41 protein-coding genes and 2 tRNA genes (2 of these 43 running past the window's edge) are annotated in these 57,671 nt (G+C 36.9%); 21 read left to right on the top strand and 22 right to left on the bottom strand.

Annotation, left to right across the window (positions count from 1 at the left end):
- A protein-coding gene (locus WH188_RS07920; protein ID WP_339423712.1) for a GH92 family glycosyl hydrolase crosses the window boundary here: on the bottom strand, positions 1-1,693 show its 5' portion. Its footprint begins 551 nt before the window's first position; only the first 1,693 of its 2,244 coding nucleotides appear in the window; its start codon is at positions 1,691-1,693; the stop codon falls past the left edge of the window.
- Between the two features lie 429 nt (positions 1,694-2,122).
- Here WH188_RS07920 and WH188_RS07915 point away from each other — a divergent pair, with 429 nt between their 5' ends.
- The gene (locus WH188_RS07915; protein ID WP_339423711.1) at positions 2,123-2,317 is read left to right on the top strand and encodes a hypothetical protein; all 195 of its coding nucleotides are present in this window, start codon (positions 2,123-2,125) and stop codon (positions 2,315-2,317) included.
- Positions 2,318-2,443: 126 nt separating this feature from the next.
- Here WH188_RS07915 and WH188_RS07910 read toward each other — a convergent pair whose 3' ends face one another.
- From WH188_RS07910 to WH188_RS07870, 9 genes are all read right to left on the bottom strand, one after another.
- Positions 2,444-3,184, bottom strand: coding sequence for an SDR family NAD(P)-dependent oxidoreductase (locus WH188_RS07910; RefSeq protein ID WP_339423710.1), 741 nt, complete (start codon positions 3,182-3,184; stop codon positions 2,444-2,446).
- 116 nt (positions 3,185-3,300) lie between these two features.
- A complete protein-coding gene (locus WH188_RS07905; RefSeq protein WP_339423709.1) occupies positions 3,301-4,743 on the bottom strand; it encodes a TolC family protein in 1,443 nt (480 codons plus the stop codon).
- On the bottom strand, positions 4,706-6,022 hold the full coding sequence (locus WH188_RS07900) for an HlyD family secretion protein (protein ID WP_339423708.1): 1,317 nt from the start codon (positions 6,020-6,022) through the stop codon (positions 4,706-4,708). The genes WH188_RS07905 and WH188_RS07900 overlap by 38 nt, the downstream gene beginning before the upstream one ends.
- Before the next feature lie 15 nt (positions 6,023-6,037).
- Positions 6,038-7,705 carry a peptidase domain-containing ABC transporter gene (locus tag WH188_RS07895; protein ID WP_206368440.1) on the bottom strand — a complete coding sequence of 556 codons (1,668 nt, stop codon included), beginning with the start codon at positions 7,703-7,705 and terminating at the stop codon, positions 6,038-6,040.
- 610 nt (positions 7,706-8,315) lie between these two features.
- Positions 8,316-9,155, bottom strand: a complete 840-nt coding sequence (locus tag WH188_RS07890) for a metallophosphoesterase family protein (protein WP_168127220.1) — start codon at positions 9,153-9,155, stop codon at positions 8,316-8,318.
- Entirely contained in the window at positions 9,149-10,948 is a 1,800-nt protein-coding gene (locus WH188_RS07885; RefSeq protein ID WP_168127219.1) for a RagB/SusD family nutrient uptake outer membrane protein, read from the bottom strand. The genes WH188_RS07890 and WH188_RS07885 overlap by 7 nt, the downstream gene beginning before the upstream one ends.
- A gap of 9 nt (positions 10,949-10,957) precedes the next feature.
- Positions 10,958-14,233 (bottom strand): SusC/RagA family TonB-linked outer membrane protein, encoded by a 3,276-nt coding sequence (locus WH188_RS07880; protein WP_339423707.1) that lies wholly within the window; start codon positions 14,231-14,233, stop codon positions 10,958-10,960.
- A 96-nt stretch (positions 14,234-14,329) separates the two neighbouring features.
- Positions 14,330-15,355 carry a FecR family protein gene (locus WH188_RS07875; RefSeq protein WP_168127218.1) on the bottom strand — a complete coding sequence of 342 codons (1,026 nt, stop codon included), beginning with the start codon at positions 15,353-15,355 and terminating at the stop codon, positions 14,330-14,332.
- Between the two features lie 111 nt (positions 15,356-15,466).
- Positions 15,467-16,066 carry an RNA polymerase sigma factor gene (locus WH188_RS07870; protein ID WP_168127217.1) on the bottom strand — a complete coding sequence of 200 codons (600 nt, stop codon included), beginning with the start codon at positions 16,064-16,066 and terminating at the stop codon, positions 15,467-15,469.
- A 271-nt stretch (positions 16,067-16,337) separates the two neighbouring features.
- On the opposite strand from WH188_RS07870, the gene WH188_RS07865 reads away from it, so the two are divergent.
- The 7 genes from WH188_RS07865 (at position 16,338) to WH188_RS07835 (ending at position 23,610) form a co-directional block, all read left to right on the top strand.
- A complete protein-coding gene (locus WH188_RS07865) occupies positions 16,338-16,904 on the top strand; it encodes a hypothetical protein (RefSeq protein ID WP_168127216.1) in 567 nt (188 codons plus the stop codon).
- A gap of 772 nt (positions 16,905-17,676) precedes the next feature.
- A tRNA-Leu gene (locus WH188_RS07860) sits at positions 17,677-17,758 on the top strand.
- 315 nt (positions 17,759-18,073) lie between these two features.
- Positions 18,074-19,000 (top strand): AraC family transcriptional regulator, encoded by a 927-nt coding sequence (locus tag WH188_RS07855; protein ID WP_339423706.1) that lies wholly within the window; start codon positions 18,074-18,076, stop codon positions 18,998-19,000.
- Positions 19,001-19,019: 19 nt separating this feature from the next.
- On the top strand, positions 19,020-20,066 hold the full coding sequence (locus tag WH188_RS07850) for an NAD(P)-dependent alcohol dehydrogenase (RefSeq protein ID WP_339423705.1): 1,047 nt from the start codon (positions 19,020-19,022) through the stop codon (positions 20,064-20,066).
- Positions 20,067-20,297: 231 nt separating this feature from the next.
- A complete protein-coding gene (locus WH188_RS07845) occupies positions 20,298-20,876 on the top strand; it encodes a YdeI/OmpD-associated family protein (RefSeq protein WP_132770715.1) in 579 nt (192 codons plus the stop codon).
- Positions 20,877-21,740: 864 nt separating this feature from the next.
- Complete coding sequence (locus WH188_RS07840) at positions 21,741-23,240, top strand: PAS domain-containing sensor histidine kinase (protein WP_339423704.1); 1,500 nt, start codon at positions 21,741-21,743, stop codon at positions 23,238-23,240.
- Positions 23,241-23,244: 4 nt separating this feature from the next.
- Positions 23,245-23,610: a response regulator gene (locus tag WH188_RS07835; RefSeq protein WP_021188607.1), complete on the top strand. Its 366-nt coding sequence runs from the start codon at positions 23,245-23,247 to the stop codon at positions 23,608-23,610.
- A gap of 154 nt (positions 23,611-23,764) precedes the next feature.
- Here the strand turns inward: WH188_RS07835 and WH188_RS07830 are convergent, their stop codons facing one another.
- Both WH188_RS07830 and WH188_RS07825 read right to left on the bottom strand, forming a co-directional pair.
- Positions 23,765-24,526 (bottom strand): metallophosphoesterase family protein, encoded by a 762-nt coding sequence (locus WH188_RS07830; protein WP_339423703.1) that lies wholly within the window; start codon positions 24,524-24,526, stop codon positions 23,765-23,767.
- Positions 24,527-24,587: 61 nt separating this feature from the next.
- Positions 24,588-25,733, bottom strand: a complete 1,146-nt coding sequence (locus WH188_RS07825; protein WP_339423702.1) for a multidrug effflux MFS transporter — start codon at positions 25,731-25,733, stop codon at positions 24,588-24,590.
- A gap of 87 nt (positions 25,734-25,820) precedes the next feature.
- On the opposite strand from WH188_RS07825, the gene WH188_RS07820 reads away from it, so the two are divergent.
- Both WH188_RS07820 and WH188_RS07815 read left to right on the top strand, forming a co-directional pair.
- Positions 25,821-26,582 (top strand): AraC family transcriptional regulator, encoded by a 762-nt coding sequence (locus tag WH188_RS07820; RefSeq protein ID WP_339423701.1) that lies wholly within the window; start codon positions 25,821-25,823, stop codon positions 26,580-26,582.
- 317 nt (positions 26,583-26,899) lie between these two features.
- Entirely contained in the window at positions 26,900-27,730 is an 831-nt protein-coding gene (locus tag WH188_RS07815) for a hypothetical protein (protein WP_339423700.1), read from the top strand.
- Positions 27,731-27,856: 126 nt separating this feature from the next.
- On the opposite strand, the gene WH188_RS07810 is transcribed toward WH188_RS07815, so the two are convergent.
- Positions 27,857-29,341 carry a RagB/SusD family nutrient uptake outer membrane protein gene (locus WH188_RS07810; RefSeq protein ID WP_339423699.1) on the bottom strand — a complete coding sequence of 495 codons (1,485 nt, stop codon included), beginning with the start codon at positions 29,339-29,341 and terminating at the stop codon, positions 27,857-27,859.
- 37 nt (positions 29,342-29,378) lie between these two features.
- On the bottom strand, positions 29,379-32,489 hold the full coding sequence (locus WH188_RS07805) for a SusC/RagA family TonB-linked outer membrane protein (RefSeq protein ID WP_206368437.1): 3,111 nt from the start codon (positions 32,487-32,489) through the stop codon (positions 29,379-29,381).
- Positions 32,490-32,976: 487 nt separating this feature from the next.
- On the opposite strand from WH188_RS07805, the gene WH188_RS07800 reads away from it, so the two are divergent.
- A tRNA-Ala gene (locus WH188_RS07800) sits at positions 32,977-33,049 on the top strand.
- 506 nt (positions 33,050-33,555) lie between these two features.
- Positions 33,556-34,737 (top strand): glycosyltransferase, encoded by a 1,182-nt coding sequence (locus WH188_RS07795; protein WP_168127207.1) that lies wholly within the window; start codon positions 33,556-33,558, stop codon positions 34,735-34,737.
- Between the two features lie 74 nt (positions 34,738-34,811).
- Here WH188_RS07795 and WH188_RS07790 read toward each other — a convergent pair whose 3' ends face one another.
- Positions 34,812-35,606 carry an HAEPLYID family protein gene (locus WH188_RS07790; RefSeq protein ID WP_021190410.1) on the bottom strand — a complete coding sequence of 265 codons (795 nt, stop codon included), beginning with the start codon at positions 35,604-35,606 and terminating at the stop codon, positions 34,812-34,814.
- 269 nt (positions 35,607-35,875) lie between these two features.
- On the opposite strand from WH188_RS07790, the gene WH188_RS07785 reads away from it, so the two are divergent.
- Positions 35,876-38,356 carry a phosphocholine-specific phospholipase C gene (locus tag WH188_RS07785; RefSeq protein ID WP_339423698.1) on the top strand — a complete coding sequence of 827 codons (2,481 nt, stop codon included), beginning with the start codon at positions 35,876-35,878 and terminating at the stop codon, positions 38,354-38,356.
- 118 nt (positions 38,357-38,474) lie between these two features.
- On the opposite strand, the gene WH188_RS07780 is transcribed toward WH188_RS07785, so the two are convergent.
- From WH188_RS07780 to WH188_RS07770, 3 genes are all read right to left on the bottom strand, one after another.
- On the bottom strand, positions 38,475-38,840 hold the full coding sequence (locus tag WH188_RS07780) for a response regulator (RefSeq protein WP_168127205.1): 366 nt from the start codon (positions 38,838-38,840) through the stop codon (positions 38,475-38,477).
- A gap of 101 nt (positions 38,841-38,941) precedes the next feature.
- A complete protein-coding gene (locus WH188_RS07775; RefSeq protein WP_168127204.1) occupies positions 38,942-40,420 on the bottom strand; it encodes an ATP-binding response regulator in 1,479 nt (492 codons plus the stop codon).
- A gap of 157 nt (positions 40,421-40,577) precedes the next feature.
- Positions 40,578-41,693 carry an acyltransferase family protein gene (locus tag WH188_RS07770; RefSeq protein ID WP_168127203.1) on the bottom strand — a complete coding sequence of 372 codons (1,116 nt, stop codon included), beginning with the start codon at positions 41,691-41,693 and terminating at the stop codon, positions 40,578-40,580.
- 163 nt (positions 41,694-41,856) lie between these two features.
- Between WH188_RS07770 and WH188_RS07765 the strand changes: the two genes are divergently transcribed.
- From WH188_RS07765 to WH188_RS07750, 4 genes are all read left to right on the top strand, one after another.
- Positions 41,857-43,071, top strand: a complete 1,215-nt coding sequence (locus tag WH188_RS07765) for a DUF763 domain-containing protein (protein WP_168127202.1) — start codon at positions 41,857-41,859, stop codon at positions 43,069-43,071.
- A 480-nt stretch (positions 43,072-43,551) separates the two neighbouring features.
- Positions 43,552-43,920, top strand: coding sequence for a DUF488 domain-containing protein (locus WH188_RS07760; RefSeq protein WP_168127201.1), 369 nt, complete (start codon positions 43,552-43,554; stop codon positions 43,918-43,920).
- Positions 43,921-43,961: 41 nt separating this feature from the next.
- Positions 43,962-45,176, top strand: a complete 1,215-nt coding sequence (locus tag WH188_RS07755; RefSeq protein WP_168127200.1) for a trans-sulfuration enzyme family protein — start codon at positions 43,962-43,964, stop codon at positions 45,174-45,176.
- Positions 45,177-45,233: 57 nt separating this feature from the next.
- Positions 45,234-46,316 carry a WG repeat-containing protein gene (locus tag WH188_RS07750; RefSeq protein WP_168127199.1) on the top strand — a complete coding sequence of 361 codons (1,083 nt, stop codon included), beginning with the start codon at positions 45,234-45,236 and terminating at the stop codon, positions 46,314-46,316.
- Positions 46,317-46,336: 20 nt separating this feature from the next.
- Here the strand turns inward: WH188_RS07750 and WH188_RS07745 are convergent, their stop codons facing one another.
- On the bottom strand, positions 46,337-48,358 hold the full coding sequence (locus WH188_RS07745) for a site-specific recombinase (RefSeq protein WP_168127198.1): 2,022 nt from the start codon (positions 48,356-48,358) through the stop codon (positions 46,337-46,339).
- A 648-nt stretch (positions 48,359-49,006) separates the two neighbouring features.
- On the opposite strand from WH188_RS07745, the gene WH188_RS07740 reads away from it, so the two are divergent.
- Complete coding sequence (locus tag WH188_RS07740; RefSeq protein ID WP_207902442.1) at positions 49,007-50,407, top strand: family 10 glycosylhydrolase; 1,401 nt, start codon at positions 49,007-49,009, stop codon at positions 50,405-50,407.
- A gap of 78 nt (positions 50,408-50,485) precedes the next feature.
- Here WH188_RS07740 and WH188_RS07735 read toward each other — a convergent pair whose 3' ends face one another.
- Entirely contained in the window at positions 50,486-51,610 is a 1,125-nt protein-coding gene (locus WH188_RS07735) for a lipid II:glycine glycyltransferase FemX (RefSeq protein ID WP_132770748.1), read from the bottom strand.
- Between the two features lie 278 nt (positions 51,611-51,888).
- Positions 51,889-52,872, bottom strand: coding sequence for a lipoate--protein ligase (locus WH188_RS07730; RefSeq protein ID WP_339423697.1), 984 nt, complete (start codon positions 52,870-52,872; stop codon positions 51,889-51,891).
- Positions 52,873-53,228: 356 nt separating this feature from the next.
- On the opposite strand from WH188_RS07730, the gene WH188_RS07725 reads away from it, so the two are divergent.
- The 3 genes from WH188_RS07725 to WH188_RS07715 all read left to right on the top strand — a co-directional run bounded on the left by WH188_RS07725 (position 53,229) and on the right by WH188_RS07715 (position 56,659).
- Positions 53,229-54,755 carry an NYN domain-containing protein gene (locus WH188_RS07725; protein ID WP_339423696.1) on the top strand — a complete coding sequence of 509 codons (1,527 nt, stop codon included), beginning with the start codon at positions 53,229-53,231 and terminating at the stop codon, positions 54,753-54,755.
- Between the two features lie 709 nt (positions 54,756-55,464).
- On the top strand, positions 55,465-55,992 hold the full coding sequence (locus WH188_RS07720; protein WP_231576874.1) for an RNA polymerase sigma factor: 528 nt from the start codon (positions 55,465-55,467) through the stop codon (positions 55,990-55,992).
- Positions 55,982-56,659: a hypothetical protein gene (locus WH188_RS07715; RefSeq protein ID WP_132770753.1), complete on the top strand. Its 678-nt coding sequence runs from the start codon at positions 55,982-55,984 to the stop codon at positions 56,657-56,659. Before WH188_RS07720 ends, WH188_RS07715 begins: the two co-directional genes overlap by 11 nt.
- A gap of 78 nt (positions 56,660-56,737) precedes the next feature.
- Here the strand turns inward: WH188_RS07715 and WH188_RS07710 are convergent, their stop codons facing one another.
- On the bottom strand, positions 56,738-57,671 hold the 3' portion of the coding sequence (locus WH188_RS07710) for a Glu/Leu/Phe/Val dehydrogenase dimerization domain-containing protein (RefSeq protein ID WP_260292304.1). 302 nt of this gene lie beyond the right edge of the window; only the last 934 of its 1,236 coding nucleotides appear in the window; its start codon lies off the right edge, out of view — the gene reads right to left on this strand; its stop codon occupies positions 56,738-56,740.

The following is a 57,671-nucleotide window of genomic DNA, read 5'->3' as shown; positions in this document are numbered from 1 at the left end:
CCAAATTGATCAACCCAGGAATATCATGCTGTACCGACCAAAAATATTGCCATGCATTACTTTCACAGATATGTTCACTATAATCTTCGGGATCAAATGGGCTTATAAATTGACCATTACTATGACGTGGCTGCATAAACGACGTTGCTGGATTATAGACATTCTTATAGTTTTTTGATCTCGCCAAAAATGTAGCAGCAATATCCTCTTTCCCCATCTTGCTTGCCATTACGGCTATACAATGATCATCGAAAGCATACTCCAATGTGCGCGATAAGGACCAGTTCTCTGCATTGTATTTATCAGCAACGTCATAAGGAACATAGCCAAGTTTTTTATACAGCCCAACTCCTCTGTATGCATCGGTGTTTGCTGAAGCGACACAAGCTTCAAGCGCTTTATTGACGTCAAAGTCACCGATCCCTTTTAAGTATGCATCGGCGATAACAGGTATAGCATGGTGCCCGATCATCATATCGGTTTCGCTTCCATATATATTCCATACCGGTAAACGACCATGTTGCTCGTAAAAGGCAATAAAGGACTTAATCATATCATTTACACGATCTGGATCAGTTATGGTAAATAATGGATGTGATGCTCTATAGGTATCCCACAATGAAAAAGTACTATAATTGGTCCAATTCTCAGCTTTATGTATTTTCCGATCAGCACCAAAGTAAGATCCGTCTACATCTCCAAATATCGTAGGGGCTAACATACTATGGTATAATGCGGTATAGAATTTCACCTTGGTATCTTTATCTGCTGTCTGGATAGCGATCTTGCCAAGTTCATCATTCCATTTTTTTTCAGCCTGCGCGAGATAATAGTCAAAATCATCTTTTGGCGCTTCTGCTTTTAAATTGTTTGATGCTCCTTCCATACTCACTCCGGAAAGTGCTGTACTCAATGTGACTTGATCTCCTTTAGCTGTTTTAAAATCAAAGCGGGCTTTAAAAGCTGTTCCAGTTCGTTTAGTAGCTTTTGTTAGGGTATCTGTAACGGATAAGATGGCAGTACTATCCAGGTGTACAGCAGTAAAGGGTTTTGAAAAACGTGTTTCAAAATAGACACGTTGCCCTCTCGCCCAGCCTTCAGAAAATCGATAACCGCGAATCGTAACCGAATCGACGACTTCAATATGGGAATCCACTGTCGCATCCCAGTTCATTGCTTTCTTCAGGTCTAAAAATACAGCAGCATCTGCTTCTGGGAAAGTATAGCGCTGAATACCGCAACGAGGGGTTGCTGTCAATTCGACATTGATATCATAATCAGTTAATTTTACTTGGTAGTAACCTGCATGTGCCTGTTCGTCCTGGTGCGTAAACTTGGAGTGAATGCCCAATGGGGCTTCAGCTTCTTTATACGGAAGGGTAACCGGCATGAAGGAGATATCATACAGATCTCCGGCTCCTGTTCCACTTAGGTGTGTATGACTAAAACCTGCGATGGTGCTATCCGGATAGAAATATCCCGATATGCGGTCCCAGCCCGGCAAACCATTGTCAGGACTCAACTGGATCATACCAAATGGAGCCTGCGCTCCAGGATAGGTATTTCCCGTAAAATCTGTCCCTATAAAAGGATTAACAGATTTTGCATAAGAATCATGCTGGGTATCTTTTTTGGAAGCACAGCCTAAAGTAACCAATAGACTCGCACAAACCATATAATTCACATATTTCATTGTATATATCGCTTTTTTTAAATTTTATTTACAACTATTTATCACCCCTAAAAGGAGATCATCATGGCTATTTTACGGGAGTTTGATCACCTAGTTTAAACTTCCTCGACTTCCTCTTTTGTTATCTTTTCTACACTAATTTCTAACAACCGATCGCTACATTCAATGATCTAACTACTGTTTAATTAACCAGACAACTGTTTTGATCAAGAAAAACAAGAGCCCAATATAAGATAAATGGAGCGATCAATAAAATTAAATTTAATTTCTTGCTATATATTTAAAACGTTTTAGCAAAATCACATAGTGCTCGTTTGATCTTGGAACAAGTTCTTACGAATATTAATCCAAAATCCCCGAATATACATTTATAGCGATTACAGCAGTAAATTGTCTTTATCTTAATTTCGTAAATAAAACTTTATCAGTATGAAAAATTTAGAATTGTTAAAAGAAAAATCAACCATGATTTCCAAAGAACAGATGAAGGGTGTGCAAGGGGGAATGAAATGGACAAAGGACAGAAGTAACAATGTCCATGATGCGAGATACCTAGATGGTTGGCTCAAACACCAAGCATCATTATCAGCAGAAACTATTTTATTCGGCCACGATCGATATTAGTAGCTGTAATACTTCATTAACGAAATAAATCCGATCAATTCACTGCAAGCTATACGGATATTCAGTTGTAAAAAATATCCGTATAGCTTGCGCTTACATTAAAATAGGATTTGATAAAAGATAAATTTATTTCGCATTCTCCGCATAATAAAGGTCGGCAAATAGCTTCGACAGTTTAGCAGGATCTTCTCTCCAGGCATTATACATGCCCCGCCCCATTTCGTCAGGTATACTATCGAGTTTACCGTCAGATACACCTTCCAGTATTTGGATCGAAGTACTGTCTGCATCGGGCATATCCCAATCACTACCTTTGTTCATATCCGTATCAATAGCTCCAGGATTGACAGCATAAACAATAACGCCTTTTTTAGCCAATTCAATTCGTACAGATTGTGTAGCAGAAAAAAGAGCTGCTTTTGAAGCCGCATATCCTGCAATAGATGGCAAAGGGGAGTAAGCGGCAATAGAAACAATATTGATCATAATGGAGGGTTTATTTAGGATCAGAATTGGTGCAAATGTCCGCATCATCTTTATTGTTCCAAAATAATTAACCTGTAAATCATTATCCATTCCCAGGAGATCTCCTTCTAAGATATTTCCAGAGTTTACTGTTCCGGCATTGTTGATAAGAATTTCAGTATCCTGAGCTACGGTTGCTACCCATGCAACTTGTTGGTCATCTGTAATGTCTAGTTCTAACGGTACTATCCGATCGTCATTAAATGATGGCATTTTCTTTAAATCCCTGCAGGTTGTATATATTTTCCCTACCCCATTATTAAGTAGCGCCTTTACAAGTGATTGGCCTATTCCCCTATTGGCTCCTGTAATTAGGATCACCTTATCTTTAAAAATTTGCATTGTGTTTTATTTTTTGGTTAACACAAAGCTAATGCGAAGAAAGGGAGGATAAAATCCAAAACGTGCGGTATTAAAGAATGGTCTCCATTCATTTCACAAAACACCTATGGTGTTGACTAGCGCAGTGCTACCGACAAATCAAAATTAGCATTTGTCCATTTCAGTTTATTATAACTTTTGAGAAATTTGAATCTTAATTCTAAGATCTTTTCTTGGGCATCAATAAGCTTATTTTCGCGGCTGTTGATCAGAAATAGTGAACTTTCGCCATTAGCATATTTGGACTGCTCGGCCATCAGTAATCGTTTATAATTATCCATGTTTTTGGTTGCGATGCTAATCTGACTCCAATAGTTGTAGATCTCGTTTTTGTAGTCGGTTATCTTGGTTGCCAATTCCTGACTTTTATAAGCCAGATCCAAACTGTTCTGATCGATCTTAAATTTCGCCATTTTATAATCAGCTCTTGCCTGTCTTAAAAAAATAGGTATTTCAAGTTTTAAACCATATTGGAAATTATTATCAAAAAGTGGAAAAAAGTTGTGTGCATACCCTTCTTTATTATAAAAATTATAGCTAAAATCAATCTTAGGCAATAGGCTCTGCAATTTAAGCCGGCGTTCGCTTTCTAATATTTTGCCCTTTTCATCATAATAACGTACAGAAGCATGGTTATTCAGTGTATGTGCATCGACCTGCGCCAACAAATCTGTGTAGTCTGTATCATCAGCATTGCGCTGCAGTCTTTCTGAAGGAACAAGACCTTCTGTTACGGGATAGGGCTTAAGATCTTCCTCCCATAAATAGATCGAAAGCTTTTGTGTTGCACTGACAAATTGAAGATAAGCATCTTGTTGCTCCAGCTCATAATTCTGCAGCTGGGAAAGTGCTTCGGTCGTATCAATTGCGGCTTGTTCACCATATTGAAATGTTTTGATCACAAATGCCAACCGCTCTTTATTGATGTTAACTGTTTCCCGTTGCAGCCGATAGAGCTCATATTGTTTTACCCATTCCCAATAGCTGTTTTCCGCTTCCAGCATCAGCTCGTTGGTCAACACGGTTTGTTCTGCTTCCGTCATACGTTGCGCAATCTGTGCCTGCTCCAATAAAGCACGTCTTTTATCATACAGCAGATTTTTAGCTAGAGGGACTGTTACGCCAACTTGATATAAACCTCCCTTTGTATCGCTATTGTTGAGTTTTTCTCCATCTAAATAGCTGTAACTACCATTTAATTCAATACCATACCAAGTTGGGATACCGAGACCGATATTACGTTGCTGATAATACTGTGTGCCATCAATGGTTTTTTCTCCCGTTTTAGCATCAAGAACAGGGTCAAAATTACCTTTAGCCTGCTGTATACCGGCAGAGGCAATGCGGTTTTCTAGGCGGTATTTAAAAGCCATCGGATGATAATTTTTGACGATTGCCAAGAACTCGTTACGTGATAACCTTAATGTATCCTGTCCAAAAGAAGATTGGCAGAAGCAACAGATCAGAATAAGGATGATATAACTATTTTGCCGCTGCATCGTTCGTTGCTTTATTTTCATTTTTGACTATATAATAATCTGGAGGGAAGCCATTTATATTACGCCACAGCTCATACCAGATCGGCACATCGTTCAAAATCGCAATACCTTGTACGCCAGCCCCAACTTTAATCTGTGGAGGCCACGGTTTTTGTCCTTTATCTTCAATGACCAAAGCCCTAAAAAGTCCGCTGGTATTGATGTTATTTTCTACCGCGATTACTTTACCGGCAAAGGTTCCGTAGCTCGTGGTTGGCCAGCCTGAAAATACAATGGCAGGAAAACCATCAAACACACACATCACCCGCTGTCCAACTTTGAGTAAGGGTAAATCTACAGGTCTCACAAAAATTTCGACAGCGTAATCAACCTTGCTGGGCACGATCGTACCGATGCTTTCTGTTTCTTTCAGGATTTCTCCGATCCCCCCCTTATTAAGATGTACAATCTGCCCGTCCTGAGAAGCCTGAACAAAGTATAATCCCCGTCTCGCTCTATAATTGGCAACCTGATTTTCAAGTTTTGCTATTTCGCCGGTACTTCCCTCAATCTGCCCCAAACTCGAGAATCTGTCACCTTCTGTCTTGCTTAGCTTTTCAGTATAATCCTGGATCGTTGCGCGCTCTTCGATCTGTACCGTTAAAATCTCCTGATTCGTCTGTGCCAACTTATTGTCTATAGCTGTTTTTTTCGCCAAGACATTTTGGAAGGAAACATTTCTTTGCTGCAATTGGGTAAGCGATACCAGTCCGTCATCGTACATTTTTTTCTGTCGGTTAAATTGATCTTCGCTCAACTTTAACTCGTTGGTAATAGCCAAAAGTTCTGCCTGCTCCGCCTGTAACTTATTATTTAACTGACTGATTTTCACTTTCAATTGTGCCAGCTTGAGTTCTCGCCCAGCACCAAGAGCTTTGATTTGATCTGCAGTGGTCCCCACTTTGGCTTCGTAATAATCACGTACCCCTTTCTTGGCGCTGACCTGCTGCTCGGTACGCTCCAGTAGCTGCGGATCCATATAATCATCTTTCACTTCAGCCAGCTGCAGTATGGTATCGCCCTTTTTTACAAAATCGCCGTTCTTGACATACCATTTCAAGATTTTACCTGGGATAGGCGAATTGAGCTGCTGCGGGCGCTGATCCTGATACAACGTGGTCACAGTACCTTTCACCTTGATATTCTGCGTCCACGGTAAAAAAAGTGTCACAAAGCACAGGATCCCAATGAAGATGAACCAGTTTTTAACTGTAGACTGCTTATGGATATGGTATATTTTATCGAATGATTTGAGTTTCATCTGTTCGGGGTATCTTTACTTAATTTCAATAGTACGGTTTTGCAGGTAGAGATGCTGATCTGCAATCTCCATTACTTCTTTTTCTTTAGACACTAAGATCACAGTTGTATGTTGCTTGATTTCATCCAGATATTGTGTCAGTTTTTTACGAAATACCTCATCCATCCCGTCAAGAGGATCCTCCAATAGTAGTAGACGATTATTTCCAAGAAGTGCTCTCAGAATTAAGATCATCTTTCTTGAACTAAAAGAAATCTCGGTATCTGTCTCACTCAACAAGGTATAAAACCCGTTGCTAAATTGATCGGAAAGCTGTTCAATACCAATGGATTCAGCAAGTCGGAGTATATCTTCTGTACTGATGTTTTCACGGCCAAGCACGAGGTTTTCGTGCAGTGTGCCTTTGATAATCGTCATATCTTCCATGTACAGGCCGATGCGATTGCGTAAGGCAATTTTATCAATATTTTTGATCGGTATTTTATCAAAAAGGACTGTTCCTCCAGAGGGTTCATAAAAACCGGCTATCATATTTAAGAGCATGGATTTCCCGGCACCGACCTGTCCCGAAATCATGGTAAGGCTATTGGCCGGAATAGTAAAATTCAAATGGATAAAAACCGGACGGCTGTCGGCAAAATTTAAGCTGACATCTTTAAAAACAACTTCCATTCCTCTTGCTGTACTCTCCAATACAATCTCGCCATTGGATTCTTCACGAAGACCCGTCACCTTATGGAGTTTAAGTACTGAAGCAATCATATCGTAATAACTTTCGAGACTTTTAATCAGCTTTTCAACCGCCGACATAATCATGATAACCACAATTTCTGTTGCAACAAATGCACCGATATTGAGTTTTTGATTGATCAGCAAATAAGTTCCAATTCCCAGCATAACCAGCGTAATGGTCACATTAAAACCAATAATGGATTTGTACTGAAACAACAAAACCTTGAAATGCGAAGTGCGGTGATCAAGGTATTGAACGACCCGTTCATCTGTACCCGTTAAATGCATATCTGATTTTGAATTAATCTTGAATGTTTTTATAGCGCTGGCAATGTCTTCGAGCCATGAAGCCACCTCATATTTTTTATTACTTTCTTCAACACTGGACTGGATACCCGAATCCATTGTAAAATAAAAAATACATCCCACAATAATGATCACAACTGCTCCGAATACTAAAAACCAGACATGATAAAAAGACAGCAGGATGATACCAAAAAATATCTGAATCAAGGCGGTTGGAATTTCGAGCAGAATTTTAGAAATACTTTTCTGTAAGTTTAGAATATCAAAAAAACGGTTAACAAGTTCGGGAAGATAATATTTTTTAGTGGCGGCGAGGTCTATTTTTGGAAGTTTCTTGGCAAAAGCGATGGAATATTCGACGAAAATCTTTTGCTGAATCTTCTCAATAATCTGCATGACCTTAACTCGGAAAACCCCGTATAAGAATGTACCCAGCACCACAAAACCGATGAGCAGATAGAGCGATGTCACCATAGTGGCACCCAAAACAAAACTAACGATTGCCTGAATACCCAGTGGAATACTCAATTGCACAAGACCACTTAGAATGGCATATATATAAATGGACGCAACATCTTTCTTTTCCTTGGTTATCTGCTTAAACCACATTCTAGTACTTGCAGTATAATCTTCTTGATTTGCCATTATAATTTATTTTTGGACAGTATATTTAATATATTTAGAGGGCCGATATTTTGCTTATTCTCCAATAAAATGTGGTATAAATAATCCTGTAATCAACAGTTTCCTTATCTCAAACTTAGTAAAAAATACAAATAAAATGCACAGGCATACTGCATTTTTATACAAGGCAATACCTTTTAGATATACGATCTACCATTTTGTGCAAAATCTACCCAAAAGCCACTACAACACCTTAACAAACTGAATACCTAAGCCTTTAACAGAGAGCTAACATACACTTTTAAGGTTCATATCTTTACTTTTTAAGTTTCAAATGCAATCAGCATAAAGGAAAAAAATGTTTCTGATAAAAGAACCATTAAAAGATGAATATAGCTGATACTTCAAAAATAAAATCAAATCATACAAATTGGATTTGATGTATTAAAAACAGTGATCGACATCTGAAAAGACTATTTTTCTGTTAAAAAAAATAGAAATTATGGATAGAAATCACGCATAAAAAGCAACGTACCTAGTCCACCCTTGCGAGAAGTAAAATAAAAATCCCCCAGAAAATTTAATATTTCCCGGGGGATAGTTACGACAGTACTTTACTGAAATATTTGGTCTATTTGATGTATTTCCAACTAAAATTTTGTCCCTTTACGTCAACTTCAAGATGACCTGGGAATGTACCTTCAAAACTACCTTGCCACCAATTACCAGAAACTGCACCTGCTGTTATAAATTGTACACCTTTCACTTTAATCTCTTCATATAAATGCATATGCCCTTGAAGTACTAATTTCAGATTATGCTCTTTGAAAAGATCAAATACCTGCTTTTGATTTGTAAACGTATCGGCAGCGGTATAACGTCCTTCCAGGACAGGATAATAAACGGATAAAAAAGGAACATGGGACACAATAACTATGGGCTGTTCTTTCGCTGTACTGTTAATAATACCCTGTAACCAAGCAAACTGTTGCTCTCCAATGATGTATTGATTATCCTGTACTTCTACACTATTGAGCACAATGAACTTCCATCCTTTATGATCAAAGGTGTAATACGTCTGACCAAAAGTTCTTTCGAAAAGTTCAAAATCATTTTTACCGTTTCTTAGATCACGCGGTAATCTATCGTGGTTTCCGATAGCCATATGATAAGGCTTTTTTGTATGTTCAAACACATCTTTAAGCAACTTGAATCGTTTTTCTCCCAGCGGTAGATCAGTGTTTTTTAAATTGTCGATATCGACATTATCTCCACCACTCATAATAAATTCCACCTGTGGCGACAATAATTTAAGCCGTTGTGCTACCTGTCCCAATGTAGAGTCACTATGCGTGTGCATATCGGTCAGAAATGCAAATTTAAAATCTTGTGCCTGTACGGTCTTTATGCCAAAGAGCATCAAGAATAGACAACTTACTGTTAATCGTATTATTGGATTATGCTTTACCATCCGAATATTTGTTTAAGGTTATCATTTAAAAGTATCTCTCCCTGTGGTATAGGACGATAATAAAATTTTGGGGTTTCAAAAGTTCCTGTATTTTCAACCGTCTCTACAGTACCACTATTGCCATCGGATAAAAACACCCCCACATCCTGACCAAAACGTCCAACACGGTAGTATTGTAATTCTCGTCCCAGGCTATTTTTTTCTTTGACTTCGGGAATTGAAGATGAAGATGCAAGCAGTACGACATCGGGAATACCATCACCGGTCATATCATGCTTTCCTAATCCAGAGAAATAGACACCTTCACGCTTATTTTTTAATAATTCACCCACATTCCAACGCATGAGATCTGTAAATCGGAATCCTTCAAATGCAAGTTCGACACGGCGCTCTCTTCTGATCTCCAATACAAGATTCCGTTGATTACTTTCAACATTGGCATAGCGTGATGCCAAGACTGGATCTATACGTTCGCCAAGTGTCATAGCGGGCATACCCGCTCTTGTACGCAATAGATTGACACTTCGATCTAAATCGGCTTGTGTCAGCAAACCCAGTTCAGCCTTTGCTTCGGCAAAATTCAAGAGAACCTCCGCATATCGGTACAAGGGAATATCTAAGTTATTACGAGCCTCTAGACTCAGCGTATTTTGAAAACCTTTAATTTGATGATAGCCAGAAAAGTTTTTCGCCAGTTGTTGGACATACAATCCCGCTCCCTGTGCGTAGGTGTGGGAATAGATCAACTCCCATCCCGGATAGGCATAGGTTTGTGACAAACGGGGATCTCTGTTTTCAAACTCCTTCACAAATGAATTCTTATCATATCCTACTTGAGCCGAATAGAAGGAACCATCTTTCATCAGATAGGACTGTACCAGATCCCGCAAGGGATAATATTCATAATTACCGAACATACCCGGCCATGAATCGGCGTTGAGCACATTGTTGGCATAAAAACGACCAAATACAACCTCTTTATTGTTTTCTAGATTTTCACTAAAAAATAAGGATCCATAATCCTGATTGGGTTTGCCTGTTTGATGAATACTAAAACCTCCTTCCCGCATAATTTGCTCACTTAATTGCTGTGCTTTGGTCAAAAAATCATTTGCAGAAACTTTTAAATCCAACTCCTGGTGATACTTACGGTAAGTGCCTTCATAGAGCGCAAAACGACTATACTCCTGCAGTACAACCCACTTATTGACTGTCCCCAATTTAATTCTGGGTTCAACATTTTTTGCGGCAAACTCAAAGTCTTCCATAATTTTTTCGACAACAGTAGCGCGAGGATCGCGTTTAGCAAACAGATACTCTGTATCGCCCACTTCCAATGCTTTATCCACCCAAGGTACATCAGAAAACCGTTGTACTTTTTCGACATAAAATCTGGCACGGAAATATCTGCCCAGACCTTCATAATGTGCCTTCTCACTCGCACTGATCTGCGCTTTCTGCATATGCTGCAGAAAGAAGTTCACCTTACGAAGTTGGTCCCAGTTCCAGCCTCCTGAAATAGTTGCTGCAGATGCATTTCCAGCCATAAGGGTTTTAATTTCCACGTTCCCGGTCGTACTTGCATTGTCACTGGTAGCGTCTGCCTGATAAATGCCTAATCCAGAAAAATTATACAAGCCTGTAATGTACAGTTCCAGATCGGTGGCGGTATTAAAAAAGTTTTCATTATTGATTGCCGTTTCTGGAACACGATCCAGATATTGATCATTACAGCCTCCTAAAAGTGAAAGCCCCGAAAACACAAAAGCTAATTTTATATATTTATTTATCATGATATTCGATTAAAAAGTTAATTGGACACCTGCAGAAAAACTGCGTTGAAAAGGATAAGTAAGTCCATTGCCGACACGATCTGAACCCGCAGTAGGATTGGTATAGGTATTTTCATTAAGGGTTTCAGGATCAAAATAGCGTTTTACAGCAGACCATTCGATGATGTTTTCACCACTCACATATACCCGAAGCTGACGGATCTTGGCTCTTGAAGTAAGCGATTTAGGTAAAGTATAACCGATCGTTAAATTCTTGAGTCGCAAATAAGCGGCATTCAGTAAATAATTTGTTTGTGGAATCGCTAGTCCCTGTGCCTGATCGATACGTGTCCCTAAATTACGGTCGGCCAGCCATGACTGCAATATCGGATAAGCGGCATCGAGGTTTTGATCTGCAAGCCCCAAATTTAGGTATGCTTGAGAATGTTTTGCGCGATCGATCTCCGAATCACTTTCAGGGCGGTAAAAATCAAGCAAGTGTCCATAAAAATTTCCGTAAGGCTGCTGATAAGTACCCCAATACAGATAATCCAATGGATAATAATCGCGTTTGCCAATTCCTTGGAAAAATGCGCGTAGGTCAAGACCTTTCCAATCTGCTGATAGGTCTACCCCAAATTGATAACGGGGCGTGGAGTTTCCGATGATTTTAAGATCTTTTGTGTCGCCAAGTGTATATCCCTTCTCAATCTTACCATTATTATCCTGATCAACATAGGTCGGCCAGCCCGGTACGATGGATAATGCACCCCAAGGAATAATGGAGGTTTGATCCAATTTAGCGATCTCTGCCTGATCTTTGAAAAGACCGTTATTTTCCAATCCCCAGATTTCACCTAACTGCATCCCATCATAATATTGCAAAATACTTTTATTGGGATTGTCAAAGCGGGTGATCTTGGACTGTGAATCTGACAACAATAATTTGGCGTTAAAGTGCAATGGAGCATTAGCCACTTCGAAACGTTCCTGAAAATTAAGCGTCAACTCCCATCCATTAGTCCTGAGATCGGCGGCATTTTCACGCGGCTCGGCAGCACCCAATATATTGGGAAAATCCTTACCTAAGGTCAACATACCTAGCGTACTTCTTGAATAATAATCAAAACTGGCAGAAAATTTATTTTTAAGAACAGCAACATCTACACCGACATTGACCGTATTGACTTTCTCCCAGGTATAATTGGGCGAAACCAAAGATGGAACTTGAATATAGATACCTCGCTCGCTGCCAAGTAAGTAATCTGAATCCTTTTTCTCCATCGAAGGAAGATAACCATAGTTGGATACAGACTGATTACCAAGTTGTCCGTATGACGCTCTCACCTTTAATAAATCAATACCTGATAGTGATGACATGAAATTTTCACGGTCTAATCGCCAGGCAACAGAACCGGAAGGGAAGAAACCAAAACGCTTACTTTTTGGAAAACGAGAAGATCCATCATATCGGCCGTTGAATTCTACGATGTACTTATCGTCGTAGGTGTAGTTTAACCGATAGAATGCACCGCGCAATGCATAGGTATCAATAGCCTCCCCCATTCTCATGGTTCCTGTAGCAAATTGGATCGTAGGGAATGATTCTGAAATCAATCCCGAACGTTCGGCATTAATAAGCTCATAACGATAGTCTTCCTGATTAAATCCGACCACAGCATTTACCTGATGCTTATTAAATGACTGCATATAGGTACCATATATATTATAGACGTTATAGTAGGAGAATCCAGCTTCGCGGAAAGCACCAGTAGTTCCTTCTTTGCGGACATCGTCAGGTCCATATCCGATCTGATATTGTGTCGTATACCAATTTCTATTCAGTGAATTGCGCTGAAAAGTGTAATCTGCATTCAGTTTAAACTTGTTGCCAAAAAAACGAAGTTCTGTATTAAAAGTAGACTGAACATCCAAACGTTTTTGATCACTTTTACCGCCATCGACCATCCGTGCGGCGATATTTCCGGCTGCAGCATTAGCCCATGTGCCATCAGGGTTCTTATCGTAGCTTGTTGGAAAAATATTATAGATATCGGCCAAATTCATTTGTGAAGGTTCAAGTCGTCGCGTACTACCAATCACGGTATTATTGCCGAATGATATAAAATCTGAAAGTCGATAGTTTACTTTTGATCGCAGATTGTACCGGTCAAAATAATCTTCTGTAAGTTTAACGGGTGAATTTTGGCGATTGTAACTTCCGCTGATGTAATACTGTACTTTTTCATTGGATCCTGAGATGGACAGGTCGTGTGAATGGGTTGAATTCCAATCTGAAAGGAAGTAACGTGTCCAGTCCCGATTGCCCATATATTCCCAAGCTTTGGCATCTGATGGATTGATCCGCACTCCGGGAATAGAAGGATTGTCAGAGCGCTCTCTTGCATATTGGTAAAATTGATCGGAGTAATTCACATTATCCCAAGGGGTATTATCAGTAGAGGTTTCCAATAATCTGGAAAATACATATGGATCCGTTATTTTATCAGGCATAACAGTTGGCGTATTCCAAGTAAAATTATTTGAATAACTTACTTTAACATCACCCTTACCCGTTTTAGTGGTGATGATTAGAACACCAAAAGATGCCCGCGCGCCATATATTGCCGCAGCAGAAGCATCCTTAATCACGGTAAATGATTCGATGTCCTGTGGGGCAATACGAATCAGTTCAGCCGCCGAAACAGGTACGTTGTCTACTAAAATAAGTGGATCTCCACCATTGATGGACGTGATACCGCGAATGTTAATATTGGGCACAGCACCAGGTGCTCCTGAATTAAACTGTATGTTTAAATTTGGTGCTATACCCTGAAGTCCCTGTGCGGCATTTGAAATCGGACGGCTTTCCAGTACTTCTCCACTGATATGATCTACAGCACCGGAAAGATTGGTTTTTTTCTGGGTACCATAACCGATGACGACAACTTCATCCATGTTATTTGAAGCAGTATCTGTCAATTGAAAAACAACACTTGAGCGCTTGCCCGAAGTGACGATGTATTGGCAATCTTCTTTCGGTTGTAATCCGGTATAAGTTACTAAAATACAATAATTGCTGTCTACGGGCAGATTATTGAACACCGCTTTTCCTTGCTGATCAGCTTGGCCGGATCGCTTCAAATTATTCACTTTATTCTTTACAGTTACGGTAGCATTGGCCAGACCTTTTGCCTTCGCGTCCTGCACGATAACAACAAGTTCTCCACGCTCCTGGGCAAAGCCCCTTTCGCCAAAAGCAATCGCTAATAGCAGTAATAAAGCCCTGCTGGAAGGCATTTTCATAGTTAAAGATATTCGCATATTTTTCATTAATAATTGTGCATAATATGTCCAGGCTCCCTCTTTTTCGTAGGGTGCTGCTGGTTATTTTTTATTTTTTTACTGGCTTACTTTTGTAATCGCATAGGTATTGGTTGCAGCATTAAACGTCATCTCTAAATCATTGGCAAAGCAGATTGTCTGTAAGATCTGTGCGATATCATCATCTTTTGTATAAGTACCATAAAATGAAAGCCCTGAAACTTCTTTTGAAGAAAAGCGAATCGTTGTATGGTATAATGATGCTAAGGCAGGCAAGACTTCTTCTAAAGGTTTATGATGAAAAGTCAGCGTGTCGATGACTGCTGCTTCCACTATTTGCTCCTCTACTTCCGGATGACGATCGCGCTGTCTAGCCGGTGCTACCGTTTCTTTCCACGACTGCCCAGGAGTCAAAAATGCAAGTAAGCGTACTGCGCCATCTGCTGTTTTCTCTTTGATGGAAACCCGTCCAGTCACCAGGCGTATTTTGGGTTTTGCACTTTTATTGTCCTGCACAACCCAGAAAGAGGTTCCTAGCGCTGTTGTTAGAATATTGCTTGCTAGAACAGTAAATGGACGTTCATGATCGTGAGCCACTTCAAAAAATGCTTTTCCCTGCAATTGAATTGCACGGCAGTCATCCGGAAAGGGTTGCGTCCAAGTCATCGTCGAATTGGCCAAAAGATGAACGCGAGTACCATCTTCCAATACCACTAAACTGTCCTTAGACACCGTAAAGACCTTCTTGATTGGCTTTATCAAAGATGGCATGATTGTGCTGTATGCAACTTTCTGCGGTTCATGAATACGATCTCGGTCTACTAGATACCATCCCAAAGAAAGACAACAAAGCAAGACTGCTGCCACCTGTCCCAAAAGTTGCCAGGAATGACCAGCCTTTTGGACGTCTACCTCCGGCAGGAGTAAACGGGAATCTATCTGTTCTTTCATTTTACGATAGGACTGATTCATATCAATCTGCTCTTTGTTCGAAAGATCCAATTCGCGCATCCACTTCATTAAGTGTCCACGCTCTAGATCAGTAAGCCGTCCCTCCGAATATTTATTGATCAACTCTTCCAGTTCTCTTTTTCTATCTTGCATACATCCTAATAGTTGCGATAACCAAGAGATCGTACCATGCAAAATGCATGAAGTTTATGTTAAGTTTATTTTAAATAAAAAGACAGATCTACAACGGTACAACAAACCCGATTAGAAGAACAATAATAATGAAACCGACAAATAGACCATCGGATTTAACTGTTGCTGTTGCATGTGTGTGCGCACAAGTGTCAATGCTTTGCTTAATTGATTTTTAACTGTCTGAAGTGATATCCCTAATTGTTCTGCGATTTCAAGATTACTGAGACTACGCTGATATTTCAAATTAAAGACGACGCGCATGCGATCTGGCATATCTTCTATAGACTGTTCGATGGCAACTAAAACATGGGTATAGTTTTCTTCGTAGCCATTCACAGTGAATATTTCTTGCAAACCGTCGTGTATTAATAACTTATATTGGTCAATATGTTTTTCATGGATCCCTTGCTTTCTAAAATGCTGAAAGAGTTTATGATATAAGGCCGAAATGAGGTATGCCCGTAATCCGGTATGAATGGTAATGGTGTGCCGTCTTTGCCAAAGGTCCACAAAAAGATCTTGCACGATATCCATGCTCAAATCAACATCTCCTATTTTCTTAATGGCAATACGAAGAAGCAGGTTCCAATAATGGTCATAAATCTCGTTAAAAGCACTGTAATCAGCATCAACAAGGCGTTTTAATAGAATTTCGTCTATTGTTTTCACAGGTATACTCTTTAGATCAAAGGTGTTTCATCTGTAGCAAATATCTCGCTTTAATATAAATTGAGTATTAAGGATAGGTGAAAAATTTATGAACCTCAAAATCGCTCATCGATATTTTCTAAGTGTTAAATATACTGCCAATATCAAGCTATTTTTTGTACTTTTATAGGATTCAAAATAAATTACTGTTATGAATGAAACTGTGAATCTCTCATACAGCAATCAGCAGTAAAGCCTTATAATAAGATTGTAATTACCGTCATTAATATATATGAAAAAATCCCTATTCTTCGTCATTGCGTATTTCGTTATCAGCGTATCGAATGCTCAGGAATCAAATTCAAAAGCTTTTATACAAGCTTTTAAAACACATTTAGGTAATTATTATGAAGGAACTATTATTGCTGGCGGAAAGGAAGGTGACGGGTTTACCGGCAAACGTTTGTTGATGCAGGTAATGCGCTATAGTGACAGTGAAGTCAAGGTTCCCTTCTTTGTAGGGGACGACAAATCACGTACCTGGATCTTCTCCTTGAATAATAATCTTGTAGAGCTAAAACATGATCATAGAAAGCCAGATGGAAATCCAGACAATATCACTTTTTATGGTGGGACCGCAACCAACGAAGGAACAGCTGAGATGCAGCTATTTCCTGCTGATGCAGCAACCGAAGAACTAATCGACTACGCTGCTTTTAATGTCTGGTGGGTAACAATTAATGAAACTAAGTTTTCTTACAACCTCAGGCGAATAGGTTCGGAACGGGTTTTTTCAGTCGAATTTGATCTGACAAAACCGATCTCATCAGATTTTAAACCTTGGGATAATGCTAAGTAAAGCATCATCCTTACTTTAAAACTCTTTTGATTTTATGCAATTCATGCAAAAGATACAGTAATAATATTTGATCGACGCCTTTTATTAATTACATGCTAGAAGGATATTTTGTGACCACAAATATCGATGTTCAATAATATTTAAAGAAAATGAACTCAACAAGGATCACGTTAATCCCTGTTGAGGTGAATTCAACTGTACCATTATGAACATACAATTGAAATTTCATTTAATAATCAAAAAAGTAATATGCACTACCAATCGATGGTCCTATTGTCACCATCAGCAAAGCATAAACATATCTCAATTATTTCTGTGGTAAAGATTAACATTAAATAAATAATCAAAGAAAAAAGACATTTCACATCGCTATCACACTTTTACAAAAACCTATAAATGAATATATTAAAATAAAAATTAGGATATTTAAACCCATTTACCAAGATTCTTAACCCGCTAATAGTAGCTGTTTTATATATCAAACAGCTTTATAAAAAAAACAATATGGATACAGAACATTAAATGAATCTAGTTTTCGATTAATTTGGGTGCTTTGGGGAGCAAAAGCTTCAAAATAAAATCATATTTTCAAAGCTTGATGTTTATTATCATCAAGCTAAAATAGAATTGTAAACAACAAAAAAATTAATTTGCTAAAAAAAATATTCTGCTCATAAACAGCATCATCTGTATCGGCCATAACGAATAAGAGCAGAATACTTGCAAAGTATAGGTTTCGTTTTTATATTTGCGACATCAAAGAAATCCTAATGCGGAAGTGGCGTAATTGGTAGCCGCACCAGACTTAGGATCTGGCGCCGCAAGGCGTGGGGGTTCGAGTCCCTTCTTCCGCACTTGATATCCTTCTGAACTGAATAGTTCAGAAGGATTTTTTTTATACTCCAATCTAAAACATCAAATCCTCCAGCTTTTATTGACCCCAACATTTTGAAGAAATGGGAGTACATACTGATCTTCCCGATAATGAAATAGAGCAACTATCTTAAATATTATTTAAATTAGCTATGGCGCATCTATATTGATTTTCACTTATCAGGATCTTGTTTTGATGTGACCTTTGATTTTCATAAAAAACAGAAAGTAAATCATAATATTTTGAAAAAGACAAGCGGTACATTTGTATTCTATAAAATATTTAATAGCTCATTATGTTGAAAACTTCGGATATCGAAAAGGTAGATTTGCTACGAAACTCAGCGGATTTCTTACCAGTAAGCCATGCCTACTTTGAGAATTGGAATATTCGTGTGGTGAGCCGAAAAGAGGATCCTTGTAAAAATTATTTATCTCCACATCGTAGGGACTTTTATAAAATATTATATATTTCTAAAGGAACAGGTATTCTTACTATTGGTACCCACACTTATTATATAGATAATCCGACAATTATATTTCTGCATCCGAATGGAATAATCTCCTGGAAAAATCTTTCTGATGATTCTGACGGATATTACGTTCTGTTTAAAAAGCGTTATCTGGATGAGCAACCGATCTTAAAAGTTGCTATGGAAAAATATGAACTGTTTAGTAAAATAGAGAAAAATGTCATTCGATTGGGAGAAAATGATCTAGATCCTTTAAACCATTGGTTTGAAATCATGCTAAGGCAATATGAAGATCAGGATGATATGACGGAGGACCGCTTACAAACATATATGCAAATGGTGATGATCGAAAGTTTACAGGTTGCTAATTTTCCAAAACCAGATATTGTTAGTGATGAATATAGACAAATTCATGATTTTTTTCAATTACTGGAAGCAGAAGCTTCGAATATTAATAGACATAATCCTGTACGCATTAAAACAGCTAAAGAATTTGCCAACTCGCTCGCTATACATCCAAATTATTTAAATGCGATATTAAAGAAGTATACGGGGCAAAATGTAAGCACACACATTAAAAATCGGTTACTGGAAGAAAGTAAAGCTTTATTGATACAATCGGACTGGAGTTTACAAGAAATCGGATTTAGTATAGGTTTTGCAGATCAGTCCAATTTTAATCAATTTTTCAAGAAAAATATAGGCCTAACTCCGCAAGGATTTAGAAAAAGCTATCAAATAAAAAATTAGTTTATTTAAAACAGAATCTATGATTACAACAAAAGGATATGCGGCTCAGCAGGCTGGTGCTGAGCTTGCCGAATGGAACTTTGAACGTCGTGAACTGGGGCCTAAGGACGTGCAGTTTGATATTTTATTTTGTGGAGTTTGTCACTCGGATTTACATCAGATTAATAATGATTGGTTTGAAGGTTTATTTCCCATGGTACCGGGACATGAAATCGTAGGTAAGGTTGTTCAAATCGGATCTGAAGTCACGAAATTCAAAATCGGTGATTTAGCAGGAACAGGATGCATGGTGGACTCTTGCAGAGATTGTGAAAATTGTAAGGATGGATTGGAACAGTATTGTAAAAATGGTAACGTACAAACTTACAATGGTGTGAATCCGTACACGGATGGTATGCCTACATATGGCGGCTATTCTAAAACAATCGTGGTTAATGAAGATTTTGTACTACATGTGTCTGATAAGTTAGATTTAGCGGCAATAGCCCCTTTGTTATGTGCAGGCATAACTACTTATTCTCCCCTACGCCACTGGAAAGTGGGAAAAGGTCACAAAGTCGCAATCTTAGGATTAGGGGGCTTAGGCCACATGGGAGTGAAATTTGCTGTTGCATTTGGTGCTGATGTTACGGTGCTAAGTACTTCACCTAAAAAAGAAGCGGATGCCAGAAAATTAGGTGCCCACCATTTTGTTGTAACAACAGATCCAGAACAGTTTGAAGCGGCTAAAGGAACATTTGATTTTATATTAGATACCGTTAGTGCAGAACATGATATCGCATCGTATTTATCTCTATTACGTACAAACGGAACTCATATTTGTGTCGGAATTCCTGCAGTCCCTTCTCAAATACCGCCATTTGCACTATTAGATGGACGTAAAAGTCTAGCCGGCTCGGGTATAGGCGGTATTAAAGAAACGCAGGAAATGTTAGATTTCTGTGCTGAAAATAATATTGTATCGGATATTGAACTGATCGATATTAAAGATATTCATGAAGCGTATAAACGGATGGAAAAAGGCGATGTTCGTTACCGTTTTGTAATTGATATGGCAACGCTGTAATCAATACAAAATACTGTTTTATTTAAAGGAATAATAACTTCTATAAAACAACTATTGTTGATTAATGTAATATTAATCAACAATAGTTTTAATGTAAAAGAATATAACTAATGATAATGCTTCCTGTTTTTCACATGAAGTTTAGCAATACCATTCAGTTTATCATTACATATTACGGAATATCAAGACGTTCGATATTGAGCAATAAAACCTGAACTATCGTTTTAAATCATGAATCAAGAAATAGAGGTATTTTATCCTATTGATAGTAGAGCCTGGCGCGAATGGTTAATGGAAAACCATCAGACAAAACAGGCTGTATGGATTGTTTTTCATAAAAAAAGTTCTGAAAAAAAATCGATTACCTGGAGTGAGGCAGTCGATGTTGCACTTTGCTTCGGCTGGATTGACAGTAAAAAGATTTCTGTAGATAACGAAACTTCCCATCAATATTTTAGCAGACGTAAATCTAAAAGTACTTGGTCAAAAATCAATAAACAAAAAATAATAAATCTCATTGAAAACGGCCTCCTGCATGAAGCTGGTTACAACAGCATAGAAATTGCAAAGGAAAATGGTTTCTGGACACTACTGGATGAGGTGGAAGAATTGATTATCCCAGAAGATCTTGAAGCGGAATTTGCAACTAAACCTCATGCTAAAGTGTTCTATGTAAGTTTAAGCAAATCGGTAAAGAAAGCTATTTTACAATGGATTGTTCTTGCCAGACAACCGCAGGTACGACAAAAAAGAATCACTGAAATTGTCGAATGTGCAGAACAAAACTTAAAGCCGAAACACCTTCGATAAAACTTACTTACCAGGAAACAATTATATTATAGCGGTAATTATTCAAAAAGTTCCGAAAAATCAAAAAAATATTTATTTATATGAACTTTTTCTGAGCCCAAGTGTTCATCTCATATAAAGCAGCAATCAACATTACTTTTTATTAAGTATAAAACGATAAATGACGTAGTGCAGTAATAAAATCCAAGTGTCCCAAAACCATTTGGATGATGAAACAAAAAAGAGGAAACGATAAGAAACATAAAAATTACTGTGCAGTTGAACGCCAAGATAAAGGGTCTAATGAGAATTAGGCCCTTTTGATTTTAATCAATTTATAACAATACTTGTCTAATTCCCATTTCTTCCAAATATACTCAAACAGATCAAAGAAGGTAACATCCTAATTCTTGCGTCTTAATCCGGATTAACTAATCTATGTTTCCGCAAAAGTATTTTAGTCGTGGGAATTACTAAATTTCCATCTCCATATAGTCCCTCGATAGTAAGAAAAAAATACCTGGTCTTCACGAATTTCTACGGATAAAACAGCTAACACTACGCTATATTCCATAAAAAATATTTTTACTGATATATCCCAAATTGCACAAAATAGCCTTCTGATTTAGCACCAGAAAAAAATTATTTTTTTTTATTATAAACGTTAAAACGCGATTGAAAGACTTAAAATGCAGAAATTATATATTTAAATAAGAAGATTACTGAGATAGCTTTATCCTAAGAAAATGATCAAATTGTAGAAAATCATAAAAAATGAGATGCTTGTAAAGGCATAATATTTGTAAAATTGATTCTATAAATAATATGATTTGAAATGAAGTTTATACAACCTGCTAAAGACTTCATGTAACGAAAATAAATTTTATGATAAATGAAAATCTCAATATATATCTTCAAGCTTTAAATTCAGCAAACTCGGGTATTATCATCACAGATAATTTGCAACCCGATAATCCTATCATATATTGTAACAGCGCATTTGAAAAAATATCCGGCTATAACAAAGATGAAATAATAGGTCATAACTGTCGCTTCTTGCAAGCGCAGGACAGATCGCAAGCAGAAAGACAACTTCTTAAAGAAAGTATAAGAGATGGCAAGGAATGTAAGGTTGAAATTAGAAACTACCAGAAGAACGGTCAATTGTTCTGGAATGAACTAGTAATATCTCCTGTTAAAAATGAGGACGGGCTTATCACTCACTTTATCGGAGTGCAAAATGATGTAACACATCGGAAAAAGGTGGAGTACGATTTGCGTGAAGAGAAATCATCTGTAGAGGAAAAAATACAGCAACGTACTAAAGAATTGATGGGAAAAGAGGCTTTTTTATCTAGTATTATTCAAACGGTAAGAGAAAGTTTATTGGTACTCGATTCAAACTATATTGTTTTAAGTGCAAATAATCACTTCCTCAGTTCATTCAAAGTTACCCAAGAAGAGACTGTCGGTAAAATACTTTTTGAACTCGGAAACCATCAATGGGACATTGATGGTTTAAAAGATCTCTTAACGAAAATATTGCCAACAAATAATCCGGTCACTGATTATGAAGTGGAGCATCATTTTCAACATATTGGAAAAAAAGTGATGCTTCTTAATGCTTATAGAATAGAGTTTGAAGGACAGTATAAGGATAGAATACTCATTGCTATAGAGGATATTACAGATAAAAAAGAGTTGGATCGCAGAAAAGATGATTTTCTTTCTATAGCAAGCCATGAACTGAAGACGCCGTTAACGACAATAAAAAGTCTGATACAACTGCTCCAGCGTATGGATCCTGTTAAAAATCCAGATCAGTTCACGACATCTCTCGATAAAGTTTCTATATATATTGAAAAACTAAATAAGCTTATTTCTAAATTACTGGACACATCAAAAATTCATTCTGGCAATATAGAATTACATCTAGAACCTTTTGAAATTGATAAAACTATAAAAGAAGCAATTGAAAACCTATCCGTGGTTAATCCTGAGTATAATATCTCATTTTCAGGATGCACAAATGCCAGCGTTTGTGGTGATGAAATGCAGATTTTACAGGTATTCAACAACTTAATTTCGAATGCAATAAAGTATGCTCCAGGATCTAAAAATATTGAAGTTTACATCAATGTTGTCGGAAATTTTGTGAAAATTTCGGTTAAAGATTTTGGAATGGGTATCAGCCACCAAGATAAGATCAAAATCTTTGAAAGGTTTTTTAGGGCAAGTAATATTCAAAAGAAATATCCCGGATTAGGAATCGGATTATATGTTTCTCATGAAATTATCGTGAATCATAAAGGAACGTTATGGGTAGAAAGTGAAGTGGGCGAAGGATCGACCTTTAATTTTACGTTACCCGTCATAAAAAATTAATGCTATGGATAAGAAAAAGATAATGATTTGTGACGATGATCAAGGAATACTTGATGTGCTCCAGATGTTACTGGAGATTGAGGGGTTTGAGGTTTTACCACAGATCAATAGTATTCATATTATTAATGAAATTTTAACACAATCGCCCGATCTTCTATTGCTGGACCTTTGGATGCCCGTCTTGCCGGGGGATGAGATTTTAAAAATAATCCGAGATAATCCGGAGATAAAAAAGTTACCCGTTCTTGTGATATCTGCAAGTGGGGATGGAAATAAGATCGCAATGGAGGCGGGAGCTGACAGCTTTCTAGCAAAACCTTTTGATCTAAACGAAATCATAGCAGAAGTGAACAGCTTATTACCAAATTAATGGTAATAAGCAAATTTTGAGGTAACCATTTTAGGTATATGAATATTACCTAGAAATACCTGTGAATGATTTTAAGCTTATGCTATGATCGATATTCAAAATCTTTTTAACGAAAACCAGTATGTTGCGATATCCTATTTGTGATAGCGTACACTCACTTATCAAAACTGATTAGGGTCCTGCTAATATGATCATTTTCGATTGCGATGAGGCCATACCCATAGATCTGATCGTTTATAATGATAGTATCAACATCCTTTTCTATCTGATAGGAACAAGCAAGGGTTGAATATTGGAGTATATTTTTTTCAGAAGTGACATCTTCCATGTGGTAATGTCCGCAAAAGATAGTTACTTCATTGTCAATCTGAAGTAAAGCATATTTTATTTCGTCCCGTCTATTCAGAGCGGCACCAAGATGATCAATTGGAGTACTGATTTCTAAAATAGGATGATGCGAAAAAACAATAATTTTTTTTACAGTTTGCAATTGTTCTTTGAGCCATATCAACTGGCCTGCAGTAATGGCGTTAGAAGATGTATCCAAATAAATATATCTAAAAAAGTCATCTTCCTGTACGTTTAGCATCTCCTGTGCATCTGATGCAAAATCAGAAATAAAATATTTTGAAACTTCTGAATAAGAATCATGATTACCGAGAATAATCCTGGGTTTGATACCATACGAACGAAGGGTATTAAAAAAGTCCGAATTTGATTCTTTTGACCCGATATCCCCGCCAAATACAACCTCAGTTATTCCTCTTTCAACAATATCTTTTAAAATAGCTGTTAAATTTTCTTTATGTGTATCAGGCTCTTCCCGATAATTCATTTTTTCAGAACCTAAACCGTCATGTACTACATCAACTTCCTGACCTAAATGTGTATCTGTAAAAAAAGCTATTTTCTTCATAATAATTTATTCCCTTGAATAGATCTGATATGGCGTAAAAGTAACAATTTTTTCAATAGTGCTAATGCGTGCGGGAGGTGGATTTTTTATATGCGCCAGCAAATAATATGGCCAATAGAGACGAAATTATAAGAACTAAACCAAAATCTTGAATCCACCCTGATGCTGTAAGACCTAAACCTATAAGTGTATAATAGAGTAATCCAAAGAGGGCTCCCGCAGTCCCAACAACATCCTTATACTTAATAAGTGCCTGACTTAGTATATTGGGTATTGCAATACTAAATGCAATCAGTATGAAAAGCATGGGAAATAAAAACCATAGACTGCCCTGCAATATAAAGATGCCTAGTGCACCGATTATAGAAATCGCCGATGAAATATAAATCAATCGATGTGCAGAAAAATTTAAATGAATAAGTTTTTTATTCAATACCCCCCCAGCTAATGAACCAATGGCAAGTAAAATGCCACTATATCCAAATTGTGTTGCGCTATGCCCTGATTGTTCAAATATAAATGGACCTAAAGAATAGTAACTAAATAACATGATGTTGAATAATGCTACCAATAGGGCACTTAACCAGATCACCCGATCACTTAATAATTGTCTCAAAACTGTTCCAATTTTCGGACGGTCTTGTTTAATTGGCGCTTTTGTTTCAGGCAAAAACTTAATAGCATTGATTAACAACAATACCGCAACTAACAAAACCACCATAAATACACCCTGATTTCCAAAGCTTTCAGTCATATAACCTCCAGTTATAAAACCGATAATAGGACTTAAAGAGAGCGCAATTCCAATAATAGAAAATACAGAACTAAGGTCTTCTTTTTGATATACATCCCGAAGGATAGTCTGTGTTATAATAGAACCTACGGAAGCTCCAAAAGCAGCGACTACCCGAGCGATTAATATCATATTGAAATCACTGGTTAATAGCGCCATAATAGCTCCAATTGAATAAAAAAATAATCCCCAGATCATAGCACTTCTTCTCCCTATTATATCGGATAAAATGCCCCAAAAAATGACACCTAGTGCGAAAGCAATAAAATAAAATGATAGGGTTAATGAAGCCTGCTGATTGCTCACCTGAAATGCTTGCGCAATATTGGGTAATGCAGGGCTATAAATTGTTTCGACAAATTGCGGAAACATTATCAAGATGATTAATAGCATCAAATTTGGTTTATTTTTCATTTTTCACTTTAATTAATTTGCAAAATAACACATGATTTATCGTATCTTGTTATTGGTATTAAGACAAAAAATATCAATATTAAGACAATGACATACATAGCTAAAGATGATTACTTTGATCCCGACAAAATAGATGCTGCTGTAATTGGCATTGCGTCAGAATTGAATGCTCATGATTCAGGACGCCACAAACATCAAAAGGCGCAACTATTATATGCTCCTAGCGGATGCATGTCAATACGTACAGATAGTACACAGAGTTTATTACCGCCCACAATGGCGGCATGGATTCCACCAAATGTATTACATAGCGTTATGATTAGAAATACAGTCGCTTATCGTTCTATATATTTTGATCCCAACAAGTTCAAAAACCTACCTAATGAATTAATAATCATGAATATAAGTCCTTTATTAAAAGAAGTTATTGAACGCATATCGTATTGGCCCTGGGATATGCATTGGAGCAATCAGAAAAATATAACAGCTGTTTTTTTTGAAGAATTTCAGAACGCATCCCATGAAAACTTAACCTTAGTAGAGCCGTCGGATCCAAGATTTCAACCCTATATAGATCAGTGGAATATAGGGAAGTCAAAACCTCCGCTAATGAAGAAATTTGCGTTAGAAATCGGGATAACTGAAAAAACAATTGGACGCATTTTTATGAAAGAAACAGGCATGTCTTATCAGGACTGGAGGCAACAATGGAGACTGCATCGATCAATAGAATTATTAACCAATGGTAGAAATGTTAACGAAACAGCTGATGAGATGGATTTCTCAAGTCCTAGTGCCTTTATAGAATTCTTTAAAAAATATTTACGAAAAACGCCTAGTCAATATTGATAATCTAAAATCGAAAGGTATATTATACGATCAAACAAATTTTAGATTTCACATTTAGCTCATACAAAAAACGCTAACAATCTATTTTTTTTTGATTTAAACTTTATAGTAAATGCAACAGTTTATTTCATTAGAAAAAATATTCTTCAATTACCTAAAATAGTAATAAATGCCAAAAGAGAACCACTCTTTTTCAAGAAAATTTTATCCCTCTAAAACCATTTTTAATGGATATTTGTTAATATTGTAGGTCAGCTTATAGTTCAAAGTCTACGAAAGTGAACTATAACCTGGTGAAATTAAATCTAACAATACTTATGAAAAGCTTCTTAAAATTTACAGTTTATCTCTTTATGTTACTGATCTGCATCACCACAGTTTTTGCGCAACAGAAAGAAGATGTCATTTACCTCATGGACGGTGGACAGAAAAAAGGAAAAGTAATCACTATTGGAGACGAAATAGTCAAGTTTTCTTATACCGGTGAGGAGCTACAATATGAACTTAAAAAATCTTTAATTGATAAAATTGTATTTGCCAATGGAAGAGAAGAATCGTTTAAGTCAGCTGGTAACGCCAGCAGTACAGTCAATACAACAGCATTACAATCTAGCGCTATACAGGGCGGGAACAGACTTGCTGTTATTCCATTTGAAATTGCCAGTAATGACCAAGGGCTAACCACTGATGTGATGAGACGGGAAGTGCAGCAGGCCTGTGTCGATGCTTTGAGATCACGATCACTTTCTATTCAGATGCAAGATTCAAGGACGACCAACGCTACCCTTTCTAAAGCAGGTATTAATCTCGCTGATATTGCCAATCATACACCGGAAGAATTAGCAAAACTATTAGGTGTAGATTATGTAGTATTAGGGGTTTATGATATTGAAAATAAAGGAACATTCAGCTATGGATCTGGGGTAGCATCTTATGATGACAAGAAAAAAGATAATAAAACGAAGGGTACTGTTGTCCAATCAAACAACAGCTACACCAGTACAAATTATGACACAAAAGTTTTAATGACTATTTATGATGCGACTGGAAGGCAACTGTTTTCGGACACAAGAAAACCTTTTCTTGGCGGAGTCGATTCTTATAAAGGAGCATTAAAAACATTAGCCAAACGAGTACCTCTAAAATAATTATAGTTGACTGAAAGTATATAATAGTATGTAATCAGAAAGATTAAAAATGAGCGTGAAATAAGTAATAAAAAAACAGGCCCTTACTACTGTAAGAGGCCTATTTTTATTAAAAAGCAATTCATATTATAAATTAGGATTTCTAACAATTTCTTCGTTTGGAATAGTGAATAGATAATATGGGCTATTAGCGACGAAATTAGATCCATCCGGAAATTTCACTACGCGATGTCCCTGTCCATTAACAAGTTTAGTACCTCCATTTGCTGTTTTGATCGAAACCTGGATTGGTTTACCTGTTTCATCAATAAACAATTTACGCTGTACTTTTCCTTGCGTTCTAATAATATCCGATAAAGCGAAGCCTTCTCCCCAAAGTTCTTTACGTCGTTCTATCAAGATCTCTTCAATTAAGTTTTTCCCTTGGCTCACATCATAAAGTTTTGCTTGACGGGCTGTACGCAATGTGTTTAATGCAGCAATGGCTTTGTCCTGCAGCCCTGCGCGCGCATAACCTTCGGCTTCAATCAATACCATCTCGGAAGAACGCATATATACGATATCTCCGATCACGTTGGGTTTAAATTTGAATTTTTTATATCTTAAAAACCCTTCACGTCCAGCCAATGGATCCCACTCGAATAAACTGTAGCGCGTATCGCTTTCGTCAAATAAATTCTTAAAATAAGGATCTGCCATAAAGCTGAAATAATAAGATGCATCGGAGGATACGTCTAAATAATGGAAGGTATAACTAGCATTGCTTTGTTCAGTCGTCTGCTTATGTCCCCATATCCATTCTGAATTCCCAAGATCATTGAACCCTGCCTGATAATCAGCTGCACCCATAAGATTGTAAGTACTTCTTGCTTTTTCTGCAGCCTCAGCTGCTAGCTTCCATTCACCCACCTGCAGATAGGTACGTGCCAATAAACCTTGAACTACATTCTGATTGATCTTATATTTCTCGGTACGGGTATATCCTTCAAGAAGTGTTTGGCTATCTTTTAAGTCACTTAAAATTTGATCGTAAAGTTGCTGTAGACTTGCTCGCGGATTTCCTTTGGTCGCTGTGGTGCTTGGTTCAGTATAAATCGGTGCTGTTAACGCATTTTTATCTTTCTGATAACTAAACTGATAAAAAGATGCTAAATTCAGATAAGCAAATGCGCGGAGTGCTTTTGCCTGCCCCTTTAACCTATTCTTATCTTCTGTCCTACCTTCAGCGCCATCGACTTTAGCAACAATATTATTGGCATTATCGATGACTTTATAAAGCAAAGTCCAGAAAGAGTTAATGCGGTAAGATCGGTTATTATTGAGTTCTGAAAATGTATAAGCATCGCGATATCCGTATTTTGTCGTCAAAGCAACGTCACTCCCCATGGCATCACTGGTACGCAAAATAGCTGAGTAGCCCGGATTGGCATACGTGAAAAACGTATCATTGAGGTATTTCCAAGTTCCATTAATAACCGTTTCAACATTCGCGGTCGTTTTATAAATCTCGGACTCAGCGACGGCAGTTGTCGGATTCGTGTCCAAGACATCTTTACAAGATGTACCGAGTAAGGAAACTGCCAAAAGTATATAGGTAGATTTTAATTTCATATTCATACTGTTTTATTTTTATATGATTGCCTAAACATTAAAAAACAAGCTGTAAACCTCCTGAAATGGTACGCATAGCCGGGTACCGGAAATAAGTAGCTCCATTTAATGTCTGCTCCGGATCCATTCCTTGATGTCCATAAAAAGTTAGCAAGTTTTCTGCTGTTGCAAATACGCGTAATTTACCGAGTCCAATTCGTCGGATTAAATCTCCAGGTAAACTATAGCCTAAACTCACATTCTTTAAACGCGCATACGTTGCATCATATAAAAAGCGTGTGGAGGTTGAAGTCCAGTTTAAATTATCTGTGGTCAACTTTGGGACGTTTGTAGCTGTATTTTCTGGTGTCCAATGATTCAACATTTCAACACTCCACGCTCTTCCCACATTATTTCCGGTATGCATCAACTGGATATAATCGTTATCCAATACTTGTCCACCTAAACTGAAGCTGACCAAAGCAGATAAATCAAAATTCTTATAACTAAAGCTATTGCTTACACCACCTATTAAATCAGGCAATGAGCTTCCGGCATCAAAAAATCCAGCTTTAGTATACTCAGATGTTTTTTGATCTGTTTTTTTCCCGTCCTGATCGGCCACATACCATTGAGGTAATCCATTTTCAGGATTTACACCCGCCCATTCCGGCATAAAGAAATCATAGATCGTACCACCAACTCGTAATGCACGTGTGCCCGTAATGATATCTTTGTTATTATTTGGCAACGAGGTGATTTTATTGGTATAATGAGATAGATTCACATCCAAGTTCCATCTGAAGTTTTCAGTCAGTACTGGGATCGTGTGTATATCGATATCGAATCCTCTATTTCGAAGTGATCCAATATTGGCATCATAACCTGAATAACCGCTCGAATAAGGCATCGGCATTGTAAATAACAGATCTTTACTTTGGCGATTAAAATATTCCACACTTAATGAAACTCGATTTTTAAAAGCAGCAACATCCAAACCCACATTAAAGTTCAAGTTTGTCTCCCATTTCAGATCTGGTGTTGGCAATCGGCTTGTAACCGTTCCGCCTTCACCTAAACTATTGGAAATAGTATATAAGCCTTGGTAAGCATAGTAAGTTCCCAAGTTGTCATTACCCTGGCCTCCATAACTAGCTCTCAAGGTTAACTGATTAAGAGCTGAAACATCTTTCAAGAAATTTTCCTGCGCAATTTTCCATGAACCGCCCACTGACCAGAAAGTTCCCCAACGGGTTTCTGGTGCAAAACGGGATGATCCATCGGTACGTAATGAGGTCGAGAAATAATAACGGTTATCATAGTTATATTCGGCACGTCCAAGGAAACTCAATAAGCTGTAATCGACGCTAGATCCTGTAAAATTATTCAATTGCGACGCTGCGACCGGTTCGTAAAATCCTGGAAGTACAAATCCCTGACGACTACCACTCATATTGGAACTGTTGAAATCATAATATTCCTGACCTGCCAATACATTCAAGTGATGTAGGTCAAACTGCTTATCAAACGTTAAAATATTGTTCCAAGTTTGTCCTACTGTTCGTACATTGGATTTGGACACAGATCCTTTTGTATCGACACCAAAACCAACCGTAGGATTGGTATAATTATGGGTATTACTATTGATATAGTCTAGACTATAAGTAGATCGGAATTTCAGATCTTTTGAAAAAACAGCCTCAAGGTAGGCTCTAGCGGCAACATTTTCTCTTCGGATATCATTTTTATCTAAAGGCAGTGAAGCTGCCAGATTGTTCTTTGGAGTAGCGCCACTCGGACGGTAAAGTCCAAAATCATATATTTTATTTCCGTTTTCATCCAGCACATAAGAACCGTCTGCTGCACGCTCGTAGTAAGGATAAAAAGAAGGTACTAAGCGGGAAAAATTGATAATATTAGCGGTGTTGCTATCTTCGGATTGCGGATATTTCTGCTGTGTACTGCTACCTGCTATATTGAGACCTGCATTTAACCAGGATTTCATCTTTCCATCAATATTGGCACGTACATTATACCGTTTGAAACCTGATTCAATTGCAATACCCTGATCATCCAAATAACTCCCGGACATAAAATAGGTATTTTTAGGACCACCACCACTGAAACTTAAATCTCCTTGTGTACGCACACCTGTACGTTGCAAAACATCGGTCCATGGATCATTCCATAATGCTTTTGCTCCTGGAACTAATTTCCCATCCAGTCCTACCGGCTGCGGAAATGCCGACCCATATGGATTTTTATTCAGATCAGTTATAACACTGTTCGTCGCATTTGTTGCTGCCTGCGCGGCTGTCAAGCCATTTGAAAGGTTTTTATTACGAAGTGCCTCCCAATACATTTGGAAATAATCATCCGTAGATACCTGATCGTAGTCACGAACCGCTCTTCCAGAATAACCTTGGGTAAAATTAAGATTGATCGTCGTATTTTCAGAAGACTTACCACTTTTTGTCGTAATGATAATGACACCATTAGCACCTCTAGATCCATACAAGGCGCTTGAAGCTGCATCTTTCAGAACAGAAACGGATTGAATATCATTGGGATTGATCGAGTTGATATCTCCTGAAAATGGATTTCCGTCCACGACAAACAATGGCGAACTTGAGGCGTTGATAGACCCTATACCTCTAATTCTGATTGCGGCATCAGTACCGGGTTGACCTGAAGATGCGACCGACTGTAAGCCGGGTACTTGACCTTCCAACGCTTTCGAAATACTGGAGACCTGTCTATTTTCAATTGCTTTTGCATTAACCGTGCTGACTGATCCGGTAATATTGGCGCGCTTAGATGTACCGTAAGCGACCACCACAACCTCATCAAGGTTTTGACTGGTAACCTGCAAAGCGACAGTCAGATTAGCGCCGTCAGCTTTTACCTTTTGAGTCTCATAACCGATATAAGAAAATTCGATAATGGTATCTGAAGCCTGCTGTACGGGGAGTGTAAATTCTCCATTTACATTTGTTGTTGTGCCTCTAGTCTGCCCGGAGAAAACAACATTAACTCCTGAAAGCGCTTTTCCTGTTGTGACATCTGTAACTTTACCTTGTACATTGCGCTGCTGAGCCTGAAGTTGACTCATACTTGAGACGGTTAATACCGTAGCTACTAATGGAAAAATTTTGTTTGTTAACTGCATGTAATACTGTTTAGAATTTTTAATACTGCACTTATAAAGCATTTAATACGGACTCCGTTTCGCTTATATTTATTGAAAAACAATAATCTACTAAACTAGTAGTCTTTATTGTGTGGCAAAAGTAATATTTTTATATATAGATTTAGTAGACTTTTTTGTCATAATTAAAACACAATCAACAAACAACTCATTTACAAGGAATTATTTTCTAATTGCACCTATCAAGAACATAATGGTCCGAAGTTGAGGCTTTATGAAATCTCACTTATCAAAAATTTATGGTTAAAAAATAAAGAAAATAGATTATTACGCTCAAATACAATAAATTAACTTATGTAAAATAAATAGTTTTAAATCTGTATAAACCAAAATAGTCTATTACTCTAGCTATTCTAATAAAAAATACAGAGGTAAATGAAAAAATTAGAACGCCGATGTTTTGAATTTCATATTAAAGTACTATCTTGGTCCTGTCTTACGACATACTGGGGTATTAGCTCATTTGGTAGAGCGCTTCGCTGGCAGTGAAGAGGTGATCGGTTCGATTCCGATATGCTCCACATTAAAAAGGCTTATACATATTTTTATGTATAAGCCTTTTTATTTTTTATAAATAAATTTAATGAATGACCACATTCATTCTTGCTAAATTATCGACCATCTGTAAACTAATTATATGTAATTATCTATTTCTTGCACGGTAATCTAACTTTTTGCCTCAGAATAAAAGCAAACCAATTCGTATCAGCCAACGCTAAAAACAAGAATATTTCTATGTGTCCGTACAAATACGCACGCTCTACGCTTAGTACTGTCGATAAGTAACAATCTACTTTAACTGACCTAAAAACTACGGTTATGTACATAAAAATAGGTTTTGGGTACAGCTTTTGATTTACAGCTTGCATAAAAAGGACGTAGCATTTAATCATACTATATATTATGGAACATATCGATCAAAAAGCAAAAGAAATGGGCTTAGACAGAGGATATTATTTATTATTGATGGCGATTTTGGATATACCTGTTGAGCAGGCAGATAATAACATAAGCAAGTAGCAATAATATGAAGAAAATTGTCATTATTAGCACCTGCCCTCCTCAGAAATGTGGACTTGCAACCTTCACTAAAGATCTGAAACAGGGAATGGAGCTCGATCCAGATGTAACAGTCGATCTAATTGCTGTATGTAAATTAGGTAAAGAACAATTTGATAACTCAATACGATTTGTCATTGACAAGGATGGATTAGACAGTTATATGCAAGCTTCATGTATCATTAATGAGGAATATGATTATTGTATATTACAACATGAATTTGGGATTTTTGGTGGTGCTGATGGCATTTTCATCAATAACCTGATCAATAACTTAAACATACCATTAATAACGGTTTTTCACACAATAATACAGGATCCAACCTTAAGGAAAAAAGAAATCATGGAATCACTCCTGAAAAAATCAAAGCAGGTCATTTCTCTTTCGCCCAAAGGATGCTCAATTTTGAAAGAGATTTTCCCAGATCTTGATCATCAGAAGATTAAAATGATTCCACATGGAGTTCCTCAGTTTGATTATAACCAAGGATTAGCAAAGCAAAAATTAGGCTTACAGCAACATTTTATGATGCTGACTTTCGGCTTAATCAGACGGAGTAAAAATTTGGAATACGCTATCAAGTCTTTGGTAGGTCTCGATTTACCAGATTTCAAATACTTTATTGTCGGAAAGACACATCCGCATGTATTGGCAAGTGAAGGTGAATCCTATCGTTATGAATTACAAAATCTGGTGGAACAATTAGAATTACAGGATAAAGTCGTATTTGTAGATGAGTTTTTATCGGATGAGCAACTCAAAGAATATCTTACAGCATGCGATATTTACATATCTCCCTATCAACATAAGGAACAATCAAGTAGTGGAACTCTATCGTTCGCAGTTGGAGCTGGAACAGCTGTTATTGCTACTCCCTATTGGCACGCTAAGGATTTATTGATCGATGACCGAGGCATACTCACACCTTTCGATGATATAGAAGCGATGCGCGAAAACATCATTCTTTTATATAATTCCCCAAGATTATTGGCTTGGTATCGGTTCAAAGCGCAAAGTTTTGGAGAACTATCAACATGGAGATTGATGGCAAATAATTATATTGAACTGTTGAGTAACCGCACAACCCCCATAAGGTCACTTGAGTATTTTGAAAATTACATATCTTTTGATATGAGAAGGGAAGCATAAGAAACCGAAGCCTCAGTATTTAAACGCTGAGGCTTTTCTAATATGTCAAGAAACTAAAACAAAGCTCGTAGGCCTTAGAACTTTGGTTCCCAAATTAATCTGGTCATAAAATCCATTTGAAACTCTTTTGATTTTATCGGAACACCACACACTAGACCTACTGCAAAATTAGGGGATAACGCTAACTTCATTTGAGGTCTCATGATATATTCTAAATGACCATGCTCGATACGCATATCATTTTCAATACCGATGTAATGACTTGAATTGGGAACCATGTAATGCACGTTTGCGTTCAATACAAAATTGGTTTCCATTCCTTTCTTTTTAAAGTGATATTCGAATTCAGGTCCTGTATAAATCAATGTACTGATCTGATTAAAATTCTTAGCTGCTATAAAGAAGGGTGATGATACAAAACCATCAAAAAGAGGTGTATTTCTTACAGTTGGATTTGATCGGCCAAATTCCATTTCATGTACATACCCGATAGCCAAAGAAGTCTGGTGTTTCTCATCTACCAGAAACGTATATTGTGTTCCTAATTTTAAACCTTCTATATGATTGGTTCTTTGCCCTACATTATCTTTTGCAAATAGTACAGGCACTTCAACTTCCAGTCCCAGACGATTAGCAACAGCCCACTCGTATTCAATAAAAGCATTATGCTCTACTTTATTTTTGAAACGTCCAGTACCATATCCAACATTAAATTCTGCTTCGCCTTTTCTAGCGCCAAGATCCCGCATGAGGTCTAGGTAGAGTGGTTCTGCATGTTTTACTTTTGCTGGCTTAGGTATTGTGGTTTCTTGTGCAAATAAAAAATTGGAAACGAATAGGAAAAATAAAAGTGTATATATAAATTTCATGATATTAATGTTTGAAACAAACTTATAGGCACATTTAGGAAAAAATTAGGAATTCTAATTGTATGTTGTCCTTATCTGAAATTTTTCACTTATATCAAGATTGCTCTTAATAAATTACGATGTCGAAGTGATCTTGAAATAAACGTTAGCAAATGATGAAACTGTGGGAGAAAAAAATCTTCCACAGTTTTTTTTGAAACCTAATCGTTACATAACATACTTACAAATTCTTTTTACTTTTAAACCTAATTAAGACAATAAAACACGAAATGGACAATAGAAGAGATTTTTTAAAGAAAGCCTCCCTTTTAGCTGGAGCGATGGGTTTAGAATGGGGATTGCCCGACGCCATACAAAAAGCGATGGCAATCGAGCCTCTTGCCGGATCTAGTTTTTTAGATGCGGAACACATTGTCATGCTTATGCAGGAAAATCGTTCATTTGACCATAGTTTTGGTACGCTGTCTGGTGTACGTGGTTATGGAGACCCTAGAGCGATACAATTACCGAATGGAAATCCAGTATGGTTACAATCTGGAAAAGATGGAAAAACGTTCTCTCCTTTCCGGTTGGATATTAAAAGATCTAAGGCAGCCTGGACGAGCTATCTACCACACTCCTGGGAGAATCAATCTGCTGCACGCAACCAGGGAAAACACGATAATTGGATCGACGCAAAACGTTCTGACTATAAAGATTTTAGAGATATACCTTTAACAATGGGTTATTATACACGGGAAGATAATCCATTTTACTATGCATTTGCTGATGCTTTCACGATCTGCGATCAAAACTTCTGTTCTTCAATAACCGGCACGACAACAAACCGACACTTTTTTTGGACAGGTACCTGTGTACCGGGTAAAGGAGAAAAACCATTAGTACGCAATTCGGATATTTATTTTAACCGCTGGGCGAGCTGGAAAACATTTCCAGAGAAACTTGAAGCGGCGGCTGTCTCTTGGAAGGTGTACCAAAATGAAGTCAGCATACAATCTGGCCTACAAGACGATGGGTTATTGGGCAATTACACGGACAATAACCTGGAGTGGTTTTCACAATATCATATAGAATTTAAGGAAAGTCATTTAGCATTTTTAAAGAAACGCGTAGCAGAGCTTCCTGCTGAAATCACTGGTATAGAGAAGCTACTTCAGGACGGTCAAGCAACAAGTGTACAAAAAGAACAGAATAAACTGAAGCAAAAGAAAGAACAGCTGCTAAGTTTTGAGAAAAAGCTTGAGTCATTAACACCGGAAGCCTTCAACAAGGTATCACCATCAGAACAAGCCCTTTTCCGTCGTGCCTTCCAAACAAATGAAAACGACCCGAATTATCGCGAAGCCATTACCGTAAATGAACAAGGTACAGACATTCGGGTTCCTAAAGGTGACGTATTACATCAATTTAGACAAGATGTAAAATCAGGAAATCTACCTACTGTCTCTTGGCTGGTCGCCCCAGAATATTTTTCAGACCATCCTAGTGCCCCCATGTATGGTGCATGGTTTACTTCAGAAATTTTAAACATATTAACTGAAAATCCCGATGTCTGGCGCAAAACAATTTTCATCTTAAATTATGATGAAAATGATGGTTATTTTGATCATGTCCCTCCTTTTGTAGCACCGAATCCTGCCGATCCTACTTCAGGAAAAGTATCGCCTGGATTGGATATTTCTGGCGAGTATGTCAGTCTGCAACAGGAATTGGAAGCAGGTGTTGATAAGGAAAATGCCACCGAAGGACCTGTCGGATTAGGGTACCGTGTTCCTTTAGTAATAGCTTCCCCTTGGTCTAAAGGTGGATGGGTCAATTCCGAAGTTTTTGATATAACGTCTACTATTCAATTTATTGAGCAATTCATAAATAAAAAATATGGTAAAAATATCCATGAAGATAATATTAGTTCATGGAGAAGAGCAATTACTGGAGATCTGACATCTGTCTTTCGCACTGCTGTTTCAGGCAATGCTAAAAAACTTCCTTTCTTGGATCGTAATGCACAAATTCGTGCTATTGATGAAGCTAAAAAATTACCACTGCCTAATAACTATCATCAATGGTCTGAAGTAGATATTGCGCAATTGAAACTTCATAAAAAAAGCAATTCGTTATTAGCGAAGCAAGAAAAAGGACAACGACCATCTAATGCACTCGCTTACGAACTATATGTGCATGAAAAAATTGATAAAAAAGAGAACAAAATTAATTTAAAACTAGAAGCAGGAAATTCCATTTTTGGAAAAATGGCGCTAAGCAGTCCATACAATGTATACGCAGGCTCAACTTATAAAGGTGGCGTGAAGTTTTGGCCTTTTGCTGTTCTTGCTGGAGAATCTCTAGATTTCAGCTGGAATTTATCGGACTTTAAAGACCATACCTATACTTTAACAGCCTATGGGCCGAATGGATTTATGCGCGGATTTAAAGGTAAAGATGAAGCGCTACAAGTACAGTCTTCTTATGAATTGGATCAAGGAAAGCAGGCAACAGGTAACCTATTGATCACTTTAATAAATGAAGGAAAAGAAGCCTTACTTATTGAAGCAAAAGATAATGCATATAGCAACTGGCATAAAAAAGTATCATTACCTGCAGGAAGATCGATCACTTGGAAAATTGACACACACCAACAATCTGGCTGGTATGATCTCAGTTTACATGTAGTCAATACAGCTTTCGAACGCCATTTTGCAGGCCGTGTGGAAACTGGAAAACATTCAAAAACAGATCCGCAATTAAGTTAGTTCATTACTATAATCCAATAATAGTCGTCACTGTAATCTGAACGAATATTATTGGATTATTGATCTTTGCCCTTTCTCAAAAAGTGATTTTATAAAAGGTTTCTAAGTAATTCAAATGCTACTCCAGATATTTAGCAACAATATTTTCAAGATCCTCTAAATCAAATGGCTTAGCAAGATAATCATCTGCACCTGCATCTGCTGCAAGAGACGCGATATCACTATTTGCTGTAACGTAAATAACGGGTATATGTTGAAATAAAGGATGTTGTTTCAATAGTTTTGTTGCTTCTTTCCCTCCAATATCCGGAATCCAATTGTCCATCAAAATCAAATCGGGTGTCAGTTCAGCAACCTTCTCAATAATATCGTGAGAGGTCTCAGATATGGCAATTTGATATCCCGCATCTTCTAAAATAATGGTCACAATTTCTAAAATGGAAACATCATCTTCAAATATTAAAATCTTCTTTCTATTATCCATGGCTCTATCTTTAAACTGTTCGTGCTAATTTTTTTGTAGTATGTTCATTTTCATCAAGGGTGATACTGAGGTTTTTCACATTTTTGGAAGCTCGGGTAATTTTAGTGTACTACTCTTAAAGGAAGTGTAAAATAAAATGTGGTACCTTCACCTGCTTTACTCGTCATACCATATTGTCCCTCATGTTGACGGATAATTTCGGCACAGATATACAAACCCAATCCCAATCCCTGAAAGCGTACCGAAGTCTCCTCTACCCTATAAAATTTATCAAATATTGGCGCTTGATTTTGAAGCGGAACACCAATACCAAAATCTTGCACACTGACTTTCACTTCCTTATCATCCTTTTCCGTATGAATTATAATATGGTCAGAATCTGGTCCATACTTAATTGCATTGCTCATAAAATTGATCAAAACTTGTTCAATACGCATCTCGTCTCCAAAAATCGGGATTTCCAATTTTTCACCTGTGCGTTCAATATTTAATATTCTCTTTTCCTGAGTCTGATGCATCGTATCGACCACTGTATCAATCACAGCATCTAAATCAAAAAATTGGTGATCGACATATAATTTACCATTATCAATTTTTGAAATATCGAGCAGGTCTGCAACCAAAGTACTTAGTTTATTTAATTGTCCTTCAACCCGGTTCATATATTTATATGCTTTTGAATGTGGCTCGTCTTTTAAAGAACGATTCAGAAGTTGCACATAACCACGCATGCTTGTAAGTGGTGTTTTTAACTCATGCGACGCAATACTTAAAAATTCATCTTTCTTCTGTGAAAGCTGTTTTTGATCATCAATATCTGTAAAAGTACCAACCCAATGGGTAATGAATTGATCCTCTTCAATAGGTACAATTCTTAAAAGATGATAACGGTAAAGTTGTGCATCTAGAGGTTTTATTCGAACCTCCATTTCCAGAGCAGTTCCTTTTTGAATGTGTGATCTTAAAGTTACCAGAATAGCTGGATCGTTTGGATGACATTCTGGAAAATCATTTTGCGTCCTAGAAAAAGTAAACCAGTTACGATTAACAAAATCAATCCTCCCATCCGGTGTTACCGTAAATGCTATCTGTGGAAGAGCTTCTAATATCAAACGTAAATGATTGGCTTTGGCGACTAACGAATACTGGGCTTTTTTACGGCGTTCAATTTCGGCCTTTAAATCTTCTTGCACGGCATTAAGAACCAAAGTCTGTTCATATAGTCGATAAAAATTTTTTACTTTGAGCAGTAATATATTCATATCAACTGGTTTGGTCACATAGTCAATACCGCCAGATTTATATCCCTGTTCTATAAATCTCTTGTCACGATTAGCTGCTGATAAAAATATAATCGGAATATCTTTGGTTTTGGTATACTTTGCCAAGTGATCAGCCACTTCAAATCCATCCATATCGGGCATCTTTACATCAAGAATAATAAGAGCATATCGATTCTTAAACGTCTTTCTCAATGCTTCGTCTCCTGAAAAAGCGGTATCTACACTAAAACCTCTAGACTCTAACAGTTGTTGCAAGGAATAGATATTCTCTGGTTTATCATCAACAATTAAAATCATAATTTAGTTCTTCTACTTTTTGACTGTTTTTTATTTTGGGTATTAAATAAACTGTTTGTGTGCTGTAAGTTTATATAATCCTCCACGATAGTAAAATCAAAAATCAATCCAAATAGTTGCCATCTACTAGGTTAGCGAAAAAGATATAAATCACATTTTAAATCTTCACGAAATACTTATTTTTATACAACAGGTATAAAATCAGAAATACGATATAAAAATTTCCGGCAGTTAATATGATTGGAGCAAGTTCCGGCCACTGGTTCTCTAAACCAAATGTCAAAGAATGAACTACTGATCTGAAGTTAACAAATTCACCAATAAAATAAGCAACAATAGAATTCATGCCATATATTTTTAACCATCTAAAGGGCTTAACCACCTTTTTAACATCAATCACATAATAAAATATAGCCATCAGAATAAAGCAGATTCCACCTGAAAACAAGGTCATACTACTGGTCCAGATACGTTTAATAATAGGCATTTGAAAATGCAATAATACTCCTAACAATAAACATATAAAACCGATAGCGATCAAATCACGAAAAACTCTATTGGGATTAATACGTGTATTTTCTTTAATGATTTTACCTGCAAAACAGCCCATCATCACGGTAACTGTAAAGGTCAAACTGCTCCATATCCAAGAGTAATCATAGGTGTCTGAAAAATCCCAAATGCCCTGATCCCAGTACACTCCATCCATCCAGGAACCTAATATTTTTTTATCCACACGAATTGCAAAGTTTTCTTGCGGGCTATAATTGCCGTCCAGTACAAATGGGATAGTATATACAACTAATAAACAGATGCTCAAAGTAATTACTTTTCGTATCGGCAAATTAAAGTAAGCTAATGATGTGAATAAATATCCCACAGCTATGGCCTGCAATGTATTGGAATAAAGTTTGAAATAATGCCAATCAAAACTCAGTAGATTTCCCTGTATAATCATCCCTAGGAGCCAAAGAATAGCAAAACGTCTAAAAATATGCCTATATATCGGTCCAACAGGTTGCCCGATCTTACTGTCAAGAGAAAAAGGAACAGTAACACCGGTCATAAATAAAAACAAAGGCATAATCAGATCCCATAATCGGAAACCTTCCCAAACTTCATGATCAAATTGATACAAAAAGGCATGATAATAAGAATTGTCCCATACCTGACCGATCGCGACTAGCACAGGTTGTAAAGCAACCAATAAAAATAAGTCAAATCCCCGTAGAATATCCAGTGACTCCAGTCGCTGTGATTTTTGGTCTTGCATAATTAAGTTTAGTTTAGGCGTGTTGTTTTCTAAGCGAATATATACAATGAAGACGAATAAACAATTGTTGCTATAGCCATTTTACCTGGTAAATCAAGATATAAAAAAATGAACTGTAATTTTTATTTACTACATTTACACTAATAATATTAGCAAAAACAACATGAAACGTTCCGGGACAGCCGATTTACCGCTTCACTATGGAAAAGTACCTGCTTGGCTTTATGAACGTATGTCGGCTTTGGGACTTTCTATAGTAGAGGCAATTTTAACGGAATATGGTAAAGATGAAGTACTTCGTCGTTTGTCCGATCCATTTTGGTTTCAAAGTTTTGGCGCTGTACTCGGTATGGACTGGCATTCTTCCGGTATCACCACATCGGTAATGGGTGCTTTAAAACGAGCCATCAATCCAAATTCCACATCTTTAGGTCTATACATTTGTGGCGGAAAAGGTAAGTTATCCAAAGAAACCCCAATGGAGCTATTGCGGGTAGCCGATCATGCTGGTCTAGCAGGACAGGAATTAGTGCGTGCGAGCAAATTGACTGCAAAAGTGGACAACACCGCAATACAAGATGGATACCAATTGTACCTGCACAATTTCATTGTGTCCGATAAAGGAAATTGGACAGTTGTCCAACAGGGAATGCATGATCATGATGGGACTGCTAGGCGTTACCACTGGCATTCGGAACAATTAAAATCTTTCATCGATGAACCGCATACCGGTATTAACGGTATATCACAGGGGCGAATATTAAACCTAACAGCTTCGGGCGCTTCTTCCAATAGACAGGGAATTCTCGCCATTGCAAAAACAGATCCTGCAAAAACAATACAAGAATTTGCACATTTGATCATGCCTAAAAGACACGATATCCAATCTTCTGATGTTGATCTTAAAAGGCTTGGCGCCTTATTATATGTAACTCGTGAACTACAGACCGACAATTTTGAAGAACTGTTGCTTTTAAAAGGTGTAGGCCCCCGCACAATGCAGTCCCTAGCTTTGGTCAGTGAGGTTATACACGGTGGTCCGGCCCGTTTTCAAGATCCGGCCCGTTTTTCATTTGCACACGGTGGTAAAGATGGCCACCCTTTTCCCGTGCCAATAACAATATATGACAATAGCATTGCTGTTTTAAGAAAAGGAATAGAAAAATCAAAATTGGGACAGTCTGATAAATTACGTACGATCAATAAACTGCATCAGATTGTTCTTCAGGCTGAGGCGAATTTCAACCCTCAGTTTGATATTCAAGAAATCATTGAGCAGGAACGACGAGATTCCTGGAAATATGAAGGTAGAACTGTCATGGGAAAAGCCCAGAAACCCGACCCAAATAAACCAGGCATTCAACTATCTCTTTTTTAAACTGATACTGCACTTAATTTCCAACAAGCTTCATCCATTCTCGCTAAAAACGAATCAGATTTCCTATCAATAAAGATGGAAATAAAAAGCTCCGAAATGGGGTTTCGGAGCTAACTAAACATAAATTGACCAAAGTAATAACAACTAATTACGTGTCATTTTCTACTTCTGCTCCTTCACATCATTTTATATCATTTTACCACCGTGTTCAAGGTAAATTTCAATACGATCATGTCATGATATTCGGTCTAAAACAAATATCGCATGTATAATCGTTTGCGACTTACCACAATTACTGAAATAGGTATACAAATTACTGTTTAACATGCTTCATAAAGTGTGACATCGACTACAATCTATTAATAGTCGATGTCCTTTTCCATATTGATTCCTTTACCAATGAAATGAATAAGCGGTTTGTACTTATATTAATTATGCATAAATAGATTTGCTATCAGGATTTATCACTAAATTTAAACTATGCGACCAGATATAAGTATTAAACGTATCTATGAAGAAACCGATAGTCATGACGGTTATCGAGTTTTGGTGGATAGACTATGGCCAAGAGGTCTTACTAAAGAAAAAGCTCATATTGACGAATGGGCTACTGAGATTGCACCTTCTACAGCAACCCGGCTCGCCTATGCTCATGTTCCGGAACGATGGGAAATCTTTAAAATCCAGTACAAAAACGAACTCCTAAACAATGAACAGTTAATTTCTTATCTGGATAAATGGGAAGAACATCCCATCATAACATTACTTTATGCTGCTAAGGATAAAGAGCACACGCATGCGCTTGTATTGCAGGAATATCTGATATTTTGCTACAATTCCCGAAAGTAATTTTAATAATAAACTCATCATAAACCTAAAACCTACACCCAATGAATAACAAAAGCATCGATTTTGGAACACTTGCCATACATCAATTGCATACTGATGGTCACCATTCTCATTTAGCACCCATATATGCCAGTTCCACTTTTACTTTTGACAGTGCCGAACAGGGTATGCGAAGATTCTCCGGTGAAGATTCTGGTTATATTTACTCCAGGTTTGGAAACCCAACTACTGATGCCACAGCTCAAGCTATAGCCGATCTTGAAACTTGGAAGATCTTAAATGAAGACGGAACGCCAATGCGCGCCAGGGCGCTGTTAACCTCAAGTGGACAGGCGGCGATGGCTACCTTATTTATTTCTTGCTTAAATGCCGGAGATGCACTATTGGCTACGTCTTCTCTTTATGGTGGCACTCATGAATTTATCACGAAAATGCTTCCTAAATTTGGGATCAAAACCTATTTTTCGGATATGACAGATGTTACTGAACTGGAAGCACTTTTGAAAGCAAATCCCGAAATTAAGCTTGTTCATTTTGAGTCCCCCGCTAATCCAACGATGCAATGCATCAATATTGAACGTGTTGTTCAGATTTCAAAAAAATATCAGAAGCTAGTTTCTGTAGACAACACTTTTGCAACGCCTTATTTACAACAGCCATTTAAATATCAGGTGGATTTTATTTTTCATTCCACTACAAAGTTTTTAAATGGACACGGTAGTGCAATCGGTGGTGTCCTGATTGGCCGTGATCTAAATGCTATGCAGACTTACGTGCACCAGACACATAAATTACTGGGTGTAAACAGTAATCCATTTGATGCATTTTTAGTTTTGCAGGGAATAAAAACGTTACCATTAAGAATGGAACAGCATTGCCGAAATGCCATGGATGTAGCCTATTTTCTGAATAATCATCCGGAGATTGCTAACGTACATTATAACGGTCTACCGAGCCACCCAGATTTTGAAATTAGCAAGAAGCAGATGCGACATGCGGGATCTGTCATGAGTATTGAGCTAAAAGGTGGATATGAAAAATCAATTGATTTTGTCAATAAGCTACAGATATGTACACGAGCTGTTTCAATCGGCACTGTAGATACTTTGGTCTCGCATCCGGCCTCAATGTCGCACGCTGGTATACCTCGGGAAATCAGACTGAAAACCGGTATCACGGATGGTCTTATCCGCATCAGTGTTGGTCTGGAGTCCATCGAAGATTTAATTGCAGACCTCGAACAAGCTTTGCAATAAACTGAGCAGATCAGAATTTACATCAGAACCTTTTATTAGATTTTTATTTTTAGTCCTATGAGATATTTCACACTGTCTTTGTTTTTAGTATTTACATACTGTAATCTGTTTGCGCAACAAAGCGACCCATGGTATGCATTTTACAATCAAGACAGTACTCTTATTGGTTTTAAAGATGGACTTAGCCATGTGAAAATCAAACCTAAATTTGAAGGTGTCACAAGAGCAAATCGTTTTGATGATATCTTAGCTGCTACTGAAAAAAATAATGGTCAATGGAATTCATTCTATCTAACAAAATCAGGCCGTAAAATTGGTCACGATAGCCTACATATCATCGACAATGGCGCCGATTGTGAAAGTGAGGGATTTATCCGATTTAGAGATCCACAAACTTATTTAACAGGTCTTTTCAACCGGAATGGCGATATCGTCATTCCCGCCATGTACAGTGGCTTGACCCGCGTTCATAATGGTCTTCTGGTTGCTTTAAAAGGAGCTACAAAAAAACGCGTCGGAATAGACAGCTTAATAACTTGGGTTGGTGGTGAAGAAGTACTTTTAGATACCAGTAACAACGTTATAATTGCAGATTTTAAATACCAACCAACTCTAAATTTTTTCTCTCTTCAAAAAACAAAAGAGCATTTAGATGATCCCGCTCGAATTTCTTTTGTCGGAAATGACGGTTTACATTATTCCTTTATTAATTTTCAGAAAGAATTTGAAAATTGGTTAAAGACAGACTTACTGGTTGATTTAACAAAGTCAAAACTATTAACGGCAACTTATCCAAAAGTTACTTGGGAAACGTCCATTGCTTGGGAAACATCGGATAAAATCGTGTTTATCGAACATAATTTTGATCTTATTAAAAATAAATTGATGGAAATTACAAACTCAGATACGGATTATTTCATTTCGGCAGATGGCTTAAATCCCTTTATGTTCGATACCCCAGAATTTCAGAAATATTTTAATAATTGTGGTGAATCAAAAGATTGGCAATATCCGACCATGTCTATCATTATTTCCCATAAGAACAAAAAGGATATGGTTCAGGATCATCTTGAATTCTTAAGAACAGATGAAGGGTATCAACTTTTATGTGTCACCATCAGAAAAGGTCAGTTAAAATAGCTTACATATGCAGACTTATATTACGATTTATCTTGAGGTGGAAAGAAAAATGACCTCGGACTAATTTTAAAATAAATCCAGACTGCTTTTGCCATTTTAATCAATTCTCCAAAGGATAAATTACGGGATCGAAATGCGAGCGTCAACGATAGTGAAAAACTAACAGCAAAATTAAAAAAACCAATAAGCCCTATACCTAAAATGCCCCAGATCCACATATCAGTAGTCAGCGACATGTTATTCCCAAATAATCCTAAAGCTAAATTTCCGCTCGCAAAAGTAATATGCCTAATATCTAAATTAAGACCTAAAAACATACCGACTGAAGCTGTTGTTCCCATAAAAACCCCGAACCAGATATTAGAAACGATCCCTGCCCATTTCTTTTCATAAAAACGGGCAACTTTTGCAGTTTTCTCCTTACCGAATACTTTCTTTAACACCGGTTGTTCCTCGATTCGATAATACACTGAATTGTGTTTATCACGGTTAGAGATACTACCGGCAATAATTCCTGACAAAAACAAAAAAACACCTGCTATACAAGCATGCAAGATCATAGGAGTTTCGGTCGGATTAAGATCATTGACCAAGGTCATCCATTTCCCTGCTGCCGCATTATAATGGAAAAGTTCTTGTATACCCCAAATTAAAACAAGACTTACGGGAAAAGCCATTATCACATTACCTACAAATGCAATGAATTGTGAACGGAACAATCTTGCAAAAAATACCGCAAAATTCCAGTATCTATGTCTGGTCTCATCTTGTCCTGATGCCCCATTCTCAATTGCAGCAACTAAAGCAGAAGCAGTCATTGCGGGTTGCTTTGTCGCCAAGGTTGCTCCAAATAGATAAATAGCTGTAAATCCGATCGCATAATTTATACTATAAAGTAAAGCATGTCCAAATTCGCTTGTCTCTACTTTACCTAAAAACAATTTCAGGATACACATAACGCCTACAATGATGCCGCCACCACAGGCCGAGCGAAACATGTTCCAATATTCTTTCTTGCTGGAGGTAATATAATGCTCTCCGGTCTGTGCGGTATGGTGCGTGATTTCGTAAGCCAATAATTGTGTACTCTGTCCAACAAGTTTGCGAATATTACTCTTACGGCAGTTGTAACCAATTAACGTCTGAGCAAAAGCAATGCTTTTATCAACCTTTTCCTGCTCTTTATCAATAACCAAAAAAGAAATGATGGCTTTAATTCTTTCCAATTGTTGCCGGATTCTCAATAAAGATTGATTGACCTTAATTGAGATGCCAAAACGATGAGAGTTTGCAAAGGCGGTATCAATATAATTTTCACATTGCTTATGCAAAACCAGGATTTGTTTATAAGCAAGATCATCGGAGGTCATAAAATGCAAGTTACCCGCTAAAAAACGATCGTTAAGTTCGCTAAACTCACGCATGATGGCAATAAATGGACTATCAAAATTTTGAAATTCAGGAACCATCTTGTTGACATCTGTTTCCATTGCCCTACCTGTAATACGTTGAACCAATACTTCAAGACCATAGAGAATTTCCTTGATTTCGAAGTTGACATCGCTCTCGTATAATGAATTGAAATCACATATCAGATAGAGTCGTTGCAACTGATCATTGGGAATGACGGCAACCCAATCTGCATCTTGCGAATGATAGAAAAGCTGATTTAACACATATTGCAATGTTGATTTGGGAGGTTGTGAAGGAAGATATTTCTCCGTTATTCTCTTTTTGATCTCATACCTAAAATCGGCATAACTGATAATTCCGGTATCTGAAATTAATTGATCAAAATCTTTATGATCTATAACTCGACGCACATAAGAAGAAAAACTGAACCTGAAGTCAGGTGAAGCTTCTAAATAAATCAATAATGGCGCAATATCGACCTGGTAATATAACGATCGTCGCTTTGGTCTAAAGATATCTATTAATGCAGCCAAAAAGTCCAACTCGATGTAGGCTGGATCACTAAGTTGAGCCCCAAATCTCTCAAAAAGTTGTTTTATCTCTTGACTGGCATTTACTTTTTCTCTCATGTAGAACAGCTTGAAATTGCGTAATAATAAAATTAGAGTATGATGATGCTATTTACATTATAAAATACAGCAGGCATATGGCTGTTAAAAATTTCTCTTGTACTATTGGAAATTTCTAAAATGGTAAAACCTAAAGTCATCGTAATAATTCGTATACTTTTCATTTTTTACATTTCTTCAATGATAATGCCACTTTATCATTGCGTACAGAGAACTGATATGTTCCTCATCATCATATTAAGAGTTCTCTCAACTGACCTTATTGCTTAAATATACGACACAAATGATCAAATTGTGAGGAAAATAGTTAAAATCTGTTAAAATTCATGATCAATTATATTAATCGGCATACTAAATGCGTTTAGTATGTATTCATAATTTAGGTTAATAATTGGTTAGTTAAAACGCCTGGAGTTCCCCGCTTCAGGCGTTTTTTAGTACACCATGTAACGTTTTCTTTTAGAAAATTTAACGCTATCCTTAATTTTTGCTAGATCAAACAATAAAAATCACTTTGTCTAATTAATGGTTAAAACGAACCAAAAGGTATAACCATTTAGTCCAATTTGATGAAAAATATTTATATTGCAGCTTAAACAGTATAAATCGAAACATAACCAAAACCGTGTTTCAATAAAGCTATAAATTATGAATCACCTTCATTTGTCACGCATGCGTTTTTACATTCTTTTTTTCTTTGGGCTATTTCTATTTACCGCTTCTGAAACCAAAGCGGCCGAAAAGGATGGTCAGCCTATGTTCTGGACTTGGTTAGATTATAGACCTACAAGCAATTTTGATTCCTTATGCCGTGAAATGCAATATCTAGGTATTGACGGAGTGATGCTCAATGCACCATCACCCGACGATTACAGAGTTGCTATCCCGATAGCACATAAGTATGGGATTAAAGTTGTGGCTTGGTTATGGACCATGAATCTAGAACATGATCGCGAGAAGATATTAAAGGAACATCCGGAATGGTTCAGTGTAAACCGTAACGGAAAAAGCCTGGCAGATACAACAGCATACGTCGGTTATTATAAATTTTTATCTCCAGTCTTACCTGAAGTCAAAGACTATATTAAAAAGAAAATTGAATCATACTGTGCTGTAGAGGGCTTAGATGGTATATCGATCGATTATCACCGCTATGTAGATGTTGTGCTCCCAACTACACTTTGGCCAAAATATAATATTGTTCAAGATCGCGAATATGCGGCCTGGGATTATGGTTATCATCCCGTCGCAATCCAAAAATTTAAGGATCAATATGGCTATGATCCTAGAACACAAAAAGATCCTTCCAGTGATCTTAAATGGAGACAATTCCGTTGTGATCAGATTACAGATGTGGCTAATATGATCGCAGACGTGGTACATGCCAGTGGAAAAATTATGGCAGCATCGCCATTTCCAACCCCTAAAATGGCATCCCGTATGGTAAGACAAGATTGGGGAAAGTGGAATCTGGATATGGTATTCCCAATGGTATATAGTAATTTCTACACGGAAGATGCTAGTTTCGTCAGAGACTGTACAATTGAAAATGCAAGAGATAAAAATAAAATGACCAGCTTATATTGTGGGCTGATGGCTAGTAATAGCGATGCTATGTTTACAGAGATGGACGAAGCTTTAAATCATGGTGCACAGGGAATCGCAATTTTTACGGTAAACAGCATCCGTGATCCTAAAGTCAAAGAAAAATTTAAAAATTATACTGCACAGGCAAAAGCAAAAAAAGCGGCTAACAATGGAATAATGCCTCTTGTTGGGACGAATAAGGTTGAAAAAGATCCTTTCAAAAAAGAAGGTATTATGAATTTGATCACAGCTAAAATCCAAAAGATGGTATCTGGTTCAGAAACTGCAACCAGCCTTCCTGCGGTAAAATTATCAAGTTTCAAAAAAGTAGCTTCCTATGATGTTACAGAACGTTATTTGGTGTCTGATAAAATCAGTAATAAAAAATTCCACGTCACTTTTTATTTTTATGGAGGTATCCTATCAGGCTGGAATGTAGATGCAGTAAAGGAAACAGTGTAAAATTTACTCATCCAAGAAATCGGAACATATTTCAATATCGAAAAGGGTTGATCATTGCTATGATCAACCCTTTTTAATTTAACTCAAGTGGTAACTCTGGTTCTTGAATTCCATAGAAGTATAATATTTATATTTCTCATTATCCAGTGGATAATCCCAACAACCCATACGATGAAAGATTTCACCACCAAAACCCGTTTTAAATCGGTACAATCCATACATCGGATGTGACTCATCTGCCTGCGGAGCAACTCCAAAAAAATCATATTCAGTACAGCCTTTTTCTTTTGCGATTTGCATAGCACGCCATTGCAATGCATAGGTTGCCATATAATTTCTATTTTCTGTGGCTGATGCTCCGTAAAGATATGTCCCCCTGTTTGCTGACACGACTAAAAACATGGCTGCTAACGGTTTGCCTTCGACCTCAGCAACTAATAAATGAACTTCTGCCGGTGAAAGGGTATCATTAGCACGAGCAGAAAGTACAATTCTAAAATAGCTGATATCATGTAAAAAGAAATTATTCCGCACTGCAGTCTGTTTATACAGGTCATACCAAATCGCTAAACTATCCATACCAAGAGAGCGAATGTTGACTCCTTTTCGCTTTGCTAAATGGACATTATAACGCGTTTTAGCCTTCATTGCACCTAATAAGCTATCTTCATCTTTTCTCAAATCCATAAAAATGGTATTTGAAGGTAAAATATCGGTATTGGCTTTTCTTAAGTTCCAATTATTGGTATTAAAATTAAAACGGATTTCCTGAATTTTTTTATCCGGAACTCCTAACCAGTTGCCATTGATATCATAGCAGTCATCGTCTTTTGCCCAATGTGATTCCCAAGATAAATCATAACGAATCATAATGCAGTTTTTAGGTAAACAAGATCTTAAACTCTCGGACAATTGCTCCAAGAAATAGCCTTGATTTTCAACTGATGGTTCGATCTCTGGTCCATAGGGAACGTAGGCAATACTGTGCTCCTGATCGATAGCCTGAATCAAAATCAATAGATCTCCTATAAAATAGGCACTGTCTTCGGAATCGACATAAAGATCTGCTATCTTAGTTTTAAAATTAAATGCTTTTGAAGTTACACCCTGTAACCTTTTTACTTCAGACCAATAGGCCGTTTGCTGAATGATTGATGTTTGATAAATCTGTTTAATTTCTTTGTCTTCTATTTCGGCAATCATGACGTTTTTCAATATTAAATCAATGGGCATTGAAATTTGAAACTTCCGTTTTCAAATTTCAATGCCCAAAACGACAAACATAACCATAAAGATTAAAGACGGCAAGTCCATTTGTCAGGGACTTGTTAAAATGAAGCATAATTATCAAAGATGCGAGATCTTCTTGCTGACTTCAAATAAGAAAAAGGGTAAAGTTAAGACTTAAAAATTATGAGCACTCTTCAAATTGGCTTAAAAATTCAATAACGAGCGAAGAGTACTACTGAAATAACCCACAGTTATTTGAACAATTCCATTAATTCTGCAATATTAACTTTACCGAAGTAAGCCGTTACATCATGCTTTTCCAGTAATTGTGCAAGGTGGACAGCCTCATGTTTTTGTCCGATCAATATATTCTCCAGCTCCTCAATTGGTTTTGATGCAAAAAAATCTCCAAATATCTTCGCCTTTTCAATATACCCTTTATGGACATCTAAATGTATTTCAATAAATCCAGCAGGTATCTTTATGGCTTTCTTAAAATTGTAATTAGGAGAAAAGCCAAAATTCCATTCCCAGGTACTGTACTTTTCTGCTACCAATTTTTCGATCCCCAGAATATCTTCATCCGTTAGTTTATAAATCTTAGCTTCAGGATTATTCTTTCTCATCTCCTCAATCAACAATTGCTTGAAAGCTGAGACTGTCATATCTTGTGGTAAGTACTCATTCAGATTAATTACACGTGCACGATTGGACTTGACAGCTTTATCTATAAACTTCAAAGGATTAACTTTTAGCGCATCGCCCAGTACCTCCATCTGTGAACTAATCAATAACGTACCATGTTGGATCATTTTTCCATTTTTTGCAAGTTTGGCATTTCCACTAAATTTCTTCCCTTCAATCAACAAATCATTTCTCCCCTCCAATTTTGCAGGTATGTTCATACTATTTAACAACGATACGACGGGCTGAGTAAATGTCGAGAAATCCATAAAATCATTTTCGCCCAACAAGATGTGAAAAGAAAAATTCAGATTTCCAAGATCATGATAAACCGCTCCTCCACCTGACATCCTTCGAACGACCTTTATTCCTTGAGCTTGAACATAATCCAAGTTAATTTCAGCTAATGTATTTTGAAATTTGCCTATGATAATTGAAGGTGCATTAATATACAGAAGGAAAATAGCTTCTTTTGTGTATTTATATAATAAGTATTCTTCCGATGCTATATTAAAATAAGCATTATTAGAAGGTGAATCGATAATCAACATAAGATTGAAATTTTAACAAAAATAATAAGTTTTTGACAGAAAGACGATGCCGGGCCTTCAGTGCTTTATACAGGATCAAGTCTGGTCAATAATACCTTCATAAATAAACAGTTTTAATCTCTAACAATGAAATAGCTTCAATAATTGAAAAAAGGGGAACATGGATTAAGAAAAATATTAAATGAAACCATTATATTTACAAGAGAAGAGCTATTAAAATAACGTTAAATACTTTTCCACGAAGTGTATTACGCTGCTTTTTTTATCAACTATACTTCGTTCAGATTACATTAGAGAAATAAATGATTAGAATTTTATTGCAAAATAATAGATCGTGCATATTAAAGAAATAAGGGATGCCAGAAGAAACAGAAAAAAAAATAGCGATCTTAATTGATGCTGATAATATCTCCTATAAAAAGATAGAAGAGATATTGAATGAAGTAAAGCGATATGGGATCCCTACTATCAAGCGTATTTATGGAGACTGGACTAGTCCTTATGTTGAAAACTGGAAAGACAGTCTTTTGACTCATGCTATAACACCTATTCAGCAATACAGTTATACACAGGGCAAAAACTCGACCGATTCGGCTTTGATCATAGATGCCATGGATATCCTACACTCGGATCGGGTAGATGGATTTTGCATTGTTTCAAGTGACAGTGATTTCACACGTTTAGCAACTAGGCTACGTGAATCAGGAAAACTTGTCATTGGCATAGGAGAAAGAAAAACACCAAAACCGTTCATATCTTCATGTGATAAGTTTATCTATGTGGAAATTCTTGAGAAAGAAGTTTCAAAAAAGGCGGTAAAAAAGAAAAACAATAATACCAGTCCGACACCATCACCAATTGAACGGAATAAAATATCAGCATTGGATGAAGAGACGCTCGAACTATTAAAAGACACTGTAGATGATACGGCTGATGAAAGCGGATGGGCATTTTTAGGGGAAATTGGTAGTTTATTTAATAAAAGAAAACCTGATTTTGATGCCCGTAATTATGGATATGAAAAAATATCGCATCTTTTCAAGGCTTATAAAGAAGATTTTGAGATTGAAGAACGGAATACTGAAAAATCAAGAATAAAGAATTACTACATTAGAAATATCATCAATAAAGTCACACCGGCTACTCCTGCCGTCCCGAAAGCGGAGCATCCTACTCCTAATCAATCAAAAACGACACAGTCTCACTCCAGTTCCGCGCAAACAGGACATAAAGGACATAATCAAGGAAAGCAAAACAATCCGGGGCAAAATAAAGTGGCAAATACACCGAATTCCACCAAAACAGAAAGTGTATCTAGTCATCAAGGAAAGACTGTGAATACACAGAATCCCCCTGATCAAGCAGAAAATATCTCCGGAAATCAAAAACAAGAAAATACAAAATCAAGTTCTGCGAAATCCAAAAGTGCGACCGATAATCAGAAACAAGGGAAAGGGCAAGCTCACACTGAAAAAGCTGAAATTACTATAACTAATCAAGGTAATTCAGACAATAATGCTTCAGAAGCTACTCAAACAACTGATGGAACACCTTCAACAGTAAAAAATACAACAATAAATTTAGAAACGGCAATCCTTCCCTCTAAAGGAAATCAGATCACTGCAGAAGATGTTACTAAAAATCAGATTAGGATCACGAAGGATCTAAAACAATTGTTCCCAAATAAGACAAAAAAAATCCGAATTCTTATTGATAATGAATATGAGTGTTCCTTTTCTTATAGAAGAGATCGTTCACATGTGCTCAGTCTGGGAACTGCTGCCGCACAAGAGTTGGAACTTGAAGCAGGAATATCCATTAAAGTTACAAAACTAGGCGAAAACTCTTATCAATTAGAGAAAGTGATTAAAGAAAGTAACTAAAATTACTGCAAATCATGTAACATTGTTAATGTAACACAATTAATAATAATTAGTTTATCTTTTGGCATAAAATTTGAAATAACTTTTATTCATAATTTAGATTAATAATTGGTTAGAAAATGCCTAAGGCTCCCAACCTGAGGCATTTTCATTTTTAAACCTTTATGCTCAGGTTCAGAATATTCTCAAATACTCCTCTAATCCTTAATTAAACATCTTTTAATCTAATAAATTAAAAGCTTAACATAATTTTAATTTAGGATAATTAACAAATTACTAAACGAAATATTAAAAATCAATATCATAGTTTTATTGTTATAGTATATAAATAAGCCGTGCATAAATGATTTCCAAAACCGAAGTGAACTTAGAAGTACACAGTATGTATAGGGCAATATAAAAAGTTATGAGCTAACTTCCGGAACAATCAAATACCTAATGGATTACCAATAGCATTAATCCATTCGTAAAACAGGACAAAGACATGACGTAGGAAATTTATGGCAATCGTAATTCAGTTAGGCTATGTGCACTTGTAAATTCATCCGGATAAAATCCTATTTTTAGAACAGCCCAGAAGCCTTGATTTAATTTAGCAAAAAAAAGTGTAACGAAACAACAAGACCCTGTACTTACTAACAAACAGAAAGGAACATATCCTTAAGCAGTAGGTTTATGAAAAGAAATAAGGCATTACTAATTAAAACATTTGCAAAAGCATAATATGCAGGCAGACTCTTTAATCGAAAAAACATTTTTAAACCTAGTAGAGGTTCACAAAGGCATCTTGCATAAGGTCGCTCGATTGTACATGGACAGTTCGGAAGATCGGGAAGATTTGCAACAGGAAATCATCATACAATTGTGGAGATCCTATCAGAACTTTAAAGGAGAGAGTGCCTTTTCGTCCTGGATGTACCGGGTGGCTATTAACACAGCCATTTCCTATTTTAAAAAAGAAAAACGAAGAAGTGATGTGTATACTTACGACAATATAAAAGAGCCTGAAAATGAAGATTACAATCCTGAAAAAGATAGACAGCTAGAGATTTTTTACCAGGCGGTACAGGAACTAAATGCGGTGGAAAAAGCTTTGATCTTTTACTTTATGGAAGGACTATCGCATCGAGAGACAGGTATACAGCTCGGTTTAAGTGAAGGAAATGTACGTGTAAAATTGAATAGAACGAAAGAAAAATTACAACAAATCATAAAAAAAACAAATTATGAATCTTGATGAATTAAAAACGGCATGGAATTCCGAAAGCACAAATGATGTGCGTATTCCATCAAAAATAAAACAGCTCGGGCAGGCTAAGCATCCTTTAGATAAACTAAAACGGAAAATGAAAAATGAATGGTATATGCAGATTATAGCTATCCTATTTTTACTATTCTTTCCACAAGTCATGCATATCCATCCATCGTTGTATATTATTTATTACACATCTTATGCTTTGCTGGTTATAATCTCAGTTTATTATCTCAGCCTTTTCCGTTTATTTTACAATAAGATCAACGATTATACAGCCGATACAAAGGATAGTCTATTGGAAATATACTATGAGCTTAAAATTAATATTGAGCGATACCATGCCTTTGGTTTTCTTTTACTTCCCGTAGCACTTGTGGCTATTGCATTATATGTAAATACAATTAAATTAGAAAGAGGTGAAAGTTTTCCTGCAGAATCTCACAGCGATATCATATCGTTTATCATTCTTACATTGGTTGTCAGTTTTACATTTATTTTATCCATTCTGGCTTGGACAAAATATATTTATGGTCCCTATGTTAAACAATTGAAAAAAATTTTGGATGAACTGAAAGAAGAAGAACTTAAAGAGAATGAATTTAATATAAATCATTCGAATGAAAATATACAAAAAGACGGTAGGCAATAAACGATATCAAAAATCAATTACAGAAAAAAGCATTTGCTGAACGGCAAATGCTTTTTCCATTATATGTTGACATCTCGATTACACCAATTGTTTTAGTGCAATTTCATATGCTTTTGAAGACAGATGTATTTTGGATTCTGATATTGCTCTAATCCGATCTATAGCTTGCCCGATAACACGAGATACATCCGAAAATAACGCATCATCAGAAATTTCTACATTGGGTTGCATCAGATAGGCAAACACCCGAGCCATACCACAATTTGCTATAAAATCTGGAATGACAGAGACTTGAGAATCGGCATATTCCATGACCGGTCCATAAAATATTTCCCGATCTGAAAAGGGAACATTCGCTCCAGAAGCAATCAACTCCAATCCGTGTGTGACTAATTCGCTTACCTGTTCTTTTGAAACCAAACGAGAAGCAGCTGCCGGAATAAAAATAGATGCACCCATACGCCAGATCTGGCTATTGACTTCTTCAAAAGATAACAAATCTGGGCTTGCTAGTTCATTTCCTTTACGATTTAAAAATAGTGCAGTGATCTCGTCTTCTGTAAAGCCCAACGGATTTATTAAACCTCCTGCCCGGTCAATAATGCCTACAATCTTAACCCCTAATTTGCTTAAATAAAATGCAGCCGCCGCGGCTACATTCCCCCATCCCTGTATAATTGCACTTTTACCAATACAATCGGTATCGTAACATCTGTAAAAGTGTTTAACAGCTTCTGCCACACCATAACCAGTAATCATGTCAGCAATTTTGTATTTGCGCTTCATATCCGGACTGTACTGCGGGTCTTCCAAAACTTTAGAAACACCGTACCGCAACTGCCCTATCTGATGAATTCGTTCATTTTCACGCACATTAAAATGTCCATTCAATACCCCCTCTTGCGGGTGCCAAAGACCATACTGTTCTGTCAAAGGAATAACATCATGAATTTCATCGACATTCAGATCACCGCCTGTACCATAGTAATTTTTAAGTAACGGAGTGACCACC

The sequence above is a fragment of the Sphingobacterium sp. MYb388 genome (assembly GCF_037479535.1).
In the GTDB taxonomy this organism is placed as follows: Bacteria; Bacteroidota; Bacteroidia; order Sphingobacteriales; family Sphingobacteriaceae; genus Sphingobacterium; species Sphingobacterium anhuiense.
Note: the sequence above shows the minus strand (reverse complement) of the source record. Positions and strands in the feature narration are given on the sequence as shown.

Coding starts and splice junctions, on each gene's coding strand:
- WH188_RS07890 (WP_168127220.1), bottom strand. CDS start 9,155: ATGGTAAAGCATAATCCAATAATACGATTAACAGTAAGTTGTCTATTC.
- WH188_RS07845 (WP_132770715.1), top strand. CDS start 20,298: ATGAATCAAGAAATAGAGGTATTTTATCCTATTGATAGTAGAGCCTGG.
- WH188_RS07765 (WP_168127202.1), top strand. CDS start 41,857: ATGAAACGTTCCGGGACAGCCGATTTACCGCTTCACTATGGAAAAGTA.
- WH188_RS07755 (WP_168127200.1), top strand. CDS start 43,962: ATGAATAACAAAAGCATCGATTTTGGAACACTTGCCATACATCAATTG.
- WH188_RS07895 (WP_206368440.1), bottom strand. CDS start 7,705: ATGGCAAATCAAGAAGATTATACTGCAAGTACTAGAATGTGGTTTAAG.
- WH188_RS07885 (WP_168127219.1), bottom strand. CDS start 10,948: ATGATAAATAAATATATAAAATTAGCTTTTGTGTTTTCGGGGCTTTCA.
- WH188_RS07875 (WP_168127218.1), bottom strand. CDS start 15,355: ATGCAAGATAGAAAAAGAGAACTGGAAGAGTTGATCAATAAATATTCG.
- WH188_RS07770 (WP_168127203.1), bottom strand. CDS start 41,693: ATGCAAGACCAAAAATCACAGCGACTGGAGTCACTGGATATTCTACGG.
- WH188_RS07760 (WP_168127201.1), top strand. CDS start 43,552: ATGCGACCAGATATAAGTATTAAACGTATCTATGAAGAAACCGATAGT.
- WH188_RS07715 (WP_132770753.1), top strand. CDS start 55,982: ATGAATCTTGATGAATTAAAAACGGCATGGAATTCCGAAAGCACAAAT.
- WH188_RS07750 (WP_168127199.1), top strand. CDS start 45,234: ATGAGATATTTCACACTGTCTTTGTTTTTAGTATTTACATACTGTAAT.
- WH188_RS07910 (WP_339423710.1), bottom strand. CDS start 3,184: ATGCAAATTTTTAAAGATAAGGTGATCCTAATTACAGGAGCCAATAGG.
- WH188_RS07780 (WP_168127205.1), bottom strand. CDS start 38,840: ATGGATAATAGAAAGAAGATTTTAATATTTGAAGATGATGTTTCCATT.
- WH188_RS07815 (WP_339423700.1), top strand. CDS start 26,900: ATGAAAAGCTTCTTAAAATTTACAGTTTATCTCTTTATGTTACTGATC.
- WH188_RS07880 (WP_339423707.1), bottom strand. CDS start 14,233: ATGAAAATGCCTTCCAGCAGGGCTTTATTACTGCTATTAGCGATTGCT.
- WH188_RS07835 (WP_021188607.1), top strand. CDS start 23,245: ATGGATAAGAAAAAGATAATGATTTGTGACGATGATCAAGGAATACTT.
- WH188_RS07825 (WP_339423702.1), bottom strand. CDS start 25,733: ATGAAAAATAAACCAAATTTGATGCTATTAATCATCTTGATAATGTTT.
- WH188_RS07735 (WP_132770748.1), bottom strand. CDS start 51,610: ATGATTGCCGAAATAGAAGACAAAGAAATTAAACAGATTTATCAAACA.
- WH188_RS07805 (WP_206368437.1), bottom strand. CDS start 32,489: ATGCAGTTAACAAACAAAATTTTTCCATTAGTAGCTACGGTATTAACC.
- WH188_RS07915 (WP_339423711.1), top strand. CDS start 2,123: ATGAAAAATTTAGAATTGTTAAAAGAAAAATCAACCATGATTTCCAAA.
- WH188_RS07740 (WP_207902442.1), top strand. CDS start 49,007: ATGAATCACCTTCATTTGTCACGCATGCGTTTTTACATTCTTTTTTTC.
- WH188_RS07785 (WP_339423698.1), top strand. CDS start 35,876: ATGGACAATAGAAGAGATTTTTTAAAGAAAGCCTCCCTTTTAGCTGGA.
- WH188_RS07900 (WP_339423708.1), bottom strand. CDS start 6,022: ATGAAACTCAAATCATTCGATAAAATATACCATATCCATAAGCAGTCT.
- WH188_RS07810 (WP_339423699.1), bottom strand. CDS start 29,341: ATGAAATTAAAATCTACCTATATACTTTTGGCAGTTTCCTTACTCGGT.
- WH188_RS07850 (WP_339423705.1), top strand. CDS start 19,020: ATGATTACAACAAAAGGATATGCGGCTCAGCAGGCTGGTGCTGAGCTT.
- WH188_RS07830 (WP_339423703.1), bottom strand. CDS start 24,526: ATGAAGAAAATAGCTTTTTTTACAGATACACATTTAGGTCAGGAAGTT.
- WH188_RS07820 (WP_339423701.1), top strand. CDS start 25,821: ATGACATACATAGCTAAAGATGATTACTTTGATCCCGACAAAATAGAT.
- WH188_RS07865 (WP_168127216.1), top strand. CDS start 16,338: ATGAAAAAATCCCTATTCTTCGTCATTGCGTATTTCGTTATCAGCGTA.
- WH188_RS07855 (WP_339423706.1), top strand. CDS start 18,074: ATGTTGAAAACTTCGGATATCGAAAAGGTAGATTTGCTACGAAACTCA.
- WH188_RS07745 (WP_168127198.1), bottom strand. CDS start 48,358: ATGAGAGAAAAAGTAAATGCCAGTCAAGAGATAAAACAACTTTTTGAG.
- WH188_RS07795 (WP_168127207.1), top strand. CDS start 33,556: ATGAAGAAAATTGTCATTATTAGCACCTGCCCTCCTCAGAAATGTGGA.
- WH188_RS07730 (WP_339423697.1), bottom strand. CDS start 52,872: ATGTTGATTATCGATTCACCTTCTAATAATGCTTATTTTAATATAGCA.
- WH188_RS07905 (WP_339423709.1), bottom strand. CDS start 4,743: ATGAAAATAAAGCAACGAACGATGCAGCGGCAAAATAGTTATATCATC.
- WH188_RS07790 (WP_021190410.1), bottom strand. CDS start 35,606: ATGAAATTTATATATACACTTTTATTTTTCCTATTCGTTTCCAATTTT.
- WH188_RS07775 (WP_168127204.1), bottom strand. CDS start 40,420: ATGATTTTAATTGTTGATGATAAACCAGAGAATATCTATTCCTTGCAA.
- WH188_RS07725 (WP_339423696.1), top strand. CDS start 53,229: ATGCCAGAAGAAACAGAAAAAAAAATAGCGATCTTAATTGATGCTGAT.
- WH188_RS07840 (WP_339423704.1), top strand. CDS start 21,741: ATGATAAATGAAAATCTCAATATATATCTTCAAGCTTTAAATTCAGCA.